The 57,671-nt window shown below is 70.9% G+C and carries 47 protein-coding genes (1 of these 47 running past the window's edge); 28 read left to right on the forward strand and 19 right to left on the reverse strand.

The genetic code is table 11. The features are described from left to right. Window positions 1-1,075 (forward strand): AAA family ATPase (locus tag ACWEOZ_RS05290; RefSeq protein ID WP_451909516.1); only part of this gene is annotated, 1,075 nt, incomplete at its 5' end. A gap of 13 nt (window positions 1,076-1,088) precedes the next feature. Here ACWEOZ_RS05290 and ACWEOZ_RS05295 read toward each other — a convergent pair. Continuing rightward, the gene (locus tag ACWEOZ_RS05295) at window positions 1,089-1,571 is read right to left on the reverse strand and encodes a GNAT family N-acetyltransferase (RefSeq protein WP_451909517.1); all 483 of its coding nucleotides are present in this window, start codon (window positions 1,569-1,571) and stop codon (window positions 1,089-1,091) included. Between the two features lie 96 nt (window positions 1,572-1,667). Here ACWEOZ_RS05295 and ACWEOZ_RS05300 point away from each other — a divergent pair, with 96 nt between their 5' ends. Continuing rightward, a complete protein-coding gene (locus tag ACWEOZ_RS05300) occupies window positions 1,668-2,210 on the forward strand; it encodes a DoxX family protein (protein ID WP_360813878.1) in 543 nt (180 codons plus the stop codon). A 105-nt stretch (window positions 2,211-2,315) separates the two neighbouring features. Continuing rightward, window positions 2,316-3,800, forward strand: coding sequence for a glycosyltransferase 87 family protein (locus tag ACWEOZ_RS05305; protein WP_451909518.1), 1,485 nt, complete (start codon window positions 2,316-2,318; stop codon window positions 3,798-3,800). 194 nt (window positions 3,801-3,994) lie between these two features. Here ACWEOZ_RS05305 and ACWEOZ_RS05310 read toward each other — a convergent pair whose 3' ends face one another. Genes ACWEOZ_RS05310 through moaC form a run of 4 tightly spaced genes read right to left on the reverse strand, consistent with a single transcriptional unit; the run spans window position 3,995 to window position 6,601 of the window. After that, window positions 3,995-4,426 (reverse strand): molybdenum cofactor biosynthesis protein MoaE, encoded by a 432-nt coding sequence (locus ACWEOZ_RS05310; RefSeq protein WP_451909519.1) that lies wholly within the window; start codon window positions 4,424-4,426, stop codon window positions 3,995-3,997. After that, the gene (locus ACWEOZ_RS05315; RefSeq protein WP_451909520.1) at window positions 4,423-5,649 is read right to left on the reverse strand and encodes a molybdopterin molybdotransferase MoeA; all 1,227 of its coding nucleotides are present in this window, start codon (window positions 5,647-5,649) and stop codon (window positions 4,423-4,425) included. Before ACWEOZ_RS05315 ends, ACWEOZ_RS05310 begins: the two co-directional genes overlap by 4 nt. Then, window positions 5,646-6,131 carry a MogA/MoaB family molybdenum cofactor biosynthesis protein gene (locus ACWEOZ_RS05320; protein ID WP_451909521.1) on the reverse strand — a complete coding sequence of 162 codons (486 nt, stop codon included), beginning with the start codon at window positions 6,129-6,131 and terminating at the stop codon, window positions 5,646-5,648. The genes ACWEOZ_RS05315 and ACWEOZ_RS05320 overlap by 4 nt, the downstream gene beginning before the upstream one ends. After that, complete coding sequence (gene moaC, locus ACWEOZ_RS05325) at window positions 6,128-6,601, reverse strand: cyclic pyranopterin monophosphate synthase MoaC (RefSeq protein ID WP_451909522.1); 474 nt, start codon at window positions 6,599-6,601, stop codon at window positions 6,128-6,130. The genes ACWEOZ_RS05320 and moaC overlap by 4 nt, the downstream gene beginning before the upstream one ends. Before the next feature lie 594 nt (window positions 6,602-7,195). Here moaC and ACWEOZ_RS05330 point away from each other — a divergent pair. From ACWEOZ_RS05330 to ACWEOZ_RS05345, 4 genes are all read left to right on the forward strand, one after another. Further along, complete coding sequence (locus ACWEOZ_RS05330) at window positions 7,196-9,727, forward strand: putative bifunctional diguanylate cyclase/phosphodiesterase (RefSeq protein WP_451909523.1); 2,532 nt, start codon at window positions 7,196-7,198, stop codon at window positions 9,725-9,727. Beyond that, window positions 9,724-10,968: a glycosyltransferase 87 family protein gene (locus ACWEOZ_RS05335; RefSeq protein ID WP_451909524.1), complete on the forward strand. Its 1,245-nt coding sequence runs from the start codon at window positions 9,724-9,726 to the stop codon at window positions 10,966-10,968. The genes ACWEOZ_RS05330 and ACWEOZ_RS05335 overlap by 4 nt, the downstream gene beginning before the upstream one ends. 1 nt (window position 10,969) lies before the next feature. Further along, window positions 10,970-11,428, forward strand: coding sequence for a TFIIB-type zinc ribbon-containing protein (locus ACWEOZ_RS05340; RefSeq protein ID WP_451909525.1), 459 nt, complete (start codon window positions 10,970-10,972; stop codon window positions 11,426-11,428). Between the two features lie 117 nt (window positions 11,429-11,545). Continuing rightward, window positions 11,546-12,232 carry a maleylpyruvate isomerase N-terminal domain-containing protein gene (locus tag ACWEOZ_RS05345; RefSeq protein ID WP_451909526.1) on the forward strand — a complete coding sequence of 229 codons (687 nt, stop codon included), beginning with the start codon at window positions 11,546-11,548 and terminating at the stop codon, window positions 12,230-12,232. 4 nt (window positions 12,233-12,236) lie between these two features. Here ACWEOZ_RS05345 and ACWEOZ_RS05350 read toward each other — a convergent pair whose 3' ends face one another. Further along, the gene (locus tag ACWEOZ_RS05350) at window positions 12,237-13,469 is read right to left on the reverse strand and encodes an SUKH-3 domain-containing protein (protein WP_451909527.1); all 1,233 of its coding nucleotides are present in this window, start codon (window positions 13,467-13,469) and stop codon (window positions 12,237-12,239) included. Between the two features lie 124 nt (window positions 13,470-13,593). Between ACWEOZ_RS05350 and ACWEOZ_RS05355 the strand changes: the two genes are divergently transcribed. Genes ACWEOZ_RS05355 through ACWEOZ_RS05375 form a run of 5 tightly spaced genes read left to right on the forward strand, consistent with a single transcriptional unit; the run spans window position 13,594 to window position 23,540 of the window. Next, window positions 13,594-14,007, forward strand: coding sequence for a YbaB/EbfC family nucleoid-associated protein (locus ACWEOZ_RS05355; RefSeq protein WP_451909528.1), 414 nt, complete (start codon window positions 13,594-13,596; stop codon window positions 14,005-14,007). Next, on the forward strand, window positions 14,000-14,332 hold the full coding sequence (locus ACWEOZ_RS05360; RefSeq protein WP_451909529.1) for a hypothetical protein: 333 nt from the start codon (window positions 14,000-14,002) through the stop codon (window positions 14,330-14,332). Before ACWEOZ_RS05355 ends, ACWEOZ_RS05360 begins: the two co-directional genes overlap by 8 nt. Continuing rightward, complete coding sequence (locus tag ACWEOZ_RS05365; RefSeq protein ID WP_451909530.1) at window positions 14,329-22,347, forward strand: toxin glutamine deamidase domain-containing protein; 8,019 nt, start codon at window positions 14,329-14,331, stop codon at window positions 22,345-22,347. Before ACWEOZ_RS05360 ends, ACWEOZ_RS05365 begins: the two co-directional genes overlap by 4 nt. Next, window positions 22,334-22,843, forward strand: coding sequence for a hypothetical protein (locus ACWEOZ_RS05370; RefSeq protein ID WP_451909531.1), 510 nt, complete (start codon window positions 22,334-22,336; stop codon window positions 22,841-22,843). Before ACWEOZ_RS05365 ends, ACWEOZ_RS05370 begins: the two co-directional genes overlap by 14 nt. Then, on the forward strand, window positions 22,836-23,540 hold the full coding sequence (locus tag ACWEOZ_RS05375) for a hypothetical protein (RefSeq protein ID WP_451909532.1): 705 nt from the start codon (window positions 22,836-22,838) through the stop codon (window positions 23,538-23,540). Before ACWEOZ_RS05370 ends, ACWEOZ_RS05375 begins: the two co-directional genes overlap by 8 nt. Here the strand turns inward: ACWEOZ_RS05375 and dnaB are convergent. After that, on the reverse strand, window positions 23,537-24,979 hold the full coding sequence (gene dnaB, locus ACWEOZ_RS05380) for a replicative DNA helicase (protein WP_360546616.1): 1,443 nt from the start codon (window positions 24,977-24,979) through the stop codon (window positions 23,537-23,539). The genes ACWEOZ_RS05375 and dnaB overlap by 4 nt on opposite strands. 573 nt (window positions 24,980-25,552) lie before the next feature. Between dnaB and ACWEOZ_RS05385 the strand changes: the two genes are divergently transcribed. Then, window positions 25,553-29,590 (forward strand): hypothetical protein, encoded by a 4,038-nt coding sequence (locus ACWEOZ_RS05385; RefSeq protein ID WP_451909533.1) that lies wholly within the window; start codon window positions 25,553-25,555, stop codon window positions 29,588-29,590. A 100-nt stretch (window positions 29,591-29,690) separates the two neighbouring features. On the opposite strand, the gene rplI is transcribed toward ACWEOZ_RS05385, so the two are convergent. From rplI to ACWEOZ_RS05410, 5 genes are all read right to left on the reverse strand, one after another. Continuing rightward, the gene (gene rplI, locus ACWEOZ_RS05390) at window positions 29,691-30,140 is read right to left on the reverse strand and encodes a 50S ribosomal protein L9 (protein ID WP_451909534.1); all 450 of its coding nucleotides are present in this window, start codon (window positions 30,138-30,140) and stop codon (window positions 29,691-29,693) included. Between the two features lie 14 nt (window positions 30,141-30,154). Then, window positions 30,155-30,394: a 30S ribosomal protein S18 gene (rpsR, locus tag ACWEOZ_RS05395; protein ID WP_007073789.1), complete on the reverse strand. Its 240-nt coding sequence runs from the start codon at window positions 30,392-30,394 to the stop codon at window positions 30,155-30,157. Window positions 30,395-30,430: 36 nt separating this feature from the next. After that, window positions 30,431-30,991 (reverse strand): single-stranded DNA-binding protein, encoded by a 561-nt coding sequence (locus ACWEOZ_RS05400; protein ID WP_451909535.1) that lies wholly within the window; start codon window positions 30,989-30,991, stop codon window positions 30,431-30,433. Window positions 30,992-31,059: 68 nt separating this feature from the next. Further along, the gene (rpsF, locus tag ACWEOZ_RS05405) at window positions 31,060-31,350 is read right to left on the reverse strand and encodes a 30S ribosomal protein S6 (RefSeq protein ID WP_023563150.1); all 291 of its coding nucleotides are present in this window, start codon (window positions 31,348-31,350) and stop codon (window positions 31,060-31,062) included. Between the two features lie 289 nt (window positions 31,351-31,639). Then, entirely contained in the window at window positions 31,640-32,623 is a 984-nt protein-coding gene (locus ACWEOZ_RS05410) for a hypothetical protein (RefSeq protein ID WP_451909536.1), read from the reverse strand. Window positions 32,624-32,797: 174 nt separating this feature from the next. On the opposite strand from ACWEOZ_RS05410, the gene ACWEOZ_RS05415 reads away from it, so the two are divergent. Next, the gene (locus ACWEOZ_RS05415; RefSeq protein ID WP_451909537.1) at window positions 32,798-33,574 is read left to right on the forward strand and encodes a deoxyribonuclease IV; all 777 of its coding nucleotides are present in this window, start codon (window positions 32,798-32,800) and stop codon (window positions 33,572-33,574) included. 168 nt (window positions 33,575-33,742) lie between these two features. On the opposite strand, the gene ACWEOZ_RS05420 is transcribed toward ACWEOZ_RS05415, so the two are convergent. Continuing rightward, the gene (locus ACWEOZ_RS05420; protein ID WP_451909538.1) at window positions 33,743-33,952 is read right to left on the reverse strand and encodes a hypothetical protein; all 210 of its coding nucleotides are present in this window, start codon (window positions 33,950-33,952) and stop codon (window positions 33,743-33,745) included. Between the two features lie 190 nt (window positions 33,953-34,142). On the opposite strand from ACWEOZ_RS05420, the gene ACWEOZ_RS05425 reads away from it, so the two are divergent. Continuing rightward, window positions 34,143-36,377 carry a hypothetical protein gene (locus ACWEOZ_RS05425; protein ID WP_451909539.1) on the forward strand — a complete coding sequence of 745 codons (2,235 nt, stop codon included), beginning with the start codon at window positions 34,143-34,145 and terminating at the stop codon, window positions 36,375-36,377. A gap of 121 nt (window positions 36,378-36,498) precedes the next feature. On the opposite strand, the gene ACWEOZ_RS05430 is transcribed toward ACWEOZ_RS05425, so the two are convergent. From ACWEOZ_RS05430 to ACWEOZ_RS05440, 3 genes are all read right to left on the reverse strand, one after another. Further along, window positions 36,499-38,016, reverse strand: coding sequence for a glycosyltransferase family 87 protein (locus tag ACWEOZ_RS05430; protein WP_451909540.1), 1,518 nt, complete (start codon window positions 38,014-38,016; stop codon window positions 36,499-36,501). Window positions 38,017-38,144: 128 nt separating this feature from the next. Beyond that, complete coding sequence (locus ACWEOZ_RS05435) at window positions 38,145-40,697, reverse strand: transglycosylase domain-containing protein (protein ID WP_451909541.1); 2,553 nt, start codon at window positions 40,695-40,697, stop codon at window positions 38,145-38,147. Window positions 40,698-41,156: 459 nt separating this feature from the next. Further along, window positions 41,157-41,624 (reverse strand): DUF5318 domain-containing protein, encoded by a 468-nt coding sequence (locus tag ACWEOZ_RS05440; protein ID WP_360546636.1) that lies wholly within the window; start codon window positions 41,622-41,624, stop codon window positions 41,157-41,159. A 164-nt stretch (window positions 41,625-41,788) separates the two neighbouring features. On the opposite strand from ACWEOZ_RS05440, the gene ACWEOZ_RS05445 reads away from it, so the two are divergent. From ACWEOZ_RS05445 to ACWEOZ_RS05455, 3 genes are all read left to right on the forward strand, one after another. Beyond that, on the forward strand, window positions 41,789-42,385 hold the full coding sequence (locus ACWEOZ_RS05445; protein WP_451909542.1) for a PadR family transcriptional regulator: 597 nt from the start codon (window positions 41,789-41,791) through the stop codon (window positions 42,383-42,385). A gap of 20 nt (window positions 42,386-42,405) precedes the next feature. Continuing rightward, window positions 42,406-43,485: an inositol-3-phosphate synthase gene (locus ACWEOZ_RS05450; RefSeq protein ID WP_451909718.1), complete on the forward strand. Its 1,080-nt coding sequence runs from the start codon at window positions 42,406-42,408 to the stop codon at window positions 43,483-43,485. A gap of 238 nt (window positions 43,486-43,723) precedes the next feature. Continuing rightward, a complete protein-coding gene (locus ACWEOZ_RS05455) occupies window positions 43,724-43,921 on the forward strand; it encodes a hypothetical protein (RefSeq protein WP_451909543.1) in 198 nt (65 codons plus the stop codon). Between the two features lie 16 nt (window positions 43,922-43,937). On the opposite strand, the gene ACWEOZ_RS05460 is transcribed toward ACWEOZ_RS05455, so the two are convergent. Beyond that, complete coding sequence (locus ACWEOZ_RS05460) at window positions 43,938-44,396, reverse strand: methylated-DNA--[protein]-cysteine S-methyltransferase (protein WP_433723341.1); 459 nt, start codon at window positions 44,394-44,396, stop codon at window positions 43,938-43,940. 30 nt (window positions 44,397-44,426) lie between these two features. After that, window positions 44,427-45,857, reverse strand: coding sequence for a CCA tRNA nucleotidyltransferase (locus ACWEOZ_RS05465; protein WP_451909544.1), 1,431 nt, complete (start codon window positions 45,855-45,857; stop codon window positions 44,427-44,429). A gap of 69 nt (window positions 45,858-45,926) precedes the next feature. On the opposite strand from ACWEOZ_RS05465, the gene ACWEOZ_RS05470 reads away from it, so the two are divergent. The 8 genes from ACWEOZ_RS05470 to ACWEOZ_RS05505 all read left to right on the forward strand — a co-directional run bounded on the left by ACWEOZ_RS05470 (window position 45,927) and on the right by ACWEOZ_RS05505 (window position 54,864). Then, window positions 45,927-46,826, forward strand: coding sequence for a hypothetical protein (locus tag ACWEOZ_RS05470; RefSeq protein ID WP_451909545.1), 900 nt, complete (start codon window positions 45,927-45,929; stop codon window positions 46,824-46,826). 51 nt (window positions 46,827-46,877) lie between these two features. Then, window positions 46,878-48,644 (forward strand): murein biosynthesis integral membrane protein MurJ, encoded by a 1,767-nt coding sequence (murJ, locus tag ACWEOZ_RS05475; protein ID WP_451909546.1) that lies wholly within the window; start codon window positions 46,878-46,880, stop codon window positions 48,642-48,644. 176 nt (window positions 48,645-48,820) lie between these two features. Next, window positions 48,821-50,362: a protein kinase family protein gene (locus ACWEOZ_RS05480; protein WP_451909547.1), complete on the forward strand. Its 1,542-nt coding sequence runs from the start codon at window positions 48,821-48,823 to the stop codon at window positions 50,360-50,362. Window positions 50,363-50,406: 44 nt separating this feature from the next. Continuing rightward, window positions 50,407-51,165 (forward strand): RNA polymerase sigma factor SigM, encoded by a 759-nt coding sequence (gene sigM / locus ACWEOZ_RS05485; RefSeq protein ID WP_451909548.1) that lies wholly within the window; start codon window positions 50,407-50,409, stop codon window positions 51,163-51,165. Next, a complete protein-coding gene (locus tag ACWEOZ_RS05490; protein WP_451909549.1) occupies window positions 51,162-52,133 on the forward strand; it encodes a hypothetical protein in 972 nt (323 codons plus the stop codon). The genes sigM and ACWEOZ_RS05490 overlap by 4 nt, the downstream gene beginning before the upstream one ends. Window positions 52,134-52,278: 145 nt before the next feature. Then, entirely contained in the window at window positions 52,279-53,238 is a 960-nt protein-coding gene (gene trxB / locus ACWEOZ_RS05495) for a thioredoxin-disulfide reductase (protein WP_451909550.1), read from the forward strand. A gap of 16 nt (window positions 53,239-53,254) precedes the next feature. Continuing rightward, complete coding sequence (gene trxA, locus ACWEOZ_RS05500) at window positions 53,255-53,578, forward strand: thioredoxin (RefSeq protein ID WP_451909551.1); 324 nt, start codon at window positions 53,255-53,257, stop codon at window positions 53,576-53,578. Window positions 53,579-53,712: 134 nt separating this feature from the next. Then, complete coding sequence (locus tag ACWEOZ_RS05505; protein ID WP_451909552.1) at window positions 53,713-54,864, forward strand: N-acetylmuramoyl-L-alanine amidase; 1,152 nt, start codon at window positions 53,713-53,715, stop codon at window positions 54,862-54,864. A 12-nt stretch (window positions 54,865-54,876) separates the two neighbouring features. Here the strand turns inward: ACWEOZ_RS05505 and ACWEOZ_RS05510 are convergent, their stop codons facing one another. Next, entirely contained in the window at window positions 54,877-55,542 is a 666-nt protein-coding gene (locus tag ACWEOZ_RS05510; RefSeq protein WP_212987034.1) for a GNAT family N-acetyltransferase, read from the reverse strand. Window positions 55,543-55,738: 196 nt separating this feature from the next. Between ACWEOZ_RS05510 and ACWEOZ_RS05515 the strand changes: the two genes are divergently transcribed. Both ACWEOZ_RS05515 and ACWEOZ_RS05520 read left to right on the forward strand, forming a co-directional pair. Beyond that, on the forward strand, window positions 55,739-57,040 hold the full coding sequence (locus tag ACWEOZ_RS05515) for an aminotransferase-like domain-containing protein (protein ID WP_451909553.1): 1,302 nt from the start codon (window positions 55,739-55,741) through the stop codon (window positions 57,038-57,040). Further along, window positions 57,037-57,671, forward strand: partial view of a D-alanine--D-alanine ligase family protein gene (locus ACWEOZ_RS05520; protein WP_451909554.1) — the 5' portion only. Its footprint extends 337 nt past the window's final position; only the first 635 of its 972 coding nucleotides appear in the window; the start codon lies at window positions 57,037-57,039; its stop codon lies off the right edge, out of view. Before ACWEOZ_RS05515 ends, ACWEOZ_RS05520 begins: the two co-directional genes overlap by 4 nt.

Consider the following 57,671-nt stretch of genomic DNA (forward strand, 5'->3'; position numbering starts at 1 on the left):
CAGCCTGGTCCTGACCGGACTCCGCGGAGTCGGCAAGACCGTCCTGCTCAACACCCTGCGCTCGGCCGCCATCGGCCGGCTCTGGGGCACCGGCAAGATCGAGGCCCGGCCGGACCAGTCGCTGCGCCGCCCGGTCTCCGCCGCGCTGCACATGGCCATCCGCGAGCTGACCCCGCACCACCGCAACCCGGAACGGGTCGACGAGGTGCTGGCCGTCCTCAAGGCCTTCGCGCTGCGGGCCAACGACTCCTCGGCGAAGCTGCGTGACCGCTGGACGCCCGGCATCGACGTGCCGGCCGCCCGGGGCCGCGCCGACTCCGGCGACATCGAGATCGACCTGGTCGAGCTGTTCACCGACGCCGCGTCGCTGGCCACGGACGTGGGCACCGGCATCGCCCTGTTCATCGACGAGATGCAGGACCTCGGCCCGACCGACGTGTCCGCGCTGTGCGCCGCCTGCCACGAGCTGTCCCAGCTCGGCGCGCCGCTCATCGTCGTCGGCGCCGGCCTGCCGCACCTGCCGGCCGTGTTGTCCGCGGCCAAGTCCTACTCGGAGCGCCTCTTCCGGTACCAGCGCATCGACCGCCTCGACCGGATCGCCGCGGACCTGGCCCTGTGCGCGCCCGCCGCCCGCGAGGACGTCGAGTACGAGCCCAAGGCGCTGGACCTGCTCTACGACAAGTCGGGCGGCTATCCGTACTTCGTGCAGGCGTACGGGAAGGCGACCTGGGACCACGCGCCGACGTCGCCGGTGACCGCGGAGGATGTCCGGGTGGCGGCGCCGGAGGCCGAGGCCGAGCTGGCGGTCGGCTTCTTCGGCTCCCGCTTCGAGCGGGCCACCCCGGCCGAACGCGAATACATGCGCGCGATGGCCTCTCTGTCGGGCGACTCGGGCAACGACATGGACGCCGCCGTGCCGACCGCCGACATCGCCGCCGCGTTGTCCCGGCGACCGGCCAGCCTGTCGCCGGCCCGGGACGCGTTGATCAAGAAGGGCCTGATCTACTCGGGCGAGCGGGGGACGGTGGCGTTCACCGTGCCGCACTTCGGGCGATATCTGCGGACCCAGCCCTGACTTAGGCCGCGGCCTAGACGTGCCGCCAGGCCGACGGGTAGCGCGCCTCGACCGGTCGCAGGGCCAGGACCTGCCAGGCGTCGCCGGCCGAGGACCATTCGCTGGTGATCCCGTACGGCGCGGCCGGCACGAACCCGAACCGCCGGTAGTACGCCGGGTCGCCGAGCACCAGCACGAGCCGTTCCCGCGCCTCGGTGGCCCGCCGCAGCGCGTCGCGGACGACGCTGGTGCCGAGCCCCTGCCGCTGCCGCTCAGGCGTGACCGCCACCGGCCCCAGTGCGAGCGCTTCCTCACCACCGGCCATCACCCTGCTGAGCAGCGCAAACGCCACCAGGCGACCGTTTTCCTCGACGACGACGGAAAACTCGGGCAGCCAGGCGTGGGTCGGCCGCAGAGCCGCGACCAGCCGGGCCTCGGCCTCGCCGCCGAACGCCGACTCCAGCAGACGGCGAATGCCGTCGGCATCCTCGGGTTGCTCGATGCGCACCTCAGTCATGACCGTGAACCCTACGGTGGCCCGCCCTTGACCTTGAGTGGCGTCTGTCCACAACTCACCCGGCACACCCGCGCGGATCCGGGTATAACGAGGGTTATGAAGCCTGTGCGTACTGCAGCCCGTGCCATGCTCGGTGCGATCTTCGTGGTCAGCGGCATCCGCGTCGTGCTCGACCCGGATGCCAAGGTCACCGCGGCCAAGCGGGTCACCGACAAGGTCGCGCCCATGATCGAGAAGGTCGACCCGCGCCTGCCCACCGAAGCGCGCGACCTCGTGCGGGCCAAGGCGGCGTCCGACGTCGTCGCCGGGCTGCTGCTGGCCAGCGGCCGCCTCACCCGGCCCGCCGCCCTCGCGCTCGCCGCCGGCCTGGTGCCGACGACCTTCGCCGGACACCCGTTCTGGACCTATCCGCAGCCGCAGCGGGCGCAGCACCAGACCGACTTCCTGAAGAACCTGGGGCTGCTCGGGGGCCTGCTGCTGGCCGCCGTCGACACCCAGGGCAAGCCGGGCATCGGCTATCGGACCAGCCACGCGGTGGACCGCTCGCAGCGCTCGGTGCGCCGCGCGGTGCGGACCGCCCGGCGCGAAGCCAAGATCGCCACGGTCTCCGCGGCCGCCGCGCGCAAGATCCCCGGGTAAATCACCTAACGGGCTCGCCCGGCGTTAAGCCGTCGAAGCACCAGGGCGGCGGCGCGCTCGAGACCGGCGCCGTGCCGCCGGGTCGAGCCACGGGGAGGTCGCGCCATGCCCGCGATGCGGACTGCCGCGCGTCCGGCCACGACCAGGTGCCTGGTGGTCCTGCTCGCGTGGGTCGGCATCCTGGCCGCGATCACCACGATCGCCCAGCGGTACGGCTTCAGCGACCTCGCCGTGGACCGGGCGGCGATCAGTCACGCCCTGACCGGCAACGGCCTGTACGCGTACCGCTCGCCGCTGACCCACCTCGGCACCGCGCTGCCACCGCCCGCGTTGTTCGTCGTCGGCCCCGCGGTGTTCCTGCCGCTGCCGCTGGCCGGCTGGCTGACCGCCCTCGCGGGGGTGGCCGCCCTCGGCCTGTCCATGATCGCGCTGGTCAGCCCGGTGGCCCGTCGCTACGGCCGCCGCCCCTGGCCGGTCGTCCTGGCCGCGGGCGCCCTGGCCCTGACCATCGAGCCGGTACGCGCCGCGCTCGGGCTGGGCACGCTCGACCTGCTCGCGTTCGGCCTGGTCACCGCGGACATCGTGGCGCTCCGCCGCAGCGCGTGGGCGCGCAGCCGGGCGGCGTGGTGGCCGGGCCGGCCGGCATCCTCGCCACCGCGCGGCCGCACCCCGGGCGACCTGCTGCGCCGCGGCTGGTCGACCGGCGCCTGGGCCGGCCTCGGGGTGGGGCTGGCGACGGCGCTGGCGGTGACTCCGGCTTTCTTCATCGTGTACCTGGCGGTGACCAGGCAATGGCGGGCGGCGCTGACCGCAACGGGCACAGCTCTGAGTGCGGCGTTCGCCGCCTGGCTGATCAGTCCCCGGGAGACTGCCGCCTGGCTCGGCGAGGTGCTGTGGCGCATCGACCGCACCGGGCCGGTCGACGCGATCGCGAACCAGTCGCTGGCCGGCGTGCTGGCCCGGATCTACGACTCCGCCACAGCGCCGGTGCTCCTGTGGTTGTCGTTCTCGCTGCTGCTGATCGCCGTCGGATTGATCCGGGCTCGCGCGGCCCATGCGGACGGGGATGAGATCGCCGCGTTCACGCTGGTCGGGCTGACGGTGGCGATCGTCGGGCCGGTGACCGACACCCACGAACTGATCTGGATCCTGCCGGCGGTGCTGATCCTGATCGACGCGGCGGCGCGGCGGCGGGTGACTTCGCACCGGCGGCCACCCGGTCGCCGGCCCGGCATGACCTTCGCGCTGGCGGCGGGGATGACGTACCTGCTGTTCGTGCTGGCTCCGATGTGGAGCTTGCGAGACTCGTTCTCGGACAACTGTTATGCGCTGGCCCTGATCTTGCTGGTCAACGCGTTGCCGTGGCGTCCGGGGGTGGCGCCGGCGTTTCCGATCAACCGGTGGTTGGGGCGGGTTGCTCCCGGCGCACGCCGGAAGGCGGCCACCGCTGATCTGGGCGGCGGTGAGGGTGTCGGCCGCTCGGCGCGCAGCAACCCGGGTCTGGCTCGGCGGGTGGGACCGGCGAGCAACCGGCCGGGCGGACCGCTCCCGGCGACAGCCATCCCGCCGCCGCGCGATCCGGGCCGCTGAGCCGCAGACACCGCGCCGCGGATGCGAACCGTGAGCCACCACAGGTGGCGGAAGCGTGGGCTTGAGGTCGCGCGAAGCGCGACGAGCTCAGCCATGCAACCACATGGCAGGGAGCGAAGCGACCGCTCTCGGCGGGAGCGACGGTCAGCACCACCCACCCACCTACGAGATCCAGCACTTGACCTTGAAGATCCTCAGGGGCAGTTCACCCACTCCTCGGTGCCGTCGGTGAAGACCTGCCGTTTCCAGATCGGGAGGCGGGCCTTGGCCTCGTCCACCAGCCGCGCGCACGCCGTGAACGCCGCCGCCCGGTGGGCTGTGCTCACCGCCGCCACCAACGCCACGTCTCCGATGCCCAGCACTCCCACCCGGTGCGACACCGCCACCGCGTAGACATCCGGGTCGGCCGCGATCTCCTCCGCCACTTCGCGCAGCACCGCCGCCGCGGTCGGGTGGCCTTCGTATTCCAGCAGCGTCACGCCTTTGCCGTCGTCGTGGTCGCGGACCACGCCCTGGAAGGACACGACCGCGCCCGCTCGGGGGTCCGCCACCGCTTTCTCGTGGGCGGCCAGGTCGAGGGTCGTGTCGTGGACCTCGGCGATCCGGACTGTCTCGGTGGTGGTCACAGGCGCTCTCCCGGATACAGCGGCAGGGGGTGGAACGGGACCAGGTCGCCGGCGGCCGCTTCCGTGTCGGGGCGCACCACGACGAAGCCGTCGGCGGTGGCCAGGCCTCTCAGCATCGCCGAGCCGACGTGGCCGACCGGGGTGGCCCGGCGGTCGTCCTGGTCGAGGGCGGCCAGGGCCAGGTGGGTGAAGCCGCCGCGGCCGGGGACCGGCGCGGTCAGCTCGACCTTGCGCAGCGGCGGCAGCTCCTGTCCGTGCAGGCCGGCCAGCAGCGGGGCGACCAGGGTGATCAGGGCGATCACGGCCGACTGCGGGTTGCCGGGCAGGCCGGCCAGGAAGCGGTAGCGGCCGTCCGGGGACGGCACCTTGGCCAGCAGCATCGGGAAGCCGGGGCGGACCGCGACCGTGTTGATCACGTATTCGGCGCCGAGCTCGGCCAGGGCCGGGTGCAGGTGATCGACCGGGCCGTTCATCGTGCCGCCGGTCGTGCAGATCACGTCGGCGATCGTCAGTGCCTCACGGATCGCGGCGACGTGCGCCTCGAGCGTGTCCTGCACGGGGCCGCGCACCGCGCCCGGGCTGACGGTCGCGCCGTAGCGGCGCAGCCAGGCGGGGACCAGCGGGCTCAGTGAGTCCCGGACCCGGCCGGCTCCCGGCGGGCCGCTGGTGAGCAGCTCGTCGCCGAAGACCAGCAGGGCCGCGCGGGGTTGCGGTCGGACCGGGATCCGGTCGTAGCCGCAGGTCGCCGCCATGCCGAGGACTGCCGGGTCGACCGGGGTGCCGGCCGGCAGCAGCACCTCGCCGCGGCGGGCCTCATCGCCCGGCAGCCGCCATTCGGGCTGGGGGCGGGGTGTGCCGCTGACCCGGCCCTCGGCGTCGCGGGTCGACTCCTCGACGCGGATCAGGGCTTCCGCGCCCTCGGGGACCATCGCACCGGTGGCGATCTCGACGCAGGTGCCGTCGGCTGTGAGCGGGGCCGCCGTGCCGCCGGCCAGCACGCGGCCGGTCGGCCGCCAGGGCCCTGCGCCACGCACGGCCCAACCGTCGATGCTCGACGTCGGGAACGCGGGCAGGTCGGTCAGCGCGACCAGGGGCTCGGCGAGGGTACGGCCGTCGGCACCGGCGAGCGGCACAGCCTCGGCCGGACCCGCCACCGCCCTACCGGCTTCGTATCCGAACGTGCGTGCCTTGTCCCAGTCGACCGGGATGCTGTCTGCGCTCACTCGGAGAGCTTATGGTCGCTGCCGCCGATCTGGGCGACCGTGTGGACAAGGATCGGCCCGAGCACGGCCAGGCCGTCGCGGGCGCCGCCGGTCGAGCCGGGCAGGTTGACCACCAGCGTGCGGCCCGCCACCCCGGCCAGGCCGCGGGACAACGCCGCTGACGGCACCTTGTCCCTGCTGTACGCGCGGATGGCCTCCGCGATCCCGGGCACCTCGAAGTCGAGCAGCGGACGGGTCGCCTCGGGGGTCCGGTCGGTCGGAGTGACGCCGGTCCCACCGCTGGTGAGCACCACCTGGATCCCGTCCGCGACGGCGGCCCGCAGCGCCTCGGCCACCGGTTCGCCGTCGGGCACCACGACCGGCTCGGGGTCCACCTCGCAGCCGAGGTCACGCAGCCCGGTGACGAGCAGGGGACCGCTGGTGTCGGCGTAGACGCCGGCCGCGGCCCGGTTCGAGGCGACGATGACGCGGGCGCGGATCACGGGCGGTCCTGCGGGCGCAGCCACTGGCCGGTCTTGCCGCCCTCTTTGCGCAGCACCCGTACGGCTTCGATGCTCGCTGCCGGGTCGACGGCCTTGACCATGTCGATCAGCGCCAGCCCGGCGGTGGCGACGGCGGTCAGCGCTTCCATCTCGACGCCGGTGCGGTCGGCCGTCCGGGTCGTCGCGGTGATGTCGACGCCGGCGTCGGTGATGTCGAGCTCGACGGTGACCCCGTGCAGCCCGATCGGATGACACAGCGGCACGAGGTCGGGGGTGCGCTTGGCGCCCATGATCCCGGCGATCCGCGCGACGGCGAGCGCATCACCCTTCGGCAGGCCGTCCCCGCGCAGCAGGGCGACCACTTCCGGGGTCGTGCTGAGCCGGCCGGCGGCGACGGCCAGGCGCTCGGTCACGTCCTTGCCTGTCACGTCCACCATGCGGGCGGCCCCGTGGGCGTCGACATGCGTCATTTTCGCTGCGTTCGTCACCCGTACAGCGTATCGAGGGGGGCGGTGCGGTCCCTTATTAACCCGCGGATCCTCTCGCTTCGTCAGCGATCACCAACTTTGCGTAGCCATTTTGATTCGCAATCCGTTCCGCGCGGTGAATTGAGCCGTCGCGCGCTTTCCAGCGGGACACAGCGACGCACCGGGAAGTAGATTGCAGTGCGGCCGCCACCCCGCGCACCAGGACATTTGCGGGGGTTTGGGTCGGGCCAGGCTCGGGAATGCTTGGTCTCCCCCCGACTGCGGAGCGTCATTCACCCGCTACGCATTCGGTACAAAGTTCTCGATACTCGCAATTCGTGAAACGAGCGACAAATCCTGCTTCACAATTCCCCGTGCGGTTCCTAACCTCTTGCCAGGAACCAGGGAGAACAGCAGTTCAAGGAATTGGTCGCTCGGCTTCCGCGTAATCGCGGCGCCATTCACGAGACGGGAGATGCGAGATGCGTGAGAACGACTGGTGGTGAGCCGGACGACCGGCAACGACTACCCGAGGGCGACGAAGCATTGACAGCCCGTACGGGGACTGGGCCACCATGGGTACATGGGAAGTCCGCGGTGAACGACGAGACGACCGACAGACAGCTCCGGCTGTATGTCGGTCTCGTTGCGTTCACGGGAGCCGCGTGCCTGCTGTGGGCCTTCAGTTCGATCACCGCGATCGCGCCGGCCAAAGTCTTCTACCTGGCCGCGCTGACCGTCATCATCACCTCGGCCAGCGGCCCGCTGATCCTGCTGCGGATCCGCTCCGACTACCGCTCCTTCTCCTCGACCTCCGGTGCGATCCTCATCGCCGTCGCCACGGTCCCGCTCCAGTGGGTCATCGTGTGCACCGCGCTGGGCATCCTCACCACCAAGCTCTTCGTCCGCGGCCCGCACAAGCGCGAGCCGATGAAGGTCGCCTTCAACGTCGCGAAGGACACCACGGCCGCCGCCGCGGCTGCCGCTGTCGCCTACCTGGTCGGTGTCCGTCCGACCGCTGCGCTGACCTTCGCGCCGCCCGGTCTAGCCCGCCTGGCGCTGGGTCTCCTGCTCGCCGCCGCGGCTTACGCGGTGGTGGACGACCTGCTGGGCAACACGGTGATCGCCCTGGCCACCCGGACATCCTGGCTGCAGGCCGCCCGGCGCAACTGGGACGTGGTGCTGACCGTCCGCATCGCCAATGTCGGGATCGCGCTGCTCGTCGCGTTCGTGGTGAAGCAGGAGGACTGGTTCATCGTCGCCATGGTGCCGACGGTGCTGGCCCTGCAGTTCGCGACGAAGAACAGGATCCGGCAGCGCGCCGACCAGGACGCCTGGCGCCGGCTGGCCGCCAGCACCGATCTCCTCAACGTCACCGAACTGCCCGCTGTGCTGCGGGCCGCGGTGATCCGCGTACCGGAACTGTTCTCGGCCGACGAGGCGGAGATCGAGCTGCGGGACGTCTCGCCGGCCCGGCTGGTGCGGGGTTCAGCGAGCCGGCTCAGCTACGAGGGGGTGGCCGCCGAGGCGCCCGGACGCACCGGGACGACCATCGAAGCGGTGCTGCAAGGACCGGACACCGAAGCCATCGGGGTGCTGCGGCTGGTGTTCCGCAAGCCGGTGAAGCTGAACGAGTCGGAGGAATACAAACTCCGCACCTTCGCCTCGTCGCTGTACACGGCGATCCGCAACGCGCGCGCCTACGCCGAGCTCAAGCGGATCAACGCCGAGAACGCGTACGCCGCCGCCCACGACCCGCTGACCGGCCTCGCCAACCGCCGCGAGCTGCTGGAACAGGCGAGAGCGATCTTCGAGATGCGCAACACCGACGGCATCTTCGCCCTGTTGCTGATCGATCTCAACCACTTCAAGGAAGTCAACGACACGCTCGGGCACACCGCCGGTGACGACGTGCTGCGCGAGGTCGCCAAGCGCCTCGAGGAGGCGGCCGCGCCCGGCGACCTGGTGGCCCGGCTCGGCGGCGACGAGTTCGCGCTGCTGCTCACCGGCCTGCCCACCCCCGCGGTCGCGGCCCACCGGGCCACCGCGCTGCTCGACAGCCTGGAACGGCCGATCGAGGTCGAGGGCATGCAGCTCACCGTGCAGGCAGCCGGTGGCATCGCCCTGGCGCCCGGCAGCGGTGGCGTCCAGGAGCTGATGCGCCGCGCGGACGTGGCGATGTACCAGGCGAAACGCGGCGGTCAGCGGACGGCCACCTACGCACACGCGCGCGACACCGCCGACGTGGGCCGGCTCATGCTGGGCGGGGAGCTGTCCCGCGCGGTGGCCGAGCACGAGTTCTCGGTCGACTTCCAGCCGATCGTCGACCTCGGCAGCGGCGAGGTGATCTCGGCCGAGGCGCTGTCCCGCTGGCACCATCCGCAGCACGGCCACCTCACCCCGACGCAGTTCCTGCGGACCGTCGAACGATCCGGGCAGCTGCCGGGCTTCGTGAACGCGGTGCTGGAGCAGTCGCTGACCGCGTACCGGATGTGGCTCGAAGCCGGCTTCGACCTGCCGGTCGCGGTCAACGTCTCGCCGCGCAGCCTGCTCGACGAGACCTTCCCGGGGGCCGTGCTCGCCCAGCTCGCCCGGCACGCCGTGCCGGCCGACCGGCTGGTGCTCGAGCTGGCCGAGACCCTCACCCTGAGCCAGCTCGACGTCGTCGACCGGGCGCTGAACGAGCTGCGCGACGCGGGCGTACGGCTGGCCCTCGACGACTTCGGCACCGGCGTCTCCTCGCTCTCGGTGCTGTCCCGGCTGCCCGTGCACCAGCTCAAGATCGACCGTGGTTTCGTCCGGGCGGTCGAGACCTCCTCCGAGGCCGCCGCCGTGGTCCGCTCGACCGTGGACCTGGCGCGCAGCCTGCACCTGACGGTCGTCGCCGAGGGCGTCGAAAGCGAGCCGCAGCGGCTCGCGTTGTGGGAGCTGGGCTGTGTCGCGGGTCAGGGCCACCTGTTCGCGCGTCCGATGCGTTCCGGGCGGCTGCTGGCCACGCTGCAACGCGGCTCCGGCGGACGTCCGGGTGTGCTGGCCGGGGCACTGCACCCGGCCGGGTCCGTCGTCCGGATGCCCCGGCGCCGGACGCCGGGGCAGGGCAGATCTTCTCTGCCACACTTGCCCGCGTGACTCTGCTCGCGCGACTCGACCGGGCTCGGGACGGCCTCGCCGCCGACGCCGCGCTGTACGGCCTCGCCGCCGCGTTCGCCCTGGTGACCGCGCTGACCTCGACGTTGCTGCCGCACCGGGCCTGGGGTGCCGTCGCCGCCTGGGCCTACCTCGGCGCGTTCCTCGTGGTGGCCGGGCAGCTGATGCTGCGGCGGCCACGGTGGCGGATGGCGCTGACCTGGGTGGCCTGGGTCGGCACGGCGATCCTGCCGCTGGTGATCGAGGCGGTGCAGCGGGCCGGCGGTCGCACCGGCCGGGCGCAGGAGGAAGTGCTGGTCGTCGAGCACATGGGTGAGCGGCTGGCCGGCACCGGGACGCCGTACCTCGGGCCGGACGCGATTGCCGCGCTGCCGCCGGGTGAGCAGTTGCTGGGGTATGCGCCGTACCAGCCGGGTATGGCCGTTTTCGGCCTGCCGCGCGCCGCCTTCGGTGACGTCTGGTGGACGGATGCCCGGGTCTGGTTCGCGGTGGCGACCGCCGCCGCGCTGGTCGCGGCGATCCGCTTGCTGCCGCGGGGCGCGAGCCTGGTGCGAGCGGTGCAGTTCGCGACCGTACTCCCGATCTGTGCCCTGACCCTGGCCACCGGGGGCGACGACCTGCCGGTCCTGGCTCTCGCCCTGCTGGCCCTGGCTCTGTGCGCGAGCGGCCGCTACGGCGCCGCGGGCCTCGCCGTCGGCGCGGCTGCCGCCCTCAAGCTCTTCGCCCTGCCGATCGTGGTCGTCCTGGCCGTCCTCGCCCTCACCACCGGCAACGCCCGCCGCTTCCTGCCCGGTGCGATCGGCCTGCCGGTCCTGACCCTGGTGCCCGCGCTGCTGGTCGACGGGAACGCGTTCGTCGAGAACGTGATCCGCTTTCCGCTCGGGCACGGCCTGGTGACCAGCCCGGCCCAGTCGCCGTTCCCCGGCTATCTGATCGCCCAGGCGGTGCCGGGCGGTCGTTATGTCGCGATCGGCCTGCTGGTCGCGGTGGCCCTGGCGATCGCCGTCGTGCTCGTCCGCCGGCCGCCGCGCACGGCCGCGGCGGCTGCGCTTTTCTGCGGGTACGGCCTGCTGGCCGCGATCCTGCTGATGCCCACGACCCGTTTCGGATACCTGCTCTACCCCCTGGCCCTGCTGGTCTGGGCACCCGCCCTCGGCGCAGCACTCAGCAGACCCACAGCAAGTACGCCACCACGCGGTGACACAGCCTTGTACCGTTTGTGAGATGCAGATGACCTGTCCGAAGTGTCATGGCGAGATGCGGGTCTACGAGCGCAGCGGCGTCACGGTCGACCAGTGCACCGAGTGCCGGGGGATCTTCCTCGACCGCGGTGAGCTGGAGAAGCTCTTCGAGGCCGAGGCCAACTGGAACGGACCGGGAGGAGCGCCGGCCGCCCCTCGCCCCGCGCAAGCCCCGCCCGTGGCTCCGCAGCCGGGTGGCTACGCGCCCCCGCCCCCGCCGCACGGTGGTGGCTACGCGCCCCCGCCCCCGCCGCCGCCCGGTGGTGGCTACGCGTCACCGCCGCCCGCGTACGGCCAGCCGGCGTACCCGGCCGCGGCTCCCTACGGCGCACACCAGCCGCAGTACGCCGCCGGATACCACGGCCACTACCGCCAGGGCCACCACGGTCACTACCGCGGCCGCAAGAAGCACAAGAGCTTCCTGAACGACTTCTTCGACTGAGTTGGCCCGCGGCGGAAAACCCATGCAAGTTCTTTCTTGAGCCGGCCACCGCACGCGGCTGTCCCGCCCGCGCCTTCTGGGTGCGGGCGGGCTCGCCGCGTGCCAGGGTGCTGAGTCATGGGACTTCCCGCACCCGCCGCCCTCGCCGAGGCCCTGACCGCCGCCTATGCCGACGTGACAGCCGTCGTCCGTGACCTTGACGACTTCGACCTGCTGCTGCCGTCGGGCTGCCGCGGCTGGACGATCTGCGACCTGCTGCTGCACCTGAGCCTCGACCCGCAGCGGGCCCTGGTCGCCTTCGCCACGCCGGCCGACGGCCCGCCCGACACGGACTTCGTCACCTACTTCCGGTCGTTCCCGGGCGCGGGCGAGACCGGGGCCATCGCGCACGCCCAGTGGGTCCGCCGCACGGCCGCGGCCTTCACCCGGCCGCACGGCGTCGTCGAGCGCTGGACCGAGACGGTCGCCGCCGCCGGGTACGCGGCCCGCCACGCCGACCCGGCGAGCCTGATCCGTACGCAGAACCTGGTGCTCCCCGTCCCGGACTTCATCGCCACCCTGATCACCGAGGCGGTCATCCACCACCTCGACCTGATCGTGTCGTTGCCGGACGCGCCCGATCCGGCGCCCGAGGCCGTGGCGATCGCGTTGTCCACGGTGGACGGCCTGGCCGGGGGCGACGGTCTGCCGGAGTTCTGGTCCGAGCCGGAAGCCCTGCTCAAGTGCTCGGGCCGCGAAGAGCTCAGCACCGACGACCGCGAAGCGCTGGGCGATCGCGCGGAGCTCTTCCCGCTGCTGAGCTGAGGACCTACCAGGTGCCGTCGTCGCGGACGCGTTCCGCCGGGCCGTCACCGGTCAGCAGGCTGAGCAGGCCCTCGTCCAGAGTCTCGCCCAGGAACCACTCGCCGCCCTGGTCCAGCGCGAACAACCGGCCGCGCTCGTCGATCGCCACGATCGCGTCACCCTTGGCCTCCACGCCGAGCGGGAACAGCGGCGCCCCGATCACCTCGGCGAACTCACCCAGCACGTCCGCCGAGTGCGCCGCGGCCACGGGCTCGAGGTTGAGCCAGCGGACCCAGCGGCGTATCCCCGGGCCGCGGAGGCCGCAGAAGATGCCCGGAAAATCCATGATCGCGGCCCGGGCCGCCGGGAACGGCACGTGCCGGAACCGCAGGCCGGGCACGTTGACCACGTCGTCGATCATCCCGTCGGCCAGCACCTCGGCCACCACCGGCTGCATCGGGCGCCAGCCCGCATCGGCGAGAGCCCCGGCGACCTGGTCCGGGAAGCGACCGGGCTGGGCGATGTTCTCCGAGTACGGCCGGAAGGGCTCCACAAAAGCCAGATGCGACCACGGCAGCAACGCGAAGTCGACGAGCGTCAGGATGCACGACTCGCACGGCCGCGCCACGGTCGCGCCCAGCGGGTCACCCCGGTCCCGGACGTAGTAGGCCTCGAAGTCGGCGGTGCGCAACCACGCGCGGGCCTCATCCAGCGTCAACGGCTCACCGCGCTGCCGGTCGGCCTCGTGCAGGGCGTCGGAGAGCACGATCAGCTCGGCGTGGCGTTCGGTGCCGCGCACCGTCCGCCCGGGCTCCAGGCCGCCCAGGTAGGCGCGGACCAGCGGGTGATGGTCGATCTCCTGGTCGCCCTTCGCGCCGCGGGCGATGAACAGCCGGCCGTCGACGGTCAGGTGCGCGGCGGTGGTGGGCGCCGGCCGGCGGCGGGCGTTGCGGCGCAGCTCCACCTCGGGATCGACCGTGCGGCGCTGGGCCACCACATCCGGCTGGTGGGTGCGGTAGAGGTCGGCGATCACCTCGGCCGGGATGCCGGGATAGGTGGACAGGACACCGGTCTGGCGGTCGATGACCGTACGGGCGCCGTCACCGGGGATGGGCAGCACGGTCGGCGGCTGCTTGGTCCAGACCACAAAACCGAGGTCGAACTCGGAGACCACGGGCAGGCACTCGTACCCCCGGCGCTCGGTCTCGCTGCGCGCCCAGCCGGCGGCGATCTCCTCGGCGTCCTCCCGCGTGATCATCTGAACCCCTGTCGCCCCGCATCCGTGTGCGGAGGTGAAACTACCGGACCACGACGCGTCGCGCCGCCCGGTAGGGTCACCTCGATCGATGGTCGGGTGCCGGGGGAGGACGACCGTGGCGGACATGGCGGATCGCGATGCCAACCACGCGCTGCGAGCGCGCTTCGACGACGTGTACGGGCAGTACCAGCGGCTCCGGTCCGGAATGGACGACATCCAGCGGCGGCTGGCGGAACTGCAGGTCACCGCGGAGTCCGAGGACGGCCTGATCCGCGCCACGGTGGGCCCCCGGGGCCAGCTGATCGACCTGCGCCTGGACCGGCGGATCTACCGTGACATGGACGCGGCCGAGCTCGGCCGCAAGATCGTCGCGACCACGGAGAAGGCGGCCGCGCAGGTGGCGGAGCAGGTGCAGCAGATGATGTCCGGCTACCTGCCGGCCGACTCGGGCCCGATGCAGTTCATCCGGGACAACAACTTCGGCTCACTGCTGCGCCGCCAGGACGCGATCATGCGCGAGGCGGACGACAATGCCTGACGAACTGAGGCTCGACCCCGACCGCGTGCTGAACGGCGGCCGCGACCTGGCGGCGGCCGGCAAGCACCTGACCGCGGAGCGCTCCGGCGCCGGGGGCGAGCTGGCCGCCATCAGCGGCCAGCGCCCCTGGGGCGCCGACGAGATCGGCCAGGCTTTCGAGAACAACTACCGCCCGATCGAGCAGCAGGTGCTGCTGGCCTGGGAGAAGCTCGGCCTGTACGTCGAGGGCCTGGGCGACGCGGTGGTCGACACGGTCCGTGAGGCCACCGAGACGGACCACCACGCAGCCGTCCAGGTGGAGCGGACGTACAGGACCCGCTCGTGACGATCCTGCCCAGCCCCATCCCGCACCCGCTCGACTACATGCCGTTCGACGTGCCCGGCTGGGCGTACGAGGCGCTCGAATGGGTGGTCGGCTTCGACTGGCCGGAAGGCAACGAGAAGACGACCTGGGACGTCGCCGACCGCTGGTACGCGCTCGCCCAACGCCTGGCCGAACCGCGCGACGAGGCCTACGACGCGGCCGGCCAGGTGCTCTCCGGGTACGGCGGAGCGGGCGCGCAGGCCTTCAAGGGCGCCTGGGACCAGCTGTCCGCGGACGAGAACGCGCCGCTCAACTCGCTGCTGGCCATCGCCGACGAGCTGGGCAAACTGGTCGAGGAATGCGGCTGCGACATCGAGGGCGCCAAACTCGAGGCCTGGATCGAGATCGGCCTGTTCCTGATCGAGCTGATCGGCATGGCGGTCGCCGTGGCGCTGACCCTGGGTGCGGCGTCCCCGGCAGCGGGCGGCCTGATCGCGGCGACCCGGCTGGCCATTCAGCAGATCTTCAAGCGGCTGATCCAGCAGCTCAGCAAGAAGGCGATCAAGAAGACGCTGAAGGAGGCCGGGCAGCGGGCGGCCAAGCAGCTGACCACCAAGGCCGGCCTGAAGAAGCTCGGCAAGGAAGCCTTCAAGGAGGGCTTCGACGAGATGCGCGAAGAGATCGCCACCAACGGGGCGATCCAGGCGTACCAGAACTCGACCGGTCGGGCGCACGGCTTCGACGTACGGGATCTCGGGATGTCGGCGGCCGGCGGATTCGCGGGCGGGTTCGCGGCCAGCGGGGCCGGCATCGGCAAGGGCGGCCACGGCGGCGGTGGGATGACCCGCGGCATGGCCGCGGAGGTGCTCGGGGAGTTCGGCGGGGCTGCGGTCAGCGGGGATCTGCCGGATCTGGAGAGTGTGGCCAAGTCGGCCAGTTCGGGGGCCAGTGGGTCGCTGATGGACGGTGGGCGGTCGGGCTTCGCGGACGGGCTGGCCGACAAGGTCGGCAATCTCGGGGTGCCGAGTGGGCCGGTCGATCTGGCGTCGGGATCTGCAACGGGGGACGGGGGTACGGACGGGCCGTTGTCGTCGGCGTTCTCCCCGATCTCCTCCTCGGGCGGCGCCTCCTCCGGTGACGCTTCCTCGACCGCAAGTTCCTCGAACGGCGCTTCCTCGGCCGGAGACTCGTCGGCCGGGCACTCGTCGGCCGGATCTTCGGGTTCTGGGGCTACGTTCGCGCCCTTGTCGGTTTCCTCCGATCCGACGGCATCGGCGAGTGGCTCCTCGCCGGTGTCCGTTTCGGCGGATGCGACTTCGGTGTCCTACTCGGCGCCTGCACCGTCCGGTGGGGTCAACCTGTCGAGCCTCGCGCCCGTGGTTGATGCGCCGTCGTCGCCAGGGGGCGACGTCGGTGCTTCGCCTGGTGGGGCCGGCGGCTCCGGCGCGCCGGGCGGGACGGCCGGCTCGGGAACTCCGGCCGCGTTCGCGGGATCCGGCCCGCCCGGTGGACTCGGCTCTCCCGCTCCGACCGGCTACTCGGGTGGCGGCGCCGGGTCCTTGTCGACCGGGGCTGTGACCTCGGGCTCCGGTCCGTCGGTGTCCTCTGCCCCATCGGGCCCGGCAAGTCCGGCCGGTGGGTCTACCGGATCTTTGTCGGGCAATGGGCCGTCGGTCAGCTCGGTTCCTCGCTCCGCGACGCCCGCTGGTGGCCTCAGTCCGTGGTCACCCTTCGGGACGGACACGTCGAGCAACGGGACCACGCCCCCCGCCCGGAGTCCCGGGATCGACCGGCCGAACCTCACCCCGGCGAGCTCTCCGCTGACCGGGAACTCCCCGCTCGGCAACGGCAACCACCCGACGCCGGCCGGCATCTCCCCGACCATCACCAGCCCGGGTGGCACGGGACCCAACGTCACCAGCCCAGGCAGCACTGGCCCGGGTGGCACTGGCCCGAGCGTCGCCGGCCCAGGTGGCACTGGTCCGAGTGTCACGCCGCCGCGGACGAGTCCTGACGGCAGCACGCCCGCCGGCACCGATCCGAATTCCACGTCGCCGCGGAATCCCGCCTCGCCGGTCGGTGTCGCTCGTGGCACGGCCACCGTTGACGTCTCGGCACCGGCTGCCAGTTCTACCGGGACAGGAGTTCTGCCGGGGCGGACCGATCCCGGTGTACCGGCTCCGAGCAGCCCGGCCACGCGACCTCCGCAGGTGCCCGGGCCCCGGGACGGGGCTGTGGACGTACCGTCGCGGTTGAGCACGACCCCGACGGATCCGGCGGCGGTCCTGGTCGGCGCTGCTCCCGGCCGCAGTCTGCCGCCGCAGCCGGCGGCGGCGCCGGTGGAGACCGAAGTGGACGGTTATTTCCGGTACGCGCGGGAGCTGCGCGAGTCGTATGCGACGCACCGCCGTCAGGAAGTGATCGACGCGGTCGAGGGCAAGGCGGATAGCGCGCGCCGCAGGGCCCGGAGTGCTCGGCGATCTGCCCGGGTTGCGCGTTTCCTCAAGTTCGATCCGCACCTGGCGGCGTACTTCCAGGCTCACGTCGATGTAGCGACGGCGGAGGCCGAACGGGCCGAGGCGCAGGCCGCGGCGCTCAAAAATCCGGCGTGGCGGCCGCCGCCCGGAACCATCACCGACGTCGCGCCGCAGCACTGGCACCGGGCCAACGAGGACCGCGGCCGGGTGGCGCGCGGCGCGGTGACATTCGGCAACCGGTCGATGCTCACCGGTAACGATCATCCGCCGCCGATCGACGCGACCCGGCCCTACGGGACGAGGGCGGGCCTGCGCGAGCCGCTCGCTCAACACCAGGTCGACCTGGAAAGCGCGGTCCCCCGCGACGGCAACGGCGATCCGGTACGCGGTGCCGACCCGCGCGCGCCGTACTTCCAGCTGGTCAACGACGGTGGCTCCAAGGCTGACCCGACGCGCGGGATCAACTGCCAGGACTGCGTGCTGTCGTTTTTCGACACGTACGTGCACGGCCGCCCCCGCGTGTCGGCGCCGCGAACGTTCGACGGCTACGCGGACGGCGACTCGACAAAACCGCTGTACGGCGAGGACACCGGCCCGGAACGCGTCGAGCACGCGACCGGCGGCCGGTTCCAGTCACTGTGCGCGGGTGTCGGCGGCGACCACCCGGCGGTCGCGGGCCAGAAGATCCAGCAGGCGCTGGGCGACGTGTCCGCGCAGCTGCTGGCGGGTGGGCACGGCTCGTTCGCGTTCCTGGTCAACGCTTGGGAGGGGGGCTCGGCGCACGCGTGGGCGGCGGTCAACCAGAACGGCCAGATCCTGTTCGTGGACCCGCAATCGGGCCTGGTCGCACCGCCGGGCACCAGCTTGTACGGCCACCTCGGCCGTCCGGACACGGCGAACGTGGTGGCGCTGGACGCGCTGGTGGTGGACGGGCGGGGGAACCCGATGCCGTTCAACGGGAGGCCGGATGGGCTGTGGCGGCCCAGGCAGACGACGCTGCCGCCTCCGCCTCCGCGGCCGGCGCCTGTCTACTACTCGTCGGCGTACCAGCAGCAGCCTGCTCCGTCGCCGGCACCTGGTCCTTTCCCGTCGCCCTCGCCGACGCCCGGGCCTACGCCTTCGCCGACGCCTCGCCCGGCGCCTTCGCCCGCGCCCTCACCTGCGCCGCCGCCTTCGCCCGTTCCGCCGCCCTCACCTGCACCGTCGCCTTTCCCGACGCCGGCTCCGGCGCCTTCGCCCGCGCCTGACCTCTCGCCTGGGCCTGACCTTCCACCCGCGCCCTCACCTGGGCCTGGGCCTGATCCGTCGCCTTGGTCCGCCGTCACGACTGCACCCGGGCCATCGCCTGCTCCGGACCTTGCGCCTTCGCCGAACCCGGACCAGGCGACGCCACCAGCACCTGCACCCGATCCTGTGCCGGCGCCTCGGCTGCTCGCCACCCCGGCGCCTTCGCCCGCTCCCGATCTTGTTGAGCCCACGCCTGCTCCCCGGGATGAGACGCCCGATGCCCTGCTGGCGGACGACCTCGGCCGGGTCAGCCAGGCCGAGCCGGTTACGCCGTTCGATCCGCGGCCGGAACCCGATCCGCGGCCCGGCCCGACGCCGTCGACCCCGGAGCCGTCCGTCACGCCCCGGCCCGCGCCCAACCCGATCCCGTCGCCGCGCCGCCCGGTCGACCGCATCGCCGAGGCCTTGGCCCCGAGACCTGCGCCGGTGGACCGCATCGCGGAGGCCCTGGCTCCCCGCGACGACCGGCCACCGACGCTCGACCGCACGCCGAACTCCACCGATCCCAACTCCACCGATCCGAACTCACCGATCGACGAGGCGCTGCATTCCGGTACGCCGGATCAGACGGCCGGGATCGACCCCGAGCGGGCCGAACGGCTGGAGCAGGTGCGGCTGGCCGAGCAGGACGCGCGGGAACGGAAGTCGTACCGCGAATACATGGAGCATGCGCGCGCCACGCAAGAGGACAACCGGCGCGCCGAGTACGCCGACTATCTGGTGCGGATCGCTGATGGGCAGCGCACCAAGGTGCTCGACCTGGGCATGCAGGCGGATGCCGCCCTGGCGTCGGGGTCCACGCTGCGCGGTGAGCATCTGCGGGCCGAGGCGCGGCGTACCAGCGAGGACGCCGACGACCTGGAGCTCAAGGCCCGGCAGGTGCTGGCCGGGGAGTTCGCGCCCGAACGGGTCGAGGTCGAGCCGGCGGACTGGGTGCGCATCAACGACGACGTCGGCACGATGGCGCTGGGCGGGGTCGAAACGGGGGACCAGTCGGCGCTGACCGGCGACGGCCATCCGCTGCCGGTCGACCAGAGTCGCCCGTACGGGAAACGGGGCGGGTTGCGCGCGCCTCTCGCCGTACATCAGGTTGATCTGGAAAATGCCATGCCGCGCGATGCGGACGGCCGGGTGGTGCGGACGGCCGATCCCCGGCAGGGGAAATGGTTCGGCCTGGCGAACGACGGCGGCCCGGCCGCGGACCCGACCCGCGGCATCAATTGCGTGGACGGCGTGCTGTCGCTGTATGAAACCTATGTGCATGGTCGCCCCCGCGTCTCGGCGCCGCGCACATTCGATTCATACGCGTACGGCGACCCGGCACGTCCATTGGGTGCGGAGGACCGAGGTCTGGCCCGCATCGAGGACACCGTCGGCGGCGAATTCCAGGGGCTTTGCCCATACGTGGGTGGTCTGGACCCGCAGCAGGCGAAACAGGCTGTGGACACGGCCATGACAAACCTGCACAACCATTTGTACAACGCGGGCCACGGCGCTTTCGCCTTCATCGTGACGGACTCGGAGGAAGGCACGGCCCACGCATGGGCGGCGGTGAACCAGAACGGCACGATACTTTTCCTGGACCCGCAAACAGGCCGGCTGTCGGAAGAAGCCCCGTTGTACTCCCACACGGGAGCGAAGAACGACGGCAACGTGATCTCGATGGACGCGGTGGTGGTGGACGGGCTGGGCCGGCCGGCGCCGCTGCCGTACCACGAGGCCGGCCTGTGGAGCCGGTCGTCCCTGGAGCCGACGGGCGCAACTCCCGCCGATCCGGCTGACGATGGACAGGCAAGCCGTGTCGGCCCTCAAGGGGCCGATCCTGATGGCCACACTCCACAGCGGCCAGTGCATGAGCAGAGCGATGCAACCGAGGTTGGACCGCTCACCGACCTGGATGAAGATGATGTTCGGCTATCAGGCGATCCTGCGATCCGACCTCTCAGGAACGGTGACGAGCCTGGTCGCCTACCAGGTGCTGCTGGACAATCCGTTCCAAGCGGTGATCTGGAGCGTCCCGCGGAGAGCCTGGATCAGCGCACCGGGGCTGGCGGTGCCGATCCTGTACGACGACAAGTACCAGGAACGCCGGCGACAGGTGAGTCGGCCCGCGGCGGAACAGATCGCAGTGGAGATCCTTCAGACGGAACTCCCGAGCGAGCAAACGCTCCGAGCGATGTGCAAGGAGGGCGAACGGATGGGCTGGACCCTCGGCCCGCCTCGCCCGTAGCCCCTGGCGACGAGTCGCTGACGAGCACCAGCGGGACCCAACCCCGGCGAATTCCGGTATCCGAGATGGTCGCCGAGGACTTCGATCCCCGCGAGGCTGAGCGCCGCCAGCTGGCGGCGCTGGAGCCGGATCACAGAGAGATCATTGAAAAGTCCGTCGACCACGCCATGAAGGACGCCGCCCGGCTGCAGGTGACCCTCGAAGAGGTGGTCGCGTCGATCAATGACGCCTTCGGCGACGGTGCTGCGCAACTCGTCGGCGTCGAGAACTCCTACAAGACGAAGTCCTCGCTTGCTCGTGCCTTCGCGGCCGAATTCGAGGCGGAGGAAACCCCTCCCGGCCAGTTCTTGAAAGACACCAAGGACAGGGTGCGCTTCTCGATTCAGCTGCACGAGCAGGATTATCACTTACACGCGGCGGCCGCCATTGCCGATCTGGGGAGTCGTGGCCACAACATTAGAAAGATAGTCAACTTCTGGGGTGGTGGCGGGCGGCACAACGGTTTGAACGTCACCGTTACCGACCCAACTGGAGTCGTTTTCGAGCTGCAGTTCCCGACTGAGGCGTCACGAGCGGTGAGCGAGCTCACCCACGAACTGTACGAGGTACTGCGGCACAATTTCGCTCCGTACCCAGCGCGCGTAGATGCTTTCCTTCGAATTCTCGCCATTAATATCCGAGAAGGTATTGACGAGAAGCAGCCGAGCGGCATCGATGCTCTGAGGGACATGCGCCTCGGAGTTTGGAAGGATGTCGACTCGACATTCGGCACTTGGATCCGATCGACGGATACACAGTGGAATAAATATCTTGGTGACCTCCGCGCCGAGGGTTCAACGTTCGATAGAATTCTCGAACGGAACGGCCTGACCTTGGCAGAAGTTTTCGAAAGCGACGGATCGGATGAAGATGACCGACACGGAGTTCGGCTATCAGGCAATCCTGAAGTCCGACATGTCGGGCGCAGTGACGAGCCTGGTCGCTTACGAGGTGCAGAATTACCACGCATTGCGAGCAGTGATGTGGAGCGTGCCGCGGAAAGCGTGGATCTACGCTCCCGCGATAGCGGCGACATTCCTGTTCGACCCGAGCTACCAAGAGAGAATCCGGCCACTGAATCGAACCGAAGCAGAGCAAGTCGCCCGGGAAATCCTCAAGGCGGAGTTGCCGACGGAGCAGACGCTCCTGGAGATGCTCGACGAGGGCCAGAAGATGGGTTGGGACTTCGGTCCGCCGCGCCAGTAGCCGACCCGCGCCCGCTTCCCGAGTCGCCGGCCGGACCGGTTCCGCAAGCATCAGGTCCGGGACGCTCTCAGGACGATCCGACGGACGATGACTCGGCCGCCGAACCACGCGAAAGCGGAACAGATCGCCTGGGTGGCCCTGCAGTCGAAACTTCCGAAGGAACGGATGCTTCTGGAGATGTTCCAGGAGAGCGAAGCGACGAGCCGGATCTGACCTCCGAGACGCCGGTCTCCGGCGAAAGCTTGCCCACCAACGCCGGCCCCGTGGTGATCAACGGCCTGGTCGGCCAGCTGCAGGGCGCCCTCGGCGACGACTTCGCCATCGGCGCCCACTACCTGGAGCTTTTCGAGTACGAGCACGAACGCCGCCAGGCCGAACGCCTCGGCCAGAGCTTCGACGTCCGGGCTCTCGAGGCCGCTCACGGACGTTCGGACGGCCTCGGTAACCCCGATGTTCTCCTGCGGACCGACAGCACCGACGTCGGCTCGTACGGTGATCTCAAGCGGTTGGATCCGGACCTGAAAGCCGACCGCAAGGATGCGGATTTCTCCCGGCGGGTCGAGAAGCGCCTGCGTGAGCCGTTCGGGCAGGATCCGCGGATCACCGTGGCGGTGGTCGACGGCCGGGACGTCGGGCTGACGATCGACGCGGCCGTGCGGGGGATTCGGCGCGCGCTCGGTTTCTGGCGGCAGCAGGGGCGCGAGGTACGGCCTGAGCAGCGCATGATCGTCTTTACGGGTGACGGAGGTTCTGTCGTGTGGCGTGGTGACACGGGAGGCATCAATGTCAGTGCGTGAGCAGCTTTTCGTCCGGACCGACGGCTCGCCGGCGGAGGTCGCCGGGTTCGTGGCCAAGCTGATCGGCGGCCGCACCGAGGTACGCGACCAGCAGGTCTGGCTGCTCGTCGACACCGCCCGTCTGGTGCCGGGCGTCGACGGTGAGTTCGGCGGCCCCGTCGTCGCGCACAACTCCGAGGCGGCGTTCCGGCCCGACGGCGAGTTCGAGGCGCCGGACGCCTACGACGTGGAGCTGCGGCTGTGGCAGGCCGGTGGCCGCCGCGTGGAGCCGACGACCGGCGCCGACATCGAGGAGCTCGCCGCGACCGCTGTTTTCCAGGCGCTGGCGACTTCCGCCGACTTGGCCGTGATCCATGTGCATGACGACGACGTGCTGCTGCGGGCCGCGCTGCCCGGGGCCGGCACTGCCGAGTTCGCGCAGGGCACGACGATCTACGACTGGGACGAGGACAAGTGGAACGGCTTCGTCCTACGGACAGAGATGGGCGATGCCTGAGCAGGGGCAAAGCCTTCACCTGTACGGCGAGGCGTACGGCGATCCCCGGCCGCCTTCTTCATCTATAAGCGCACCTACAGCGACACAGCTGGCCGAAGCCGCCATGACCCGCGCCGGCGTCATCTATGAAGTCGAAGTCACCTCCGGCGTCCACGCGACCCGCCCCACCGGCGTGCCCACCTGGGAAGAGTTCAAGCAGCGCCACTTCGTCGATGGCGTTCCGCTTCCGGTTCGCCCTCGGCCCCGGGAGCGGGTCCTTCCGCCTTCCTGGCCGGAGATGGTTCGTGCAGTCGAAGAGGCGCACCGAAGCTTCCGGACATACCTGGTCCAGCTCCTGACCGCGGCCTTCCCTGGCCGGGACATCTCAGTCTCGGCCGACCAGGGACCGCTGCGCCGGTCGGCGGCATCTGTGGACTGGAGCGAAGAAAGCTACGGCTTCGAAGTCACGGTCGACGCGAGCATCGGCGATCTGCCGCCCGCCGACGCCCTGGACCGCGTCAGCGAGCTTCTGACGGACCAGAACTGGGACCTGGCCGACCGTGTCACCCGGACCGCCAACGTCGCTGTCGGGGGGTCCCGGGAGCTCTACAGCCTCTGGGTCGACGCGCGGCCGCTGCGGCTCACCGTGCTCGGCCAGTCCCCGCTGTATCGCGCGCCGGCCGAGCCCGGCACCCCCTACGTCGTAGAGCCGCGCTAGACGATCGCCATGTCGACGAAGCGGGACAGGTGCAGTTGTGCTGCCACCGTCACCGTGTCCGTCGGGCCGTTTCGGTGCTTGGCCACGATGAAGTCCGCCTCGCCCGCTCGCGGGGACTCCTTGTCGTAGTAGTCGTCGCGGTGCAGCAGGATCACCACGTCGGCGTCCTGCTCGATCGAGCCGGACTCACGCAGGTCGGACAGCTGGGGGCGCTTGTCGGTGCGCTGCTCCGGGCCACGGTTCAGCTGGCTCACCGCGATCACCGGGCATTCGACCTCCTTGGCCAGCAGCTTCAGGCCTCGGGACAGCTCCGCGACCTCCTGCTGGCGGCTCTCCGTCTTTTTCGGCGAGGACATCAGCTGGAGGTAGTCGACCACGATGAGTTTCAGGTTGTGGCGCTGCTTGAGGCGGCGGGCCTTCGCCCGGATCTCCATCAGGTTCATGCTCGGGGTGTCGTCGACGAAGATCGGGGCCTCGCTGATCTCGCCCATCCGGCGGGCCAGCTTGGTCCAGTCGTCGTCCGACAGCTGGCCGGAGCGCAGCACGTGCAGCGGCACCCTGGCCTCCGCCGACAGCAGACGCATGACGATCTCGATCTTGCTCATTTCCAGGGAGAAGATGGCGCTGGCGCAGTTCGCCCGGATGGCCGCGTTGCGCGCGAAGTCCATCGACGCGGTCGACTTACCCAGACCCGGACGGCCGGCGACGATGATCAGCTGACCGGCGTGCAGGCCGTTGAGCAGCCGGTCCAGGTCGGAGAAGCCGGTCGGTACGCCGGTCATCATGCCGTTGGTGGCACCGACCGCCTCGATCTCGTCGAGGGTGGGCTGGAGCATGTCGGCCAGCACCGCGAAGTCCTCGGAGACCCGGCGCTCGGTCACGTCGTACACAGCCTGCTGGGCGAGGTCGACGATGTCGTCGACGTCCATGCCGCCGTTGCCGCCCGTGCCGTACCCCAATTGGGTGATTTTGGTGCCCGCCTCGACGAGGCGGCGCAGCACGGCGCGCTCGGAGACGATGCGGGCGTAATAGGAGGCGTTGGCCGCGGTCGGCACGCTCTCGATGAGGGTGTGCAGGTAGGGCACGCCGCCGATGCGCTGCAGGTCGCCGGAGTCGGACAGGGCCGCCGCGACGGTGACGCCGTCGGCCGGCTCGCCGCGGCCGTAGAGCTCGAGGATCGTGTCGAAGACGGTCGCGTGGACCGGACGGTAGAAGTCGTGGGACTTGAGGATCTCGACGACGTCGGCGATCGCGTCCTTGGAGAGCAGCATGCCACCGAGCACGCTCTGCTCCGCGGCGATGTCCTGCGGCGGCGACTTGTCGAAGCCGCCGGTCTGGGGCGGCGGTCCACCGGCGCCTGGCGGGCGGCCACCGGAGGGCTTGCCTCCTGGCGATGACTGCGGCCGGGAATCGGGTCGTGCGTCGTCGGTGATCGACATGCCGACCTACCCCTTCATCGTCGTTCCTGCTCCGTGATCAAACAGCCCGGGTACGACACTTTCGGGTGAGCAGGTCCCCCGAGGAGTGACGGGGACCACAGATTCACCGGAAAAGTCGGCCCAGGCCACGAAGAGGACCTGATCCGGCGCCGGTAACCATACGAAGCCGCACGTCACAGACCCAAGCAGGCCGGTGGACGAGCCTCGGGACAACCTGTGGACAACCCGCCTCCTCCTGTGCGCGGCCCTGTGCACAGCCTGTGTACAACCCCTGGGGATCTCGGGAGGCGCGCCCATCTGAGCAGCACTTTTGTCGTCCCCACCGTGTGGAGAGATAAAAAGAACGCCATCGTGAGCAAGCTGTCGTCCCAAGACATTGCAGATCGGACGCGCGCACGTCACGCTTTTCTGGTGGACCAACGGGAGTGGGACTACGGAGCCCGCCTGCCGCGCGAAAGGAGCGCGCCGGACTCCTGGACACCCACAAACCGCCCGGAAGATCCCGATTCGTCCGCTAAAGCGGAGCCTGGGGCCACCGTGTGGGGCACCGGCTCGCCGGCCGACACGGGCAGCATGCAGCCGATTCCCGAGGCTGTGGCTTGGTCCCTGCGGGCCGACGCCTGGGCGCAGAATCCCGAGACACCGGGTGAGTCCTCGGGCACGGTGAGTCGCTGGTCCGACGTGGCGGCGACCGGCCGTCCCGCATTGCCGGCCGAAGGCGTCGGCTGGCGCACCCAGACTTCCGAATGGCGCTCCACCGCGGAGAGCGCCCGCTGGCGGCAGACGACCGAGTGGCGTTCCGCTTCGGGCACGCACGGCTGGCGCACGACCACAGAGGCCTGGCAGAGCGGCGACGCCGACGCCGTCATCCCGCCGCAGGCGGAAGCCCCGACCCGGCTCCCGGCCATCTCCGGCACGGCGTGGCCGACTCCCGCGACCGACGACCAGCCCGGCTCGACCCCGAGCTGGCAGCCCCCGGACGCCACCCCCTCGTGGCAGCAGCCCGGAGAGCCCCGGCAGAGTCAGCCCAGCGCGACCCCACCGTGGGAGTCGGCGCGCGGCGAGGACCGGCCGGCGTGGCAGCAGTTCACGTCCTCCAGCTCCAGCGCCACCCCGTCGTGGCAGCCCGCCGACGCACCGCCGCCCCGGCAGCCCGACGCGCGGCCGTCCTGGGACAGCCGCCCGAGCTGGCAGGCCTTCGCCGAGCCGTCCCGGCCCGCGGCGGAGCCGTCGTGGCGGGAGCCCGCGCGGCCGGCCGAGAGCTGGCAGACCCCCCAGCCGAGCGCCCCGACGTCACACTCCGGCAGCTGGTCGGCACCGGCCGACGACGGCCGGCACCTCGTCCGCGAGGACGACCGCGCGGCCTGGCGCGAATCGGCCGCCGGACAGACGCGACCGGCCGACGGCCCGCCCCAGGTGGGGCGCCGCCGGGCCCCCGATGTGGGCTCTCGCACAAGCGGGGGTACGGGGTGGACGGCCCGTTCCGAAGCCGACAACTGGGCGGGGCACACCGACACCGGCAGCATGCCCGCGTTCCAGGACCCCGCGACCACCGACGCACCGAGCTGGCGTCGCGGCAGCACCGAACCGCCGGCGCCGGACGGCTGGCGCACGAGCACCACCACGAGCAGCTGGCAGAGCAGCCCGCCGGCGACCGACAGCTGGCGCAGCGCTGACCAGGCCCGCACCGAGGCCCGCCCCGACCAGCCCCGCACGGACAGCTGGCGCACGCCACCGGCGGCCGAGGGCTGGCGCAGCGGCGACGAGGCCCGCGCCGACGGCTGGCGCGACACCGGCTCCTGGCGCCGCGATCCGGAGCCCGGCCCAGCGGTCGACCCGTGGGCGCAGAGTGCCGCCGAGACGGGCGTCATCCCGCTGCCTCTGCAGCCCCGTGACCGCGACTCGGACAGCTGGCAGAGCCGTACGGACACCGGCAGCTGGCAGCGCGACGCCGACACCACCGGCCGCCGGGGCCGCAGCGAACCGGGTGTGAACGGCGACAGCGGCTCGTGGCAGCGCGGCACGGAGACCGGCCGCACCGACACCGGCTCGTGGCAGCGCGAACCCGAGATCGGGAGCCGCCAGAGCCGGATCGAGCCGGGCTCCTGGCAGCGCGAGCAGGACAACGGCCGCACCGACACGGGTTCGTGGCGACAAGGACCGGAATCCGGCCGCACCGACACCGGCTCGTGGCAGCGCGAACCGGACAACGGCCGCACAGACGCCGGCTCCTGGCAGCGTGGACCCGAAACCGGCCGCACGGATACGGGCTCCTGGCAGCGCGGAGTCAAGCCGGGTCGCCCCGACACCGGCTCCTGGCAGGGCGGACCGGAGACCGGCCGCACCGACACCGGCTCTTGGCAACGCGGACCCGAAACCGGCCGCACCGACACCGGCTCGTGGCAGCGCGAACCGGACAACGGCCGCACCGACACCGGCTCCTGGCAGCGCGGAGCCGAACCCGGCCGCACCGACACCGGCAGCTGGCAGCGCGGACCGGAAGTCGGGCGGACCGACACCGGCTCCTGGCAACAAGGCACCCCGAACGGCCGTGGCGCCGACGCGGCACCCCGGCGTCGCGAGATCGAGGCGCCGCAGGCCTTCCAGACTCCGGCGCCGCCGCGCGGTGGTGAGATCGAGCGCTGGCCCGGTTCCGACCCACGCCGCGGCCAGGAGCCCTACCGCGCTCCCGAAGCCGGCCCCGAGCCCCGCCGCGGCCAAGATCCCTACCGCGAGCCCGATGCAGGCCCCGGTCCTCGTCGCGGCCAGGACGCCTACCGCGCCCCCGAACCGGGACCGGAGCCGTGGCGCGGAGCCGAGCCAGGCGGGCAGCCGTGGCGCGGAGCCGAGCCGCCGCGTGACTTCGAAGCCCCCCGCGGCCCGGAGCCCCGTCGCAGCCGGGACCGGCGCGACGTCGACGCGCCGCGTGGCCCGGAACCCCGCCGCGGCGTCGAGGGCGGCCAGCGCACAGGCGGCATCCCCCGCGGCCCGGAAGGACCGCGCGGACGGTCACGCCCGGAGTTCGAGCGCGGACCGGAAGCCCCCCGGGAGTACGCGGACCGGGGCCGTCGTCGCGAACGTGACACCAGCTGGCAGCAGGAACTCGCGTCCGGCGCCTGGCAGCGGGACCCTGAGTCGGACGTGTGGCTGCGCGACAGCGACACCGGCCAGTGGCACCGCCAGGAGCTCGAGGACGAGGAAGACGAGGACGATGACCGAGGCTCCCGCCGAGGTCCCCGCGACGACGATCGCGGTGACGGCGGTGGCCGACGCGCCATCGAAAGTCGCGACGCGGTCTCCCGCCGTGACCGGGACGCGTCCGCGCGCTTCCGCAGTGAGCCGGCCGAAGAGGACCGGGGTGGCCGGCGTCGCACGGCCGAGCCGCGTTCGACGCGTCTGCAACTGACGGCGAGTGCGGAACCACCGCTCGACCCCGAGGTCTGGCGCCGCGACGGCGAACCACCCACCAGCCCGATCCCCCCGCAGTCCCTGACGCGACAGCGCGACGGCAACATGCCCGTCTCGGCGCAGCCGAGCACCTGGGACCGCGAGCGGGACATGCCCGTATCGACCCCGCCCGGCGCCTGGGACCGCGACGCACCGGTGTCGGCCCAGCCCGCCGCCTGGCAGCGTGATGTCGATCCGACGTCCGCGCCGCCGGACCAGCGGCCCCGCGGCGCTGCGTCCGTGCCAGGACCCGACTCGCTGCGCCGCGACGGCGGCACACCCACGCGTCCTGTGTCCGGCACGGCGGCCGCGCCGGTGTCGTCCCAGCCCGGTGCCTGGCGGGCCGATGCCCAGGCCGCCGCCCGCACCGACGCCTGGCGGAACCAGCTGCGCGCCGAACAGGGCGAGCCGCCGCTGGTCAGCGACGCGGCGACCGAGATCCGCCCCCGCGAGCCGGGGGCGTGGCGGGAAGCTGAGGCCGAGGGTCCCGGCCGTGGCTCGGCGACCTACCGCGAGCACAGCACCGGGGACTGGCGGCGCGATCTCAGTGCCGACAGCGACCTGGCCGACGGCGAGTCGCGGCGGATCAGCACGGCTGACTTCGTGCCGTTCCGGCCGCCGTCCAAGAACGGTGTGGCGGCTTCGGTGAAGGTGCCGGCCGCCAACTCGGCCGCCGAAGGCGCCACGGAGGTCATCCAACGTACGGGGGCACGGTGGCAGGATCCGCCGGACACCCAGTGGCCGCCGCGCGGTGCTGTGGCTTCGGCCGCCGGCACCTACGAGCGGCGCCCGGTCAGCACGCTGCCGTCGCCGTCGGCGCGGCAGAACGACCTGCTCGAACCGGATGAGGAATTCGAGGAGGACACCGGCGGTCCCCTCGCGGCCGTGGGTTACACGGTCGTCTGGTACGGCGTGCCAGTCGTCCTCTTCGTGCTCTACATGCTCGTGCTCAACGGCAGCCAGCAGGCGCACGCACTCGACACCCTGGCCGGCGCCGCCCCGCAGTTCGGCCTGTCCCTGGTGCTGAGCATGCTCGTGGCGGTGGGCCTGCGCTGGGCCAGCGGCTCCTGGAAGGCCGCCAGTGTCGGTCTCGCCGCCGCAGTGATGGGCGGCGGCCTGGCGACGGTGCTGACCTCTGCCATCACCGGTCAATCCCTCAGCTGACGAGCAAAAACCAGCCCAGCTCCGACGCACGACCAGCTGAAACGACAGAGCGCGCCGGACCCCGAAGGGCCGGCGCGCTCAGCGTGAGGCGTGAAGCGTGTTACTTGGCGGCGACGACGTTCACGGGGAACGACGCGGTCACCTCGGGGTGCAGCTTGACCTGGACCTTGTAGGCGCCCGTGGTCTTGATCGGGGCCGTCAGCTCGAGGCGGCGCCGGTCGAGAGCCGGACCGCCCGCGGACTTGACCGCGTCCACGATCTCGGCCGGGGTGATCGACCCGAACAGGCGGCCACCGGTGCCGGAGCGCGCCTGCAAGGTGACCTTCAGGCCCTCGAGCTGGCCCTTGACCTCGTTGGCCTGGCCCAGGTCGCGGATCTCGCGGGCGTCGCGCGCCCGCTTGATGACCGTGACCTGCTTCTCGGCGCCCTTGCTCCACTGGATCGCGAAGCCCTGCGGCAGCAGGTAGTTACGGCCGTAGCCGTTCTTGACCTCGACGATGTCGCCGGGGGTGCCGAGGCCCGACACCTCCTGCGTGAGGATGATCTTCATATCGGTGCCTCCCCTCAGCGCGCCGTGGCCGTGTACGGCAGGAGCGCCATCTCACGGGCGTTCTTGACCGCGCGGGCGATCTGCCGCTGCTGCTGCGAGGTCACACCGGTGACCCGCCGAGCGCGGATCTTGCCGCGGTCGGAGATGAACTTGCGCAGCAGCGCGGTGTCCTTGTAGTCGATGTAGGTGATCCCGTCCTTGTCGAGCGGGTTCACCTTCTTCTTCGGCTTGCGAAGTGCCGCAGCCTTAGCCATAGCTCTTGACTCCTGAAATCATGAAAGCCCGAAGGCTCAGAAAGGTGGCTCGTCGTCGAACGAGGAGTTGCTGCCGCCACCGCCGCCGGCGGGACGAGAGCTGGAAGCCGGGGCGGCCGTGGCCCAGGGGTCGTCGAAGTTGTTGCCGCCTCCGCCGCCGCTGGGCTGCCGGTTGCCACCACCAGCGCCGCCGCCGGAGGCACCGAAGCCGCCTCCACCGCCGCCGCCGGACCGGGACATCTTCTGCACCTTCGCCGTGGCGTAGCGCAGGGACGGGCCGATCTCGTCGACCTCGAGCTCATAGACGGTGCGCTTCTCGCCCTCGCGGGTCTCGTAGGACCGCTGGCGCAGCCGGCCCTGCACGATCACCCGAGCGCCACGCTGCAGCGACTCGGCGACGTGCTCAGCAGCGTCACGCCAGACGTTGCACGCGAGGAAGAGTGGCTCGCCGTCTTTCCATTCGCCCGACTGCCGGTCCATCGTCCGCGGCGTCGAAGCGATGCGGAACTTGGCGACCGCCGCCCCCGAGGGGGTGAAGCGCAGCTCAGGGTCGTCGGTCAAGTTACCGACGACCGTGATGGTGGTTTCTCCTGCCATGATCTTCTCCTCGCCGCTTCATGCGTTTTCGCAAGGAGGCTCCCAGAGCCCCCTGACAAAAACGACCGTCAGCGGGTCTCGGGCCGGATGACCTTGGTACGCAGGATCGACTCGTTCAGCCGGAGCTGACGGTCCAGCTCAGCCACGGCCTCCGGCGTCGCCTGCAGGTCGACGACGGCGTAGATGCCTTCGGCCTTCTTGTTGATCTCGAACGAGAGCCGGCGACGGCCCCACACGTCGAGCTTCTCCACCGAGCCGCCCGCGGTGCGGATCACGTTCAGGTACGTGTCGAGCGACGGTGCAACGGTGCGCTCCTCGAGACTGGGGTCGAGGATCACCATGAGTTCGTAATGACGCAAGACGTTCTCACCTCCTGTGGGCTGAACGGCCACGGTCTCTCCGTGGCAGGAGGTCTTGTGTCGCCCGCAACAGAAAACCGTGGGCGGCGCCCACGGCAGACCTGTTGCGAACCGAGCCAGCATACCCGGAGCTGGCCGGACGCCCAAAAAGGGCCCCGTCCACAGACGAGGCCCTTCGAGGTGGAAGCCGCGGGGCGTCCGGTCCGCATTCGCTGGGTGGGACCTGGGGAGGAACGACCACACCGATGAGGTTGGAACGGCCGCCCCGCGGAGCTTGCTGTGGAGTAGTCTACGCGACGCTTGCCCGAGATGCACGTTGCGACACAATTGCCCGAATTACTCCGATTGCTACGCCCAGCACGCTCACCGTCGCGATCACCGCGAGCAACCCGATCGGCTGCGAATCCGGCAGCGGGCGCATCGTCGCGACCGGCTCCGCCGCAACGATCCCGGACGACGGACCGGCCGGGAGCACCGGCGCGGCCGCCGTCGGCGACGAGGGCAGATCAAGCGTGGGTACGCCGGGAAGAATCGTCTTGTCGTCACCGGGTGGCATCCCCGAGAACGCCGGAACGGCTGCTCCCGCCGTACCCCCGGCCGGAATCTTGGTCTTGACCCGCGGAGCCGCACCGCCCTGCGGCATGGCCTGTGCCGCCGTGGTCGCGGCCTGGGCTGCGACGCTGCCGGCGGGCGACGTGCCCGGCCGGGTCGTCGCCGGCCGCCCGGCGGTCGTGGTCGACGACCGCTGCGGGCGCGTCGCCGGCGCGACCGAGTCGGGCAGCGTGGGCCCGTTGTCGGTCGGCGTGCCGGTCGTGGCGGCCGGGGCATCGAGCGTGGTGGGCGTATCGGCCGGGTCGGTGGTCGTGTCCACCGGCGCGGGCATCGGGTCCGGCTTGGCCGTCAGCGTCGGCGAAGCAGTGACCAGCACCGGAGTCGCCTGATCCGTGATCGCGCAGCTGGGGTCGAGGGTGACCGCCGTCGTGCCGCGCCGGAAGACCACCTCCGTCGAGCCGTCGTCCGGGATCGTGCCCCGGGACTCGCCGTTGAGCCGCAGCCGGGCGCCGTGCCCGGTGCGGTTCACCAGCCGCACCCGGCCGTCCGCGGGCACGGTCATGACCTCGACGGACGGCGTCGACTTGCAGGAGAGGCCGAGCACCCCGCCGCCCGCGAAGACCACCTGCCGGCCGCCACCCTCGATCTGGTCGGCATTGGCCGTGCCGGTCGTGAGCAGCGCGGCACCGAGCAGAAAACCGCCCAGCGCCGTCGCCGTCACACGGTTTCGGACTTGCCGCGACATGCACCATCTCCCAGCTCGCACCGATTGGCACCGGTACGTAGGTATGTGTGATCCGTTCGATTAACGACGCGCCGACAAGGGCGGTGACGCGCACGGTCGTCAAGCGGCGACGGCCGGTGACCGTCGTACCCACGTCGTAGGCTCGGACCCATGCGCATCGGAGCCCATGTCGATCCCGCCGACCCTCTCGACGCGGCCGCCGCCCGCGGTGCTGACGCGGTCCAGTTCTTCCTCGCCGATCCGCAGGGCTGGAAGGCCCCGGCGGAGCGTCCGGACACGGCGGCGCTCAAGGCGTCCGACGTGGACGTCTACATCCACGCGCCGTATGTGATCAATGTGGCCACATTGAACAACCGGATCCGCATCCCGAGCCGCAAACTGCTGCTGAGCCACGCCCGCGCGGCGGCCGCGGTGGGTGCGCGCGGGCTGATCGTGCACGGCGGTCACGTCAACGCCGGCGACGACATCGCCGTCGGATTCGACAATTGGCGCAAAACCTTCGCGTACGCGGAGAAGGAAGGCGGCCTGCCGCTGCCGATCCTGATCGAGAACACGGCGGGCGGCGACCACGCGATCGCCCGCCGCTTCGACAACCTGGCCCGCCTGTGGGACGCGGTGGGCGAGTTCGGAGCCGGGTTCTGCCTGGACACCTGCCACGCGCACGCCGGCGGCGAAGAGCTCCTCGACATCGTCGACCGGGTCAAGTCGATCACCGGCCGGATCGATCTGATCCACGCCAACGACTCGAAGGACACCTTCGACTCCGGCCGCGACCGGCACGACAACCTCGGCAATGGCAAGATCGACCCGGAGCTGGTCGTGGCGGCGATCCGCGCCGCGGGCGCCCCGGCGATCGTGGAGACGCCGGGCGGCGTGGAAGGCCAGTCCGCCGACATCGCGCTGCTGCGCGAGAGGGCGGCCAGCTGACGCAGCGGCACGAGGGAGCAGCATGACGACCGAGCAGCCGCCGCAGCGCGGAGCCGACCCGACCGCGGACGGATCGGCGCCGGGGGAGCGCGCGGCCGGTTCGGGCGAGGAATCGGGCCCGGTGTCCGCGACCGGTCGGGGTCCAGCTGAATCCGGCGCGGCCGACTTTCACACGGCTGGATCCGAAGCGGCCGCATCGGGCACGGCCGGATCGGGCACGGCCGGATCGGGCACGGCCGGATCGGGCACGGCCGGATCGGGCACGGCCGGATCGGGCACGGCCGGATCGGAGAGCGTCGAGTCCGGTGTGGCCACGTCGCAGGCGACCGCATCCAGCGCGCCCGCCCTGTCCGGCGACAGCGCTCGTCCGCCGACCAAGCCGGTCCGGCGGTGGGCTGGTCTGCGAAGGGCTCGTACCGGTAAGTCCGCAGCGGTCGCACCGGAGGCACTGCGGCCCGCGGTGCCTCCACACAGCGGTTCGGCAGCGGATCCTTTCGCCCGCGCTCAGTCCACCAAGGACCCCTCGGCAGGCGGTGCAGCCCCCTCAGCGAAATCGCGCAACCCAGCGGTGGAGAGCGCCCGGCCCGCCCCGCCGGTCTCTGACGAAAGCGTCTTTCCCACCAACGGCCTGCCACCCGACCTGATCCCCCCGGCCCAATCGTCCAGCGTCGCCTCCAGAGGAAAACCCAAGGCAAGGGACAAGGTCGACGGCGACTCCACAGCCGCCGGCGACGGCGCCCCCAGCACCGGACCCGGCGCCAAGGACAGCACCAAGACCGACGCCAAGCCCACCGCAAAGTCAGGCTCCGCGAAGACAGTCACCAAAGACCCCGGGAAAGCCGGCGACACCAAGATCGACACCAAGGACGCCTCGAAGGCGGACGCCGACAAAGACAAGAGCGGCAGCCCCCCCGAAGGCGACGACAAAGACACCGGCAAGGACACCGGGAAGACCGACCAGGAAGCCCCCAGCGGAAAACCCAACCGCCGCCGGAAGTCCAAACTCCCCTCCACCCGCCCACCCGGCGCCCCACCGGACCCGTGGACCGCCTTCGCCGAAACCTCCGAGCGAGCCCCCGGCCGCATCAAGAGAGCCACCCGCGCCCTGGGCCGCGCCCTCATCCACGAGTACGCCCTGGTCACCTACGGCAGCCTGCTGCTCGCCGTCCTGCTGACCTGGCCCACCCTCCGCTACCCCCTGCACACGTTCCCGCAGGACATCTGGGATCCGTCGCGGCAGGCGTGGCAGGTGTCCTGGGCCGGGCACATCCTGATCACCGAGCCGGCCCGGCTCTGGCAGTCCAACGCCTTCTTCCCCGAGGCCTACAGCTACGCGTTCGGCAACAGCCTGCTCGGTTATGCCCCGGCCGGCATGATCGGCAGCGGCCCGCTCGCCGCCGTCCTGCGCTACAACATCCTCTACGTGCTGGCCCACGCCCTGCTGGCCATCGGCGGCTACGCCTTGATCCGTCAGCTCGGTGCCGGCCGCACCGGCGCCATCGTCGGGGCGGTCGCCTTCGCGTACGCGCCGTGGCGGCTGGCCCAGGAGGGCCATCTCGACATCATTTCCGCTGGTGGCATCCCGCTGGCCCTGGCCATGCTGGCCCGCGGCCACGGCTGGTCCATGCGGTACGGCTTCCGCCCCGACCGCCGCCACGCCGGCTGGGCCACCGTGGGCTGGCTCGTCGCGACCTGGCAGCTCACTCTCGGGTTCTCGCTCGGCCTGCCGTTCGCCTACGTCCTCGCCGTGCTCATCGTCGTTGTCGGATTCGCGGTGCTCGTCCGCCGGTTGCGCCGTCGCTCGCCGCGGCCCGTACTCGGGTGGCGGTTGCTGGTCACCGACCTACTGGGGGCGCTGATCTTCGCCGGGGTCGGGTTGCTGATCGCGTTGCCGTACCTGCGGGTGCCGGACACCGGTCCGGCCGGCACCGAGATCCGGTTCTTCTCGGCCCCGCTGCGGTCGTTGTTGATCGGGCCGGCCGAGTCGCGGATCTGGGGCGCCCCGCACGCCGTTCCCCGGCAGTCACTGGGCTGGCCCGCCGAGATGGCGCTGCTGCCCGGCTTTGTGCTCTACGCCCTCGCGCTGGTCGGCCTGGTGTTCTCCGTCTGGCGGATGTGGCAGCGCCTGCTGCTGCTCATCGCTGTTGTCATCAGCGTGATCCTCACGGTCGGCACCACGTTCTTCGACGGCCGCTGGACCTATCTGCCGCTCTTCGGTCATCTGCCGGCGTCCTTCGGGGTGCGGATCCCCGGCCGGATGATGCTCTGGGTGACGTTGCTGCTGGCCGTGCTGGCCGCGGGTGCGGTCGCCGAGTTCGTGCGCCGGGCCGAGCATCTGGCCGCGCACCGGGTGCCGCCGTGGCCGGGTCCGTGGCTGCGGCTGGCCACGCTCGTGCCGCTGCTGCTGGTGCTGGTCGAGACGTGGAACGCGACCGCGCATCCGGTCGTGCCGGCGCAGCCCGCGGCGATGCGGACCCTCACCGGCCCGATGCTGGTCCTGCCGACGACCGCCCTGACCGATCAGACCGTCACGCTCTGGTCGACGTCACGGTTCCAGCCGGTGGCGAACGGCAGCGGCGGCTTCGCCCCGCAGCGTCAGTCCGAGCTGCGCCGCTCGGTGGCCACCTTCCCGGACGTGGCGAGCATCGAGTATCTGCGGCAGCGCCGGATCGGCACGGTCCTGCTGTTGCGGGCCGAGGTCGTCGGCACGCCGTGGGAACGCTCGGGCGACGTGCCGGTGGAGACCCTCGGCATCCGCCGCGAGGACCTGGACGACAACTCTGTGGTCTTCTACCTGGACTGAGTCGGGATGACCCGAGCGGAGCCGGGCCGCGCGGGGATGACCCGAGCTGAGCCGGGCCGCGCGGGGATGACCCGAGCTGAGCCGGGCCGCGCGGGGATGAACCGGGCCGAGCGGGGGCCGCTCAGCCCACCGGGGTGGGCGGCGGCGCAACCGGCGCGACGTCGTCGACAGCAGGTCGCGGTGTCACCCGCAGTCGCCGGCGCAGCGGCTCGATCCAGCCGGCATCCGGCGCGCCGTCGAGCACGCCGCCGTCGGGGTCGTCCCGGTAGTTGTGCCGGACCACGTCCAGTTCCGGCCGCCAGATCTCGCGGATCACCAGCCCGCACAGGATCGCCACCGTGATCAGCCGCAAGCTCGAGGCCAGCACGAACGTGCCCTCCGGGATGACCGGCTTGCCGCCCGCGCCGAGCAGTTCCGCGTAGAACGCCGCGAAGTAGCCGATCTCCGCGACCGTCCAGGCGATGATCGCTCCCCAGCGGGGCCGGGCCAGCACGATCAGCGGCAGCAGCCACAGCACGTACTGCTGGGACCAGACCTTGCTGAAGATCAGGAAGGCGGCCACCACCAGGAACGCGAGCTGGGCCAGCCGGGGTCGGCGCGGGGCCAGCAGGCACAGCGCCGCGACGCCGAGGCAGGCGAGCCCGGTCAGCCCGTACGAGACGTTGTTGAGCACCGGGACGTGGTCGCTGAGCCACTGGAACGGGCCCTGGTCGCCGACCACTCCGGTGTTCCACTTGGTGTCCAGGTAGCGGCCGATGTACCAGGAGGTGCCCCAGTCGACGGGCCGTTCCCGGTTCAGGTCGAAGAACCGCATCCAGCTGTCGCGGTAGAACACCGCGACCGGAATGTTGACGACCAGCCAGGCGGCCACGGCCGTGGCGGTCGCCGTCCAGAACTGCGGCATGCGTTTGGCTCGCAGGGCCAGCACGAACACCGGTCCGAGGATGAACAGCGGCCACAGCTTGGCGGCGCCGCCGAGGCCGAGCAGCAGGCCGGCGGCCACCGGCCAGCGTCTGGCCCAGGCGTACAGGCCGAACACGGCCAGTCCGATGGCGAGGAAGTCCCAGTTGACCGTCGCGGTGACCAGCACGATCGGGGACAGCGCGAAGATCGCCGCGTCCCAGGGCCTGCGGCGGCGCAGCGCCAGGATCATCGCCACGGAGGCGACGGCCAGCGCCGACAGCACCAGCGCGTTGGCGTTGTAGAACCACTTGCCCTGGTTGATCTGCGGGTACTTCTCGCCGAGAGCGTGCACCGGCAGCCCGAGCGCGCCCATGAAGTAGCCGGTGACCACCGGATACTCCACCGGGTGGTCCTTGTACGGGACCTTGCCCTCGTTGAGCCCCTCGGCGTAGTACAACGCCAGCACGTCGGTGTAGCAGAACCGGGTGTACTGGACGTTCTTCTGCCAGTCGCCGTCCTGGCAGGGGGACTTCTGCACCCAGCTCAGCGCCAGCGTCAGGCAGAGCAGCCCGAGGACGATCCGCGGCACGGTCCAGAACCGGCCTCGGCGGGCTTCGGGGCGTACGGCGTGTTCGCCGAGCGGTCCGCCGATGGCCTGGGACAGCCCTCGGACGAATCCGTCCGATTCAGCGGGCAGGTCAGGCCGGTCGGTCTCCTCAGACGATGGCGCGCTCATGCTTTGGCATCATGCCGCATGCGCCGGACGGGCAGGAGACGCCCTACGGCACAGTCCGGCCACAACGCCACAAAAGCGAAGTGGCGCCCAGCTCCGCGGAGAGGGCGCCACTTCGGGTGTCGAGGACGTCAGTTGCCGTCGTCGGTGTTCTCGTTGGCTTGCCCGCCACCGCCGTCGGTATTGCCGGTGTCCTGGTTCGGCGCTCCGGGCAACGTGATGCCGGGTGTGCCGTTGCCGGGCCCGGCGTTCCCATTGCCGTTTCCGTTCCCGTTTCCGTTCCCGTTGCCGTTTCCGTTCCCGCCGTTGTCGTCGCACTGCTGGAACACACCACAGAATGGGTTCTGCGGGTCGTTGACCGGCGGCGGCGGGGGCGGCGGCGGCTCGACGCCGTTGCCCTTCTTGCTCGGGTCGACGAACGCGGTCGAGTTCGGCAGGAACGGCTTGTTCTCGGCCTTGATCGCCTTCGAGGCGGAGTCCAGGAACATCTTCCAGATCTCGCCCGGGATGGAGCCGCCGTTCATAGGCTTGCCAGGAGCCTTGAAGATCGGCAGCAGGTCCATCTCCTTGGTCTTCTTGTTCTCCTTCTCGCGGCCGACCCAGACAGAAGCTGCGATCTCCTTGGTGCCACCGACCATCCAGGCGTCACCGTTGTCGCCGGGCTTGCCGCCCTTGCCGGTGAACTCCCAGGTGCCGGTCTTGCCGATGGCCTTGCGGCCGTTGTCCAGGTTGATGCCATTGATCCCGGGGATCTTCTGCATGACGTTCTGCACCGCGGCGGCGACGTCGGGGCTGAACGCCTTGACCGGTTCGAGCTTCTCGCCGGTGTCCTTGATCGGGACGAACTTGCCGGTCTTCGGGTCGCGCTGCGACACCGAGCGAACGAAGTGCGCCTTGTTGTAGACGCCGTCGTTGGCGATCGTGGCGACGCCGCTGGCGTGGTCGAGCGCGGTGATCGCGTACTGGCCGAAGCCGACCTCGCGGCCGTAGCCCTTCTTCTTCAGCTCGGACTCGCTCAGCTTGTTGAGGTCGTAGCGTGCCGTGGTCTCCGGGTCACCGATCAGCTGGATGCCGGCCTTGTGGGCCATCTCGATGACCTTTTCCGGACCCAGCTTGTCGGCCAGCCAGTAGAAGGTGAAGTTGTACGACTGCTCGGTGGAAACCTCGAGCGTGCACGCCTTCGGATTCGGGCACTTCAGGCCACCGCCCTCACGGCCGGAGTTACTGATCTTGCCGCCGCCGTTGACCTTCTTCAGCGTGGAGTCCCAGATCGTGTCCATGCCGTAGCCGTCGCTCAGCGCGGCGATCAACGTGTAGATCTTGAACGTCGAGCCCGGCGGCCGGCCACCACCGATGAACGTCTTGCCGTCGTCTTTGTAGTTCGGTCCGGCGTAGTCCCAGCTCGCGGCGTCCGGGCCGCCGTAGTAGGCGAGCACCCGGCCGTTCTCCGGGTTGATGGCGACCAGGGCGGACCGGTAGGTGGAGGCCATCCCGTTCAGCGGCGACTTCTTGCTCTGGGCGTTCGCCGCCTTCTCGGCCTGCTCCTGCACGTCGAGGTTGATCGTGGTGCGGATCTGCAGGCCGCCCTGGTTGAGCTCGGCGTCGCTGATGCCCATGTCGCGCAGCTCGCGCTTCACGTACTTGACGATCTTGGCGCTCGGCTTGTTGTTACCGCAGGTGGTGGTGCACTTGTCCGGGTCCCACGTCTTCCAGGTCTTGGGGTACTCCGTCGGCGGGTTGATGCCGGGGGGCACGTTGGCCTCCGGCAGCCCGGACGGCAGGGCCAGCTCGGCCATGTTGCCGACCGTGTACCGCCAGCGGTCCAGGGCGTCGGGCATGCTGTTCTGCGGGTCGTAGCCCTTGTGCGTGGCCGTCGGCTCGGGCTGCTTGATGACCGCGGCCAGGACCGCCGCCTCGCCGGCCGTGATCGCGTTCTTCTGGCCGATCGGGGTCAGGACGGACTTGTCGAAGTACGCCTTCGCGGCGGCCTCGACGCCGTACGCGCCGCGCCCGAAGTACACGGAGTTGAGGTAGCGACCGAGGATCTCGTCCTTGGTGTACTCGTCCTCCATCTTGCGGGCGATGACCGCCTCACGGAGCTTGACGTTGTACGTGATCTCTTTCCGCTTCGTGGCGTACTTCGCGTACTGCTGGGTGATCGTCGAGGCACCCTGGGTGTCGCCGCCGGTGAAGTTGTTCCACGCGGCGCGGGCGATGCCCTTCATGTCGATGCCGTTGTGCTTGTAGAAGCCCTTGTCCTCGGCCGACACCACCGCGAGCTTGACCAGCGGGTTGATGCTGCCGTCGGGCACGATCGACCGGTTGAACTGACCCAGCGAGGCGAGCACCGACTTGTTGTCGCTCGCCAGCACCTGGGTGGTCTGCGCCTCCGCGGTCGGCTCCTTGAAGTCGACGCTGTCGAAGAAGTAGGTGCCGCCGACCACACCGGCGCCGAGCAGGATGACCATCACGGCCGCGGCCGCGGTCAGGATGTTGGTCCGCCGGCGGCGCTTGGAGGCCTTGTTGAGGATCTTGCCGGCGCTGCCCCGCTTGTCGTGCCCGGCACCGTCCGGAACGCCGGGGCCACCCGGCCCCCCGACACCCGGGGACACCGGCCGCACGGCTGCCCGCGCGACCGCGCCGCGAGTGCCGTAGCCCGGCGCGGCGGCCGGGGGAGCACCCACGGACGCACGTCCGCCGACGCGGGCGGAGCCCACGGAACCCGTGCCTGCCCCGACGGACGCCCGGCCACCGACGGGAGCCGCACCGACGGAGGCGGCGCCCCGCGGCGCGGAGCCGCCGACGCTCGCCCGACCGCCGGCCGGACGCCGGTAGGCGTCGGGCGAGGGCCGTTCGTCGTAGCCGGACTGGTCGTCGTCAGGCGTGGATGCAGCGGACGGCCCGGGCACTCGGGCCCGGGCACGCGCAGACTGCTGGTCGCCGTACGAGTTCATTCGGTCACACCTACCGGTCGCGGTGGCGCGCCAGAGAAGCCCTGGAGGGGCTTCGGAGGCGGCGCCACGGGCGGACGATTCTGGGCTGCGGGTCTGCAGCCGCCCTGTCGGATGTCAAGAATGACCGACTGCGGCGCTGGATGCCCGTATCGGTCGGGGTCGTGTCCACGTTAGCGACGTTGAGGCCGCTCACTGTCGGCCCTCCCGGCGATGTGACGACGACCCTGTCTCGCGGTGGCGGCCCGAGGCGGACGAGGCGACGGCCCCGCCCTGGTCCAGTTCGTCGGAGGTCAGCGCGTCCCGGCCGAGCAGGTACTGCTCGATCAGATGGTTCCACGCGCAGGACTGGCACACCTCGACCACGAAAACCTGGAACTCACGCAGCGTCATCGCCAGGACCGGGAGTTCCGCGAGCTTGCGGGCCTGCCCGGCGGACTGCTTGAGTTCATCGCCGTAGATGTAATGCACCAGGGTGAGGTTGTCGCGACGGCAGACCGGGCAACGATCGTCGGTCGGCTCGCCATGGAACCTAGCTGCGTTTTTCAGGTACGGCGACGCGTCGCAGACTTCCAGCGTCCCCACCTTGCCGTTGTGCACGTCACGCAGCAGCGCTCGCTTCTGAAGCGAGTAGTCGACCACCTGCCGCTGCGTACGCATGGCGAAGAGAGTACGCGGTCCACACCCGTACGGCGACAGTCATCACACAGCGTGGCGCGGCGACTGCACAGACATGACTGCCCTTGCGGTGGGCCGCATCCCGATCTACGGTGACGATGTATCGGGCCGATACATCGTGCCGAGCAGCGAAGGGGGTGGGCGTCTTGTTGGAACTCGCGATCCTCGGACTGCTCCAGGAATCCCCGATGCACGGCTACGAGCTGCGCAAGGAGCTCGCCACCAAGCTGGGCACCATCCGCGCGGCGATCAGCTACGGCACGCTGTACCCGACCTTGAAGCGGCTGCAGACCGCCGGCTGGATCGGTGAGGCTGAGGCGGCCGACACCGAGATCATTCCCCCGCTGACGAGCAAGCGCGGCCGGGTTGTCTACAAAATCACGGCCGAAGGCAAGGAACGCTTCGCCGAGCTGCTCGCCCAGGCGGGCCCGGAGACGTACGACGATGCCGGGTTCGGCGTGCATTTCGCCTTCTTCTCCCGGACCGACCGGGCGACGCGGCTGCGGATCCTCGAGGGCCGCCGCCGCCGGATCGAGGAACGCCGGGAAGGGCTGCGTGAGGTTCTCGCCCGCGCGTCCGACCGCCTCGACGCCTACACCCTCGAACTACAGCGCCACGGACTGGACGCCTGCGAGCGCGAGGTCCGCTGGCTGGAGGAGCTCATCACCAACGAGCGCTCCGGCCGATCCCCAGCCGGGGAGACACCCCTCGAAGACCCGAGTCCGCGTCAGGACCGGCCGTGATGAACAAGGAGGCAAACGCGATGGGCTCCGTCCGCGTCGCCATCGTCGGTGTGGGTAACTGCGCCTCGTCCCTCGTGCAGGGCGTGGAGTACTACCGCGAAGCCGACCCCAACGACCGCGTCCCGGGTCTCATGCACGTGACCTTCGGCGACTACCACGTGTCCGACGTGAAGTTCGTCGCGGCGTTCGATGTGGACGCCAAGAAGGTCGGCATGGACCTGGCCGAGGCGATCGTCGCCAGCGAGAACAACACGATCACGCTGGCCGACGTCGCGCCCACCGGCGTGACCGTCCAGCGTGGACCGACCTTCGACGGTCTGGGCACGTACTACCGCGAGATGGTCGAGGAGTCGTCGGCCGAGCCGGTCGACGTCGTCAAGGCCCTGCGCGACGCCGAAGTCGACGTCGTCGTCTCCTACCTCCCGGTGGGTTCCGAGGAGGCCGACAAGTTCTACGCGCAGGCCGCGATCGACGCCGGTTGCGCGTTCGTCAACGCCCTGCCGGTCTTCATCGCCTCCGACCCGGCGTGGGCGCAGAAGTTCACCGACGCCGGCCTGCCGATCGTCGGCGACGACATCAAGAGCCAGGTCGGTGCGACGATCGTGCACCGCGCGCTGGCCAAGCTGTTCGAGGACCGCGGGGTCGAGCTGCTGCGCACGTACCAGCTGAACTTCGGCGGCAACATGGACTTCATGAACATGCTGGAGCGCAAGCGCCTGGTGTCGAAGAAGATCTCCAAGACCCAGTCGGTGACCTCCCAGATCCCGCACGAGATGGTCAAGAGCGACGTGCACATCGGCCCGTCGGACCACGTGCCGTGGCTCGACGACCGCAAGTGGGCCTACATCCGGCTCGAGGGCCGCAGCTTCGGCGACACCCCGCTGAACGCGGAGCTCAAGCTCGAGGTGTGGGACTCGCCGAACTCGGCCGGCGTCATCATCGACGCGGTCCGCGCGGCGAAGATCGCCAAGGACCGCGGCATCGGTGGCCCGATCCTCTCGGCGAGCTCCTACTTCATGAAGTCCCCGCCGGTGCAGTACAACGACCACGACGCGAAGGCCGCCGTCGAGGCGTTCATCAAGGGCGACATCGAGCGCTGATCCAGCGCCAGAGGAAAGGCCGGACCGCGTTGCGGTCCGGCCTTCTTCATGTGATCTTCGGCACGTCGTCGTTAAGCTCATCGATGTGCGACTCACCACGGCCGCCGTCGTGCTCGCCCTCGCCGGGTCTCTGACGGCCTGCGCCCGCCCGGGCAACACCCCATCCGGTACGCCCGGAGCACGGTCCGAGAGGGTCACGCTGTGGGCCAGCGCGTGAAGCTCGGCATCGTCGCGGCCGATGACCAGCGCGGAGGCTGACGCCGCCGAACGGGGCCCGCCGCTGCCCCGGCGTGGCCCGCTGCTGCCCCGGCGTGGCCCGCTGCCGTCCGCGGCGGCCGCCCAGGCCGAGACCTGCGCCCTGAACCTGGCGCCGCAGCTCAACCTGCTCATGCACGGCCCCGGCCCACCCGACCCGAACGGCACCTGCCACCCCTGACCCGGGGCCGCCGACTTCAGCCCCAGGCGCGTTCGAGCGCCACCCGGGCCTCCAGCTCCAGCAGCTGCCGCTTGCGGGGCAGCCCGCCACCGAAGCCCGTCAGCTTGCCGCCCGCACCGACCACCCGATGGCACGGCACGATCACCGGCACCGGGTTGTGGTTGCACGCCGTCCCCACCGCACGGGCCGCGCCCGGATCACCCAGTGCCGTGGCGATCGCGCCGTAAGTGAGCATCTCGCCGTACGGAATCGCGGCGATCTGCCCCCACACGGCCCGCTCGAAGTCGGATCCGCCGCGCAGCTCGACCGGCACCGTGAAGTCCGTCAGCGCGCCCGCGAAGTAAGCCTTGAGCTGCTCCACGGCCGGATGCTCGGCCGCCTCGCCGGAGGTCGCGCCGAACCGCACGCCAACTACGACGTCACCGTCGAGCCTGACGCCCAGCGGTCCGATGGGGGAGTCCACGAGCAGCTGCATGACCCCGATTGTGCCGCGCGGGTACGACAGTCAGGAGGTGTGGCCCTGCTCCCGGGCCCAGCGGCGCAGCTCCGCCTCGGCCTCGTCGCGGTCCAGCGGCCCGCGGTCCAGCCGCAGCTCCTTGAGGAAACGCCAGGCCTGGCCGACGATCGGTCCCGGCGGCACCCCCAGCAGCTCCATGATCGCGTTGCCGTCCAGATCCGGCCGGACCCGGGCCAGGTCCTCCTCGGCCGCGATCCGGGCGATCCGCTCCTCGAGCGCGTCGTAGTCCGCGGACAGCGCCGCCGCCTTGCGCTTGTTGCGGGTGGTGCAGTCGGAACGCGTCAGCTTGTGCAGCCGGGGCAGCAGCTCGCCGGCGTCGGTGACGTAGCGCCGCACCGCCGAGTCGGTCCACTCGCCCCGGCCGTACCCGTAGAAGCGCAGGTGCAGCGCGACCAGCTCGACCACCTGGGAAGTGACGTCTTTGGGGTACTTCATGGCCTTCATCCGCTGCTTGGTGAGCCGCGCGCCGACCACCTCGTGGTGGTGGAAGCTGACCCGGCCGTCACGGCCGACCGCCTTGGTGGCCGGCTTGCCGACGTCGTGCATCAGCGCCGCCATCCGGAGCACGAAGTCCGGCCCGGCGTCACCCTCGAGCCGGATCGCGTTGGTGACCACGATCAGCGTGTGCTCGTAGACGTCCTTGTGCTGGGCGTGCTCGTCGATCTCCAGCTTGAGCCCGGAGATCTCCGGGATGAACCGGTCGGCCAGGCCGGTGTCGACCAGCAGGCGCAGCCCGGCGATCGGGTCGAGCCCGCAGAGCAGCTTGGTGAACTCGTCGCGGATCCGCTCGGCCGTGATCCGGTCCAGGTCGGCGGCCATCTCCGTCATTGCCTCGACGACCGGCTTGTCCACGGCGAAGCGCAGCTTGGCGGCGAACCGGGCCGCGCGCAGCATCCGAAGTGGATCATCGGTGAACGACGACGCGGGCGACGCCGGTGTCCGGATGAGCCCGGCGGCCAGGTCCTCGAGCCCGCCGTACGGGTCGGTGAAGACGTGACCCGGCAGGCTGACCGCCATCGCGTTGATCGTGAAGTCGCGCCGGCGCAGGTCGTCGAGGAGGTTGTCGCCGTACTCCACGACCGGGTTGCGGGTCACCCCGTCGTACGCCTCGGCCCGGTACGTGGTGATCTCGAGCCGCAGGCCGTCCTTCTGGATGCCGATCGTGCCGAACTCGCGGCCCGTCTCCCAGATGGCGTCCGCCCAGCCCTTGACCAGGGCCAGTGTCTGCTCGGGCCGGGCGTCGGTGCAGAAGTCGAGGTCGTCGCCGAGCCGGCCGAGCAGGGCGTCCCGCACCGAACCGCCGACCAGGTGCAACTCATGGCCGGCGGCGCCGAAACGGCGTCCCAGCTCATCGGCGACGGGGGAGACGCGCAGCAACTCCGTGACGGCGTTGCGCTGGGCTCGGCTCAACTCAGACATGGGACGACCAGGGTAGCGTCCCCGGCTCGGCTCAGGGCCGGTGGGCAGCGCAACCGCCGGGCGGGCAGGATGGACGACGTGCCCGTTTCCGCGGCGCTGCGTCGCCTCAGTGAGGATCCGCGGTTCTGGTCCTTCCTGCTGGTGCACGACGGCGCGTTACCCGATCCCGACCCGGTCGAGCTGCGCGTCAGCCTCCCGGTCACCGGCGGCTACGGCCTGGTGCTCGACCTGGACCTGGTCACCGGCGAGCAGACCCTCGGCCTGCGCGAGCCCGCGAGCAGCGAGCCCGTGCAGCTCGGCTGGGCCGCGCCGGGCCGGCCGTATCCGGCGGCGCTGCGCTGGCACGAGCTGGAGCTGTGCGCCCGGGTGATCGCCCTGGAGGACCCGACCCTGCCGCATCCGGGGCTGGTCGTGGCGCTGCTGTCGCCGTTCGCGCCGCTCACCGCCGACGACGACGAGAGCGCGGCCGCGGCGGTGCGCGAGGCGGCGTACCGGTCCCTGCGCCGTGAGGTACCACCGGCCGCGCCCGCCGGTCCGGAGCAGGCGCCGCTGCCGCTCTTCGCGGCCGACGCCTGGTGGCCGCAGCCGCCGGCGCCCTCACCCCGGGTGATCGACGAGGCCGCGGTCGCGGCCTACACCGCCCCGGCCCAGTCACGGCTCGAGGTCCGCGGCGGCTCCCGCTTCCCGGCCGACGGCCTGGCCGAGCTGGTACGGCGGGCAGCCCAGCGCCTGTCCCGGCTGCCCGAGGAGCAGTGGTACGCCGAGGTCCGGCCGCTGGCGCGGCACATCGCCGACACCGGTGACCTGCGTCCGGTCAACGAACTGCTCGGGGTGCTGACCGAGGCGGGCTGTGACCACCCCACCGTGCTCGACGCGCTGAGCGAGCCGATCGTGGAGATCGAGGCGTGCTGGATGGTGGAGACGCTGGCCGGTGCGCTGCCCGGCAGCCTGCTGCGCCGTCACGTGTGAAGCACCGCCTGGCTAGGGTGACGGTGTGTCAGTACCCCTGGGGAGGTCTTGGTGAACGGCGGCCTGTACCGGAGCGCGCACGCGGCGAGCGACGGTGACCCGCAGTCGTCCGACGGCGCGATCCTGATCTCCGTCGACGGCTCGGCCCCGACCGCGGCCGGTGACGAGGCGTTGCCGCCGGAGGACGTCCCGCCCACCGGCGGCGGCACCGAGGGCGGCAGCACGGCCGGCAACAGCGCCATCATGGCGGCCGGCAGCCTGGTCAGCCGGATCATCGGCTTCGTCCGCAACATGCTGATCGGCATGACGCTGGGCGCCGGCATCGGCGACGCGTACACCAGTGCCCAGTTCCTGCCGGGGCAGATCTACGAGCTGCTGCTCGGCGGCATCCTCTCCAGCGTGCTGATCCCGTTGCTGGTCCGGCGGCGCAAGGCCGACCCGGACGGCGGGCTGCTCTTCACCCAGCGGCTGCTGACCTTCGCGGTCGTGACTCTCGGGCTCGCAACGGCACTGGTGGTGGCGGCCGCGCCGCTGATCACCACGATCCAGTCCGGCGGCAACACCACGGGCGCCTACCGGAACCTGGTCACCGCGTTCGCGTGGCTGATCCTGCCGATCATCTTCTTCACCGGCCTGTCCGCGATGATCAGCGCGGTGCTCAACGTCCGCGGGCACTTCGCCGCGCCGATGTGGGCGCCGATCCTCAACAACATCGTCGTCATCGCCACCTGCGGCGTGTTCATCGTGGTCTTCGGCACCACCAACGGCTTCCGGCCCGAGGACATGACGCCGGGGCGGATCCTGCTGATCGCCGGCGGCACCCTGCTCGGCATGGTCGCCCAGGCCGCCGGTCTGCTGCCCGCCCTGCGCAAGGTGGGCTTCGCCTGGAAGTGGCGGTGGGCGCCGCGCTCGCTCGGGCTCGGCGAGGTGGGCCGGCTGGCCGGCTGGATGCTCTGTTACGTCGGCGCCAACCAGCTCGCCGTCTTCGTCGTGGTCCGCGTCCTGAACGGCGTCTCGGGCAAGAACAACGCCAGCGTCCTCGCCTTCAACAACGTCTACCTGCTGACGATGATGGCGCACGGCATCATCGGCGTCTCGGTGATGACCGCGCTGCTGCCCAAGATGAGCGCGGCGGCCGCCGAGGGCCGCTACGCCGACGTGAGCGCCGACCTCAGCCGCGGCATCCGCCTGACGGTCACCGCCCTGGCCCCGATCGCCGTCGCGTACGGCGTGCTCGGCGTGCCCATCGCGGTCACGTTGTTCCAGGGTGGCGCCTTCACCTACGAGGACGCGTTCGCCACGGGCACGGTCCTGGTGGTGGCGGCGTTCGCTGTGATCCCGCTCTCTGTCAGTTACCTGTGTACTTACGCCTTCTATTCATTGCAGGGCAACAAGACGGTGGCGCTGATCAACGTGCCCGTCGTCCTGCTGCGGATCGCCGGCTATTTCGTGCTGGCCCGGATGCTGTCGGAGTCGCTCGCGGCGGCCGGCATGACCGCCGCGAATGCGCTGTCCTACCTGCTGTCGGCGGTGATCTCCCTGGCCGTGCTGCGCCGCCGGATCGGCCGGCTCAACCTCGGCTCGGTGGCCAAGGCCCTGCTGAAGGTGCTCGTGGCCGCCTTCGTCGCGGCCGCGGCCGGCCTGCTCGTCGTGCACCTCCTGCCCGGAGGTGACACGCCCGGGCGATTGACAGCCGCACTTCAGGTCGTCGCGGCCGGCGGCGTGATCATGATCGTCTACCTGGCTACAGCGGCGCTGCTGCGGGTACGGGAGATCAACCAGGTTGTCGGCATGGTGCGGCGCAAACTCGGGCGCTAGCGTGTGGAAAACCTGTGGATAAATCTCTGAACAGGTAATTTTCCGTCTCCGAGCGGCGGAAACGGTCCTGGCGGGAGCTGTCGGACGAGTGTCGCGGCGGGGGATGACGTGTAGGTGACTGGCTCGGGGCGGGTAAGGTCGTGGTCGACACGTGCGGACCCACCGAGGGAGGACGGGTGACCCAGGTCGGCGAAGGCCACGAGACCGCGGCCGATGAGGCCGGACCGGTCATGACCTTCGGTGCACCCACCGTCGGTGAGATCCTGGCCGAGCGGTACCAGCTCGAGGAACACGTCAACAACGACAGCGCGGGCCGGCAGGTCTGGCGCGGCATAGACGTGATCCTCCGGCGCCCCGTAGCCGTCGTGCTGCGGTATCCCGGCGGTGACTCCGCGACCGAGATGCTGCAGGCAGCGGTCGACGCGAGCCGCGTCATCCACCCCAACCTGGTCGGCGTCTACGACGCGATCGACGAGGGCTCCCGGGCCTACGTGGTGCGCGAGTGGGTCGACGGCGAGGCGCTGCGTGAGCTCGTCGCGCAGGAGGGTCCGCTGGATCCGGCCCGCGCCACGGCGATCGCCCACTCCATCGCCGACGCGCTGGCCGCGGTCCACGCCACCGGCATGGTCCACGGCAACGTGCACCCCGGCACCACTCTGATCGGCGACGACGGCCGGATCGTGCTCGCCGACGCGCGGGCCGACTCCGCCGACAGCACCGAGACGGACGTGCGCTCGGTCGGCGGCATCCTCTACTTCTCGCTGACCGGCCACTGGCCGCACTCCGAGATCAGGGGCTCGGCGCTGCCCGACGCGATGCGCGACAGCAGCGGCGCGGTCATCCCGCCCCGGCAGATCCGCGCCGGCGTCCCGGCGTATCTCGACGACCTGACCATGGACCTGCTCGACAAGCGGGTCGCGTCCCCCGAGGCCGACGCGCTCACCGCCGAGCTGGCCCGGCTGGACTCCGCCGACGACGACTACGAGGACGTCGGCCCGCTGCGCTTCACCCAGGGCACCTCGGCCGAGCCGGTCCGCAGCACCCGCAAGATCGTCATCGGCATCGGCGCGCTGGTCGTCATCGCCGTGATCGGGCTGGTCTTCGGCATCCAGGCGATCAGCAAGTCCGGCGAGGACACCCCGTCGACCACCCAGGCCAACACCGCGCCGCAGGACCCCGCGGGCGGCAACACGGGCACGGGCAACACCGACAACGAGCCGCCGGCCGCCGCGCCCAAGAAGATCGCCCTCACCCCCGACATGGTCCGCATCGTCGACCCGCCGGAAGGTGACCGCACCGACGAGGGTGAGGCCGCCTACACCGTCGACGACGACAAGGACACGGTCTGGAAGACCTCGGGCTTCCTGCAGGCCAAGTTCTACAACAAGCCCGGCATGGGCCTGCTGATCAACCTGGGCACGCCCCGCACGGTCAGTGAGGTCCGGGTCGAGACCTCGTCGCCCGGCATCGCGATGGACATCCGGACCGGCACCAGCGATCCGGGCAACAATTCCGAGGGCGACGCGAAGATCGTCAAGGACTACAAGAAGCTCGGCGACGGCGACACAGCCAAGACCGACGGCAACAACGCGGTGTTCCCGCTCTTCGACGAAAACCAGAAATACCAGTACATCCTGGTCTTCATCACCGAGTTGCCGAAGGACAGCGACGGCAAGTACCGCGCCGAGATCAGCAAGGTCGAGGTCTACGGCAACTGACGGGGTGACCCACCCTGTCGCCCACCTCGACTAGATTGCTGGGCGTGACTTCCGGCGACGCGCAGAGCGGCCCGTCCGCCCCGGACAACCCCGGGCGGACGGACGCGGAGCTGCTGCGCGCCCACGTCGACGGGGATCCGCAGGCTTTCAACGACCTGATCCGCCGGCACCGCGACCGCCTCTGGGCGGTGGCGCTGCGCACGATCGGCGACCGCGAAGAAGCCGCCGACGCGGTCCAGGACGCGCTGTTGTCCGCGCACCGCGGCGCCGCCAAGTTCCGCGGCGAGTCCGCGGTGACCACCTGGCTGCACCGCATCGTGGTGAACGCCTGCCTGGACCGGATCCGCCGCCGCCAGGCGCACCCGACGATCCCGCTGCCCGACGGCACCCGCTCGGACGACGGACCCGGCGGTCCGGAGCCGGCCGCCCCGATTCAGGACCACGACACCGCGCTGGTGGTGCGGGCGGCGCTGGCCGCTTTGCCGGTCGAGCAGCGGGCCGCTCTGGTGCTGGTCGACGTGCAGGGCTATCCGGTGATCGAGGCGGCCGAGATCCTCGGGGTCGCCGAAGGCACGATCAAGAGCCGGTGCGCCCGCGGGCGGGCGCGCATGGCGCTGGCCCTCGGCCACTTGCGCACGGGCTCGGACACCCCGGGACCCGGGCCGGCGGGAGCGGGCAGGGGAGACGGCGATCACGCCGGGAACCGCGGGGCGACTGCGCGCGTCCCATCCGGGTCGGCTGCGACAGCGCCGCACCTTTCCGCGCGTGACGGGTCTGTCGCCGACAGAGGGGACCAGCAGTGACCGGGGCAGAGTTCAGCGAGGTCGACATCGACCTGCTCGCCGACTATGTCGGTGGCGCGCTGGACGGTACCCCCGACGAGCTCCTGGTCACCAATCTGATCGCCGAGAATCCGGCCTGGCGCGAGGCCCACACGCAGCTCTCCGGCGGGGTCGCCACCGTGACAGGTCAGCTGCGGGCGCTGGGTTCGGTCGCCGAGCCGATGCCCGCCGAGGTTTTCGCCCGGCTCGACTCCGCGTTGACCGCGGCCGCCCACGAGAGCGGCGGCACCGTCACTTCGATCGCTGACGTTTCTTCTGGTGTCACGGGCGGTCCGGACGGTATGGAGCCGGGCACCGATGGTGCTGCGCCTGATCGGCATCTGGTCGCCGTACCGTCGGGGTCCGGGGGTAGGCGGGCGCGGCGGCTGCGGTGGGCCGCGCCGGTCGGGATCGCCGCCGGGGTGCTCGCGTTCCTGGGTTTCGGTTTTCAGCAGTTCTCCGGCGCGGACAGCGCCGACACCTCGGCCGCCGGTTCCGCCGCGGAGGCGCCGCAGGCGAATTCGGGTCAGCAGCTCGGCGCGGCGGGCCCCGCGCCCCAGATCGTGAGATCGGGCACCAACTATCGCCGCGACACCCTGGGTTCGGCCGGCATGACGACGATGCTCGACCAGCCGCCGGCGCTGGACCCCGGCAAAGGCACCCGCAAGGCGGTGCCGGACGTCGGGGCATCGGCCGAGTCGGTGTCCGATCCGGCCCTCGCTCGCCTTCAGGCCCAAGATGCGCTGCGCGCGTGTATCGAAGCCATCGCCGCGCAGCACGGCGTCGGTCCGATCACCCCGCAGACCATCGACTACGCCCGGTTCGACGACCGACCGGCCGTGATCGTGCAGTTCGTGGCCGACGGTGAGTCGTGGGTGTGGGCAGTGGGTCCGGCCTGCGGCACGCGCGGAGTCGGCGCGGACACCCGCGCTTCGGTGAAGGTAGGCTGAACGGACGTCGTCCCGCCCGGCGTGAGGTGGGTTACCTATGCCCTCCGGCACATGCCGTGACGCGCGGGAATGCGCCCTCATACGATGACGTTCCAGCATGCGATGTCGCCGGTGTCCCCGGCGAAACCAGACTGAGGAGTCGGCAGTGGACGAGGTCCGAAACCTGATCATCATCGGCTCGGGTCCGTCCGGTTACACCGCGGCGCTCTACGCGGCCCGGGCGAACCTCAAGCCTCTGGTCATCGAGGGTGTGCAGTCCGGTGGCGCGCTGATGACGACCACCGAGGTGGAGAACTTCCCGGGTCACCCGGACGGGATCATGGGTCCCGAGCTGATGGACAACATGCGTAAGCAGGCCGAGAAGTTCGGCGCCGAGTTCATCACCGATGACGTGACCCGCGTCGAGCTGGGCGACAAGCCGACCGAGCCGGGCACCGAAGGGCTGAAGACGGTCTGGGTAGGCGAGAAGGAATACTTCGCCCGCGCGGTGATCCTGTCGACCGGTTCGGCGTGGCGCCCGCTGGGTGTGCCCGGTGAGCAGGAGCTGCTCGGCCACGGCGTCTCCTCGTGTGCCACCTGTGACGGCTTCTTCTTCCGCAACCAGCACATCATCGTGGTCGGCGGCGGTGACTCCGCGATGGAGGAGGCGACCTTCCTCACCCGCTTCGCCGAGACCGTGACGATCGTGCACCGCCGTGACTCGTTCCGCGCCAGCAAGGTGATGGCGCTGCGCGCCCGGAACAACCCGAAGATCAAGGTCGAGTGGAACACCGTCGTCGAGGAGATCCTCGGTGACGACGGCAAGGTGGCCGGCGCCCGGCTCCGTAACGTGGAGACCGGCGAGACCAAGGTGCTGGACGTGACCGGCGTGTTCGTCGCCATCGGCCACGACCCGCGCAGCGAGCTGTTCAAGGGTCAGGTCGAGATGGACGACGAGGGCTACGTCAAGGTCGACCACCCGAGCACCCGCACCAACGTTCCAGGCGTGTTCGCCGCCGGCGACCTCGTCGACCACACCTACCGCCAGGCCATCACGGCCTCCGGCACCGGTTGCGCCGCCGCGCTCGACGCGGAACGCTTCATCGCCTCGTTCGTAGAGCTGTAATTCAGGAGGGTTTTCCGTGGGAGCAACCAAGGCCGTCACCGACGCCTCGTTCGTGACCGACGTGCTGCAGTCCGACAAGCCGGTGCTGGTCGACTTCTGGGCGGAGTGGTGCGCGCCCTGCAAGAAGGTCGACCCGCTGCTCGCCGAGATCGCCAACGAGATGGGCGACCGGGTCCAGATCGTCAAGGTCAATATCGACGAGAACCCGGAGACCGCCCGCGCCTACCGGGTGATGTCCGTCCCGACGCTGACCATGTTCAAGGGCGGCGAGGCGGTCAACTCCGTCGCCGGGGCCAAGCCCAAGGGCGCCCTCGTCAACTTCATCGAGTCAGCTCTCTGAGTCGTCTCACAACGCCCCGCATCCAGCTGGATGCGGGGCGTTGCCCTTTGCCGTGACTCATCGCGGGCCCGTGCCCAGGAGTACGCTCCGTAAGTTGCCCTCTGCTCTTCCCCCCAGTCGTTAGGGAGCCGCGCGTGCGTTCGATCCGACGTGGAGACACCGGACCGGCCGTCGAGGAGATCCAGTCGATCCTGGTAGGCCTGGAGTTGCTGCCGGCGGTCGCCGACACCTTCGACGAGGCCACCGAGAACGCCGTACGGGCCTTCCAGCAGAGCCGCGGCATCGGCGTCGACGGGCTGGTCGGCCCCGAGACCTGGCAGGCCCTCGACGGCGCGCGCTGGAAGCTCGGCGCCCGCACCCTCTACCACTCGGTGCCGACGTCGCTGGTCGGCGAGGACGTCCGGGCGCTGCAGGAGCGGCTCCTGGAGATGGGTTTCGACAGCGGCCGCGCCGACGCCATCTACGGTCCGCGCACCGCCCGTGCCGTGGCCCAGTTCCAGCGTGAGGTCGGGCTGACCCCGGACGGCTCCTGCGGCCCGCAGACCATGAAGGCGCTGCGCCGGCTCGGCCGCAAGGTCGTCGGTGGCCGCCCGCAGTGGCTGCGCGAGGCCGAGGCGTTCCGCCAGTCCGGCTCCAGCCTCGTGGGCAAGACCATCGTGATCGACCCGGGCCACGGCGGCGCCGAGGACCTGGGCGTGGTCGTGCCGGACGGGCAGCTGCGGTGGACCGAGGCCGACCTGGTCTTCGACCTCGCCAACCGGCTCGAGGGCCGGCTGCTCGCCGCCGGCATGCGCGTGCACCTGACCCGCGGCCCGTCCCCGGTGCAGCCGATGACGAGTCAGGAGCGGGCCGCCCTGGCCAACAGCCTCGGCGCCGACCTGTTCATCTCGCTGCACCTGGACGGCCAGGAGAGCCCGGCCGCGGACGGCGTGGCGACGTACCACTACGGCACCGGCAACGGCCTCACCTCGACGGTGGGGGAGCGGCTGGCCAACCTGGTGCAGCGCGAGATCGTCGTACGCACCGGCATGCGCGACTGCCGGATCCACGCCAAGACCTGGGAGCTGCTCCGGCTGACCCGGATGCCGGCCGTCCGGGTGGACCTGGGCTATCTGACCTCGCCGACCGACCGGGAACGGCTCGTCGACCCGGCCTTCCGGGAGCAGGTCGTCGAGGCGATCCTGGCCGCGGTCCAGCGCATGTACTTCCCCGTCGAGGCCGACGTGCCGACGGGGTCGATCGACGTGCGGCAGCTGCGGCTGGCGCTGGCCTCCCGCAACGCCTAGCCGGCCTGCCGGTCAGTTCGGGGTGGAGCGGGTGGCAGCTGCGGGACGCACCGGCCGCAGCAGCGTCTCCGGGCTCATCGAGCCGAGGAGCTTCTCCAGCGCGTACTCGACGTCGGACTTCCACGACAGGGCCGTCCGCAGTTCCAGCCGCAGCCGCGGATAGCGCGGGTGCGGGCGGACGGTCTTGAAGCCGACCGACAGGAAGAAGTCGACCGGGGCGACGCAGCCTTCCTCGCCGTCGCCCGCCTCACCGAACTTCGCGTCGCCGAACGCCTCGATGGCCTTCACGCCGCGCTTGGTGAGGTCACGCGCGACCCCCTGGACGAGCATCCGGCCCAGGCCGCCGCCCGCGAACGCCGCCACCACGTGCGCGGTCATCAGCAGCGCCGCGTCCGCCGAGACGGGTGAGGTGGGGAAGGCCATGGACCGCGGCACGTACGCCGGCGGGGCGTACATGACGTAACCGGCGGGCATCCCGTCGACGTAGGCCAGCTTTCCGCAGCTCCCCCATTCGAGGAGGGTCTGTGAAACCCAGGCTTCCTTCTCGAGGCCCGGATCGCCGGAGGCGCAGGCACGCTCCGCGGAGACCGGATCGAGCTCCCAGTAGACGCACTGGCGGCAGGGCCGGGGCAGATCCTCGAGCGTGTCGAGAGTCAGGTTGACCAGGCGTCGCGACATGCGGGACCCCTTGAGAATCGACAATTTTCGGACTCGAAGCACGGTCCTGTTCACGTGCTCGTCCGCGCCCCCGCACGGATACTACGCCGCAATGGCCTTGAACGGGAGCGTAACGGTCGTTAACCGCAGGCGGCCCCATGCGTCCGACCTTTAGCATGGACGCCGATGTGACCAGCGATTTATCGAGGTGAGCCGCATGACCGGCACGACCCAGGACGACTACACAGATCGGTACGCGCGGCGGGTCCGCGGGATGACGACCTCCGAGATCCGCGCCCTGTTCGCCGTGGCGAGCCGGCCCGAGGTGGTGTCGCTGGCCGGTGGGTCGCCGTACATCGCGGCGCTGCCACTGGACGCGGTCGGGGAGATGATGGGCCGGCTTGCGAGCGAGCTGGGCACGACGAGCCTGCAGTACGGCATCGGCCAGGGCACGATCGAGCTACGCGAACGCATCTGTGAGGTCATGAGCCTGTCCGGCATCGACGCGTCCGTCGGGGCGTCCCCGGACGACGTGGTCGTGACCGTCGGCGGCCAGCAGGGCCTCGATCTGGTGGCACGGCTGTTCCTGGACCCGGGTGACATGGTGCTCGCCGAGGGGCCGACCTACGTCGGCGCACTCGGCGTGTTCCAGGCTGCCCAGGCACAGGTGCGGCACGTGGCCATGGACGCCGACGGTCTGGTGCCCGCCGCGCTCGAACAGGCCATCGTCGAGGCCGGCGGGCGGGCGAAGTTCCTCTACACGATCCCGACGTACCAGAACCCGGCCGGTGTCACGCTCACCGACGCCCGCCGCGACGAGATCCTCGACATCTGCGAACGGCACGGGATGCTGGTGGTCGAGGACGACCCGTACGGGATGCTCAGTTTTGCCGGCGAGGCGCCGCGGCCCCTGCGGGCCCGCCGGCGCGAGGGCATCATCTACGTCAGCACGTTCTCCAAGACGTTCGCGCCCGGGCTGCGGGTGGGCTGGGTGCTGGCCCCTCATGCCGTACGGGAAAAGCTGGTGATGGCCAGCGAGGCGAACATCCTGTGCCCGAGCGCGTTCGCGCAGGGCGCCGTGACGCAGTATCTGTCGACCATGCCGTGGCGCGAGCAGATCAAGACGTACCGCGAGATCTACCGCGAGCGTCGCGATGCGCTGCTCGACGCGCTGCGTGATCTGATGCCGGCCGGCACGACCTGGACCCGGCCGGAGGGTGGCCTGTTCGTCTGGGCCACGCTGCCGGACGGCCTCGATTCGAAGGCGATGATGCCGCGGGCGATCGCGGCCCGCGTCGCCTACGTGCCGGGCACGGGCTTCTACGCCGACGGCACCGGCAGCACCAACCTGCGGCTCAATTTCTCGTTCCCGCCTCCGGAGCGCATCCGCGAGGGCGTGCGCCGGCTGGCCGGCGTGATGGAGCAGGAGCTGGCGATGCGCGCGGTCTTCGGACCGACAACCCCGGCGCGGCGTCGTGGCCACGCCGGCGCGGACACCCCCGGCCCGGACTTGGCATGATCAACACCATGGGTACGCCATCAGAAACGCACGTCCTGGTGTTGGCCGGCGGCCTGTCCTACGAACGGGACGTGTCGCTGCGCTCAGGCCGCCGGGTGCTGGACGCCCTGCGCGCGGCCGGCCTGTCCGCGGAGATGCGTGACGCCGATGTGTCACTGCTGCCGACGCTGAGCGAGGACCCGCCGGACGCGGTCGTGATCGCGCTGCACGGGGCGACGGGGGAGGACGGGTCGCTGCGCGGGGTGCTGGATCTGTGTGGCATCCCGTACGTGGGCTGCGACGCGCGCGCGGCCCGGCTCGCCTGGGACAAGCCGACCGCGAAGTCGATGCTCCGCGACGCGGGCATCCCCACACCGGACTGGGTGGCGCTGCCGCACGACCGGTTCTCGGAGCTGGGCGCGGTGGCGGTGCTGGACCGGATCGCTCAGCGGCTCGGGATGCCGTTGATGGTGAAACCGGCGCAGGGCGGGTCGGGCCTGGGAGCGGCGGTGGTCCGGGAGGCTGCGGCGCTGCCGGCGGCGATGGTGGGGTGCTTCGCGTACGACTCGACGGCGCTGGTGGAGACGTTCGTGCCGGGCACTGATGTGGCGGTGTCGGTGGTTGATCTCGGATCCGGGCCGCAAGCATTGCC

Source organism: Actinoplanes sp. NPDC004185 (assembly GCF_053603475.1).

What these genes read in the sequence shown, in the direction of transcription:
- ACWEOZ_RS05295 (WP_451909517.1), bottom strand. Translation starts at nt 1,571, where the DNA reads ATGACTGAGGTGCGCATCGAGCAACCCGAGGATGCCGACGGCATTCGC.
- ACWEOZ_RS05300 (WP_360813878.1), top strand. Translation starts at nt 1,668, where the DNA reads ATGAAGCCTGTGCGTACTGCAGCCCGTGCCATGCTCGGTGCGATCTTC.
- ACWEOZ_RS05305 (WP_451909518.1), top strand. Translation starts at nt 2,316, where the DNA reads ATGCCCGCGATGCGGACTGCCGCGCGTCCGGCCACGACCAGGTGCCTG.
- moaC (WP_451909522.1), bottom strand. Translation starts at nt 6,601, where the DNA reads ATGACGCATGTCGACGCCCACGGGGCCGCCCGCATGGTGGACGTGACA.
- ACWEOZ_RS05340 (WP_451909525.1), top strand. Translation starts at nt 10,970, where the DNA reads ATGCAGATGACCTGTCCGAAGTGTCATGGCGAGATGCGGGTCTACGAG.
- ACWEOZ_RS05345 (WP_451909526.1), top strand. Translation starts at nt 11,546, where the DNA reads ATGGGACTTCCCGCACCCGCCGCCCTCGCCGAGGCCCTGACCGCCGCC.
- ACWEOZ_RS05350 (WP_451909527.1), bottom strand. Translation starts at nt 13,469, where the DNA reads ATGATCACGCGGGAGGACGCCGAGGAGATCGCCGCCGGCTGGGCGCGC.
- ACWEOZ_RS05355 (WP_451909528.1), top strand. Translation starts at nt 13,594, where the DNA reads ATGGCGGATCGCGATGCCAACCACGCGCTGCGAGCGCGCTTCGACGAC.
- ACWEOZ_RS05360 (WP_451909529.1), top strand. Translation starts at nt 14,000, where the DNA reads ATGCCTGACGAACTGAGGCTCGACCCCGACCGCGTGCTGAACGGCGGC.
- ACWEOZ_RS05370 (WP_451909531.1), top strand. Translation starts at nt 22,334, where the DNA reads ATGTCAGTGCGTGAGCAGCTTTTCGTCCGGACCGACGGCTCGCCGGCG.
- ACWEOZ_RS05375 (WP_451909532.1), top strand. Translation starts at nt 22,836, where the DNA reads ATGCCTGAGCAGGGGCAAAGCCTTCACCTGTACGGCGAGGCGTACGGC.
- dnaB (WP_360546616.1), bottom strand. Translation starts at nt 24,979, where the DNA reads ATGTCGATCACCGACGACGCACGACCCGATTCCCGGCCGCAGTCATCG.
- ACWEOZ_RS05385 (WP_451909533.1), top strand. Translation starts at nt 25,553, where the DNA reads ATGCAGCCGATTCCCGAGGCTGTGGCTTGGTCCCTGCGGGCCGACGCC.
- rplI (WP_451909534.1), bottom strand. Translation starts at nt 30,140, where the DNA reads ATGAAGATCATCCTCACGCAGGAGGTGTCGGGCCTCGGCACCCCCGGC.
- rpsR (WP_007073789.1), bottom strand. Translation starts at nt 30,394, where the DNA reads ATGGCTAAGGCTGCGGCACTTCGCAAGCCGAAGAAGAAGGTGAACCCG.
- ACWEOZ_RS05400 (WP_451909535.1), bottom strand. Translation starts at nt 30,991, where the DNA reads ATGGCAGGAGAAACCACCATCACGGTCGTCGGTAACTTGACCGACGAC.
- ACWEOZ_RS05415 (WP_451909537.1), top strand. Translation starts at nt 32,798, where the DNA reads ATGCGCATCGGAGCCCATGTCGATCCCGCCGACCCTCTCGACGCGGCC.
- ACWEOZ_RS05430 (WP_451909540.1), bottom strand. Translation starts at nt 38,016, where the DNA reads ATGAGCGCGCCATCGTCTGAGGAGACCGACCGGCCTGACCTGCCCGCT.
- ACWEOZ_RS05440 (WP_360546636.1), bottom strand. Translation starts at nt 41,624, where the DNA reads ATGCGTACGCAGCGGCAGGTGGTCGACTACTCGCTTCAGAAGCGAGCG.
- ACWEOZ_RS05450 (WP_451909718.1), top strand. Translation starts at nt 42,406, where the DNA reads ATGGGCTCCGTCCGCGTCGCCATCGTCGGTGTGGGTAACTGCGCCTCG.
- ACWEOZ_RS05455 (WP_451909543.1), top strand. Translation starts at nt 43,724, where the DNA reads ATGACCAGCGCGGAGGCTGACGCCGCCGAACGGGGCCCGCCGCTGCCC.
- ACWEOZ_RS05460 (WP_433723341.1), bottom strand. Translation starts at nt 44,396, where the DNA reads ATGCAGCTGCTCGTGGACTCCCCCATCGGACCGCTGGGCGTCAGGCTC.
- ACWEOZ_RS05465 (WP_451909544.1), bottom strand. Translation starts at nt 45,857, where the DNA reads ATGTCTGAGTTGAGCCGAGCCCAGCGCAACGCCGTCACGGAGTTGCTG.
- ACWEOZ_RS05470 (WP_451909545.1), top strand. Translation starts at nt 45,927, where the DNA reads ATGGACGACGTGCCCGTTTCCGCGGCGCTGCGTCGCCTCAGTGAGGAT.
- ACWEOZ_RS05510 (WP_212987034.1), bottom strand. Translation starts at nt 55,542, where the DNA reads ATGTCGCGACGCCTGGTCAACCTGACTCTCGACACGCTCGAGGATCTG.
- ACWEOZ_RS05515 (WP_451909553.1), top strand. Translation starts at nt 55,739, where the DNA reads ATGACCGGCACGACCCAGGACGACTACACAGATCGGTACGCGCGGCGG.